54 protein-coding genes, 2 tRNA genes and 1 riboswitch (2 of these 57 running past the window's edge) are annotated in these 57,671 nt (G+C 64.6%); of the genes, 32 read left to right on the top strand and 24 right to left on the bottom strand.

What is annotated here, in order from left to right; translation table 11 throughout:
- Positions 1-736 carry the 5' portion of an alpha/beta fold hydrolase gene (locus DFR67_RS17815; protein WP_110470833.1) on the bottom strand. 104 nt of this gene lie to the left of the window's left edge, so only the first 736 of its 840 coding nucleotides appear in the window; its start codon is at positions 734-736; its stop codon lies off the left edge, out of view.
- Positions 737-803: 67 nt separating this feature from the next.
- Here DFR67_RS17815 and DFR67_RS17810 point away from each other — a divergent pair, with 67 nt between their 5' ends.
- A complete protein-coding gene (locus DFR67_RS17810; RefSeq protein ID WP_110470939.1) occupies positions 804-1,418 on the top strand; it encodes a TetR/AcrR family transcriptional regulator in 615 nt (204 codons plus the stop codon).
- A gap of 33 nt (positions 1,419-1,451) precedes the next feature.
- On the opposite strand, the gene DFR67_RS17805 is transcribed toward DFR67_RS17810, so the two are convergent.
- Complete coding sequence (locus DFR67_RS17805; protein WP_281268346.1) at positions 1,452-2,516, bottom strand: ferredoxin--NADP reductase; 1,065 nt, start codon at positions 2,514-2,516, stop codon at positions 1,452-1,454.
- A 138-nt stretch (positions 2,517-2,654) separates the two neighbouring features.
- Here DFR67_RS17805 and DFR67_RS17800 point away from each other — a divergent pair, with 138 nt between their 5' ends.
- From DFR67_RS17800 to DFR67_RS17785, 4 genes are read left to right on the top strand one after another with little or no spacing between them, the layout of a single operon-like run.
- On the top strand, positions 2,655-3,659 hold the full coding sequence (locus DFR67_RS17800) for an alpha/beta hydrolase (protein WP_110470832.1): 1,005 nt from the start codon (positions 2,655-2,657) through the stop codon (positions 3,657-3,659).
- 16 nt (positions 3,660-3,675) lie between these two features.
- Positions 3,676-4,548: an SDR family NAD(P)-dependent oxidoreductase gene (locus DFR67_RS17795; protein ID WP_110470831.1), complete on the top strand. Its 873-nt coding sequence runs from the start codon at positions 3,676-3,678 to the stop codon at positions 4,546-4,548.
- A gap of 2 nt (positions 4,549-4,550) precedes the next feature.
- Positions 4,551-5,477 (top strand): ferritin-like domain-containing protein, encoded by a 927-nt coding sequence (locus DFR67_RS17790; RefSeq protein WP_110470830.1) that lies wholly within the window; start codon positions 4,551-4,553, stop codon positions 5,475-5,477.
- Positions 5,474-6,982: a flavin-containing monooxygenase gene (locus DFR67_RS17785; protein ID WP_110470829.1), complete on the top strand. Its 1,509-nt coding sequence runs from the start codon at positions 5,474-5,476 to the stop codon at positions 6,980-6,982. Before DFR67_RS17790 ends, DFR67_RS17785 begins: the two co-directional genes overlap by 4 nt.
- Positions 6,983-7,128: 146 nt before the next feature.
- Here the strand turns inward: DFR67_RS17785 and DFR67_RS17780 are convergent, their stop codons facing one another.
- The 5 genes from DFR67_RS17780 to DFR67_RS17760 form a co-directional block, all read right to left on the bottom strand.
- Positions 7,129-7,911 (bottom strand): ABC transporter ATP-binding protein, encoded by a 783-nt coding sequence (locus DFR67_RS17780; protein WP_110470937.1) that lies wholly within the window; start codon positions 7,909-7,911, stop codon positions 7,129-7,131.
- 11 nt (positions 7,912-7,922) lie between these two features.
- Complete coding sequence (locus DFR67_RS17775; protein ID WP_110470828.1) at positions 7,923-9,014, bottom strand: FecCD family ABC transporter permease; 1,092 nt, start codon at positions 9,012-9,014, stop codon at positions 7,923-7,925.
- A gap of 5 nt (positions 9,015-9,019) precedes the next feature.
- A complete protein-coding gene (locus tag DFR67_RS17770; RefSeq protein ID WP_425451300.1) occupies positions 9,020-10,006 on the bottom strand; it encodes an ABC transporter substrate-binding protein in 987 nt (328 codons plus the stop codon).
- A 169-nt stretch (positions 10,007-10,175) separates the two neighbouring features.
- Positions 10,176-10,289: riboswitch (cobalamin riboswitch) on the bottom strand.
- Between the two features lie 64 nt (positions 10,290-10,353).
- The gene (locus tag DFR67_RS17765) at positions 10,354-11,646 is read right to left on the bottom strand and encodes a metal-dependent hydrolase family protein (RefSeq protein WP_110470826.1); all 1,293 of its coding nucleotides are present in this window, start codon (positions 11,644-11,646) and stop codon (positions 10,354-10,356) included.
- Between the two features lie 25 nt (positions 11,647-11,671).
- Complete coding sequence (locus DFR67_RS17760; RefSeq protein WP_110470825.1) at positions 11,672-13,333, bottom strand: bifunctional fumarylacetoacetate hydrolase/alpha/beta hydrolase family protein; 1,662 nt, start codon at positions 13,331-13,333, stop codon at positions 11,672-11,674.
- Between the two features lie 175 nt (positions 13,334-13,508).
- Here DFR67_RS17760 and DFR67_RS17755 point away from each other — a divergent pair, with 175 nt between their 5' ends.
- Entirely contained in the window at positions 13,509-14,183 is a 675-nt protein-coding gene (locus tag DFR67_RS17755; protein ID WP_110470936.1) for a FadR/GntR family transcriptional regulator, read from the top strand.
- Between the two features lie 244 nt (positions 14,184-14,427).
- Here the strand turns inward: DFR67_RS17755 and DFR67_RS17750 are convergent, their stop codons facing one another.
- A complete protein-coding gene (locus tag DFR67_RS17750) occupies positions 14,428-15,249 on the bottom strand; it encodes an SDR family oxidoreductase (RefSeq protein ID WP_110470824.1) in 822 nt (273 codons plus the stop codon).
- Positions 15,250-15,289: 40 nt separating this feature from the next.
- A complete protein-coding gene (locus DFR67_RS17745; protein ID WP_110470823.1) occupies positions 15,290-16,288 on the bottom strand; it encodes an NADP-dependent oxidoreductase in 999 nt (332 codons plus the stop codon).
- Between the two features lie 176 nt (positions 16,289-16,464).
- On the opposite strand from DFR67_RS17745, the gene DFR67_RS17740 reads away from it, so the two are divergent.
- The 3 genes from DFR67_RS17740 (at position 16,465) to DFR67_RS17730 (ending at position 20,496) form a co-directional block, all read left to right on the top strand.
- Positions 16,465-17,052 carry a TetR/AcrR family transcriptional regulator gene (locus DFR67_RS17740; RefSeq protein WP_110470935.1) on the top strand — a complete coding sequence of 196 codons (588 nt, stop codon included), beginning with the start codon at positions 16,465-16,467 and terminating at the stop codon, positions 17,050-17,052.
- A gap of 46 nt (positions 17,053-17,098) precedes the next feature.
- Positions 17,099-18,340 (top strand): PucR family transcriptional regulator, encoded by a 1,242-nt coding sequence (locus DFR67_RS17735; protein ID WP_245938016.1) that lies wholly within the window; start codon positions 17,099-17,101, stop codon positions 18,338-18,340.
- 125 nt (positions 18,341-18,465) lie between these two features.
- Complete coding sequence (locus DFR67_RS17730) at positions 18,466-20,496, top strand: fatty acid desaturase (protein WP_110470821.1); 2,031 nt, start codon at positions 18,466-18,468, stop codon at positions 20,494-20,496.
- Between the two features lie 10 nt (positions 20,497-20,506).
- Here the strand turns inward: DFR67_RS17730 and DFR67_RS17725 are convergent, their stop codons facing one another.
- The 6 genes from DFR67_RS17725 to DFR67_RS17700 all read right to left on the bottom strand — a co-directional run bounded on the left by DFR67_RS17725 (position 20,507) and on the right by DFR67_RS17700 (position 26,802).
- Positions 20,507-21,229 carry a sirohydrochlorin chelatase gene (locus DFR67_RS17725; protein WP_110470820.1) on the bottom strand — a complete coding sequence of 241 codons (723 nt, stop codon included), beginning with the start codon at positions 21,227-21,229 and terminating at the stop codon, positions 20,507-20,509.
- On the bottom strand, positions 21,226-22,536 hold the full coding sequence (locus DFR67_RS17720) for a sulfate adenylyltransferase subunit 1 (RefSeq protein ID WP_245938015.1): 1,311 nt from the start codon (positions 22,534-22,536) through the stop codon (positions 21,226-21,228). The genes DFR67_RS17725 and DFR67_RS17720 overlap by 4 nt, the downstream gene beginning before the upstream one ends.
- Positions 22,536-23,474, bottom strand: a complete 939-nt coding sequence (gene cysD / locus DFR67_RS17715; RefSeq protein WP_110470934.1) for a sulfate adenylyltransferase subunit CysD — start codon at positions 23,472-23,474, stop codon at positions 22,536-22,538. The genes DFR67_RS17720 and cysD overlap by 1 nt, the downstream gene beginning before the upstream one ends.
- Complete coding sequence (locus tag DFR67_RS17710; protein WP_110470818.1) at positions 23,471-24,202, bottom strand: phosphoadenylyl-sulfate reductase; 732 nt, start codon at positions 24,200-24,202, stop codon at positions 23,471-23,473. The genes cysD and DFR67_RS17710 overlap by 4 nt, the downstream gene beginning before the upstream one ends.
- Entirely contained in the window at positions 24,199-25,899 is a 1,701-nt protein-coding gene (locus tag DFR67_RS17705; RefSeq protein ID WP_110470817.1) for a nitrite/sulfite reductase, read from the bottom strand. The genes DFR67_RS17710 and DFR67_RS17705 overlap by 4 nt, the downstream gene beginning before the upstream one ends.
- 345 nt (positions 25,900-26,244) lie before the next feature.
- On the bottom strand, positions 26,245-26,802 hold the full coding sequence (locus DFR67_RS17700; RefSeq protein WP_110470816.1) for a potassium channel family protein: 558 nt from the start codon (positions 26,800-26,802) through the stop codon (positions 26,245-26,247).
- Positions 26,803-26,873: 71 nt separating this feature from the next.
- Between DFR67_RS17700 and hemW the strand changes: the two genes are divergently transcribed.
- Complete coding sequence (gene hemW / locus DFR67_RS17695; RefSeq protein WP_110470815.1) at positions 26,874-28,046, top strand: radical SAM family heme chaperone HemW; 1,173 nt, start codon at positions 26,874-26,876, stop codon at positions 28,044-28,046.
- Here hemW and DFR67_RS17690 read toward each other — a convergent pair.
- Positions 27,958-28,395 carry a type II toxin-antitoxin system VapB family antitoxin gene (locus DFR67_RS17690; protein ID WP_245938014.1) on the bottom strand — a complete coding sequence of 146 codons (438 nt, stop codon included), beginning with the start codon at positions 28,393-28,395 and terminating at the stop codon, positions 27,958-27,960. The genes hemW and DFR67_RS17690 overlap by 89 nt on opposite strands.
- A gap of 68 nt (positions 28,396-28,463) precedes the next feature.
- Here DFR67_RS17690 and hrcA point away from each other — a divergent pair, with 68 nt between their 5' ends.
- The 13 genes from hrcA to DFR67_RS17625 all read left to right on the top strand — a co-directional run bounded on the left by hrcA (position 28,464) and on the right by DFR67_RS17625 (position 40,197).
- Positions 28,464-29,498: a heat-inducible transcriptional repressor HrcA gene (gene hrcA / locus DFR67_RS17685; protein WP_110470933.1), complete on the top strand. Its 1,035-nt coding sequence runs from the start codon at positions 28,464-28,466 to the stop codon at positions 29,496-29,498.
- A gap of 68 nt (positions 29,499-29,566) precedes the next feature.
- A complete protein-coding gene (gene dnaJ / locus DFR67_RS17680; protein WP_110470814.1) occupies positions 29,567-30,721 on the top strand; it encodes a molecular chaperone DnaJ in 1,155 nt (384 codons plus the stop codon).
- Between the two features lie 9 nt (positions 30,722-30,730).
- Positions 30,731-31,504 (top strand): 16S rRNA (uracil(1498)-N(3))-methyltransferase, encoded by a 774-nt coding sequence (locus DFR67_RS17675; RefSeq protein ID WP_110470813.1) that lies wholly within the window; start codon positions 30,731-30,733, stop codon positions 31,502-31,504.
- Positions 31,501-32,283: an alpha/beta hydrolase family protein gene (locus DFR67_RS17670; RefSeq protein ID WP_110470932.1), complete on the top strand. Its 783-nt coding sequence runs from the start codon at positions 31,501-31,503 to the stop codon at positions 32,281-32,283. Before DFR67_RS17675 ends, DFR67_RS17670 begins: the two co-directional genes overlap by 4 nt.
- 94 nt (positions 32,284-32,377) lie before the next feature.
- A complete protein-coding gene (locus DFR67_RS17665; RefSeq protein ID WP_425451296.1) occupies positions 32,378-33,445 on the top strand; it encodes a PhoH family protein in 1,068 nt (355 codons plus the stop codon).
- Positions 33,442-33,996, top strand: a complete 555-nt coding sequence (gene ybeY / locus DFR67_RS17660) for an rRNA maturation RNase YbeY (RefSeq protein WP_110470812.1) — start codon at positions 33,442-33,444, stop codon at positions 33,994-33,996. Before DFR67_RS17665 ends, ybeY begins: the two co-directional genes overlap by 4 nt.
- 6 nt (positions 33,997-34,002) lie before the next feature.
- Positions 34,003-35,466: a hemolysin family protein gene (locus DFR67_RS17655; protein ID WP_110470811.1), complete on the top strand. Its 1,464-nt coding sequence runs from the start codon at positions 34,003-34,005 to the stop codon at positions 35,464-35,466.
- A complete protein-coding gene (locus DFR67_RS17650) occupies positions 35,463-35,792 on the top strand; it encodes a cytidine/deoxycytidylate deaminase family protein (protein ID WP_110470810.1) in 330 nt (109 codons plus the stop codon). The genes DFR67_RS17655 and DFR67_RS17650 overlap by 4 nt, the downstream gene beginning before the upstream one ends.
- A complete protein-coding gene (gene era, locus DFR67_RS17645; protein WP_110470809.1) occupies positions 35,789-36,703 on the top strand; it encodes a GTPase Era in 915 nt (304 codons plus the stop codon). The genes DFR67_RS17650 and era overlap by 4 nt, the downstream gene beginning before the upstream one ends.
- Before the next feature lie 52 nt (positions 36,704-36,755).
- A complete protein-coding gene (locus DFR67_RS17640; protein ID WP_110470808.1) occupies positions 36,756-38,135 on the top strand; it encodes a YhgE/Pip domain-containing protein in 1,380 nt (459 codons plus the stop codon).
- Between the two features lie 50 nt (positions 38,136-38,185).
- Positions 38,186-39,013, top strand: a complete 828-nt coding sequence (gene recO / locus DFR67_RS17635) for a DNA repair protein RecO (protein ID WP_110470930.1) — start codon at positions 38,186-38,188, stop codon at positions 39,011-39,013.
- Positions 38,976-39,800, top strand: coding sequence for an isoprenyl transferase (locus DFR67_RS17630; RefSeq protein ID WP_110470807.1), 825 nt, complete (start codon positions 38,976-38,978; stop codon positions 39,798-39,800). The genes recO and DFR67_RS17630 overlap by 38 nt, the downstream gene beginning before the upstream one ends.
- Positions 39,793-40,197: a hypothetical protein gene (locus tag DFR67_RS17625; protein WP_245938013.1), complete on the top strand. Its 405-nt coding sequence runs from the start codon at positions 39,793-39,795 to the stop codon at positions 40,195-40,197. Before DFR67_RS17630 ends, DFR67_RS17625 begins: the two co-directional genes overlap by 8 nt.
- Positions 40,198-40,223: 26 nt before the next feature.
- Here DFR67_RS17625 and DFR67_RS17620 read toward each other — a convergent pair whose 3' ends face one another.
- Complete coding sequence (locus DFR67_RS17620) at positions 40,224-40,637, bottom strand: Fur family transcriptional regulator (protein WP_110470806.1); 414 nt, start codon at positions 40,635-40,637, stop codon at positions 40,224-40,226.
- Positions 40,634-40,984, bottom strand: coding sequence for an ArsR/SmtB family transcription factor (locus tag DFR67_RS17615; protein ID WP_110470805.1), 351 nt, complete (start codon positions 40,982-40,984; stop codon positions 40,634-40,636). The genes DFR67_RS17620 and DFR67_RS17615 overlap by 4 nt, the downstream gene beginning before the upstream one ends.
- Positions 40,985-41,140: 156 nt before the next feature.
- Here DFR67_RS17615 and DFR67_RS17610 point away from each other — a divergent pair, with 156 nt between their 5' ends.
- The 5 genes from DFR67_RS17610 to dnaG all read left to right on the top strand — a co-directional run bounded on the left by DFR67_RS17610 (position 41,141) and on the right by dnaG (position 47,081).
- The gene (locus DFR67_RS17610; RefSeq protein ID WP_110470804.1) at positions 41,141-42,529 is read left to right on the top strand and encodes a glycine--tRNA ligase; all 1,389 of its coding nucleotides are present in this window, start codon (positions 41,141-41,143) and stop codon (positions 42,527-42,529) included.
- Positions 42,530-42,589: 60 nt separating this feature from the next.
- On the top strand, positions 42,590-43,090 hold the full coding sequence (locus DFR67_RS17605) for a hypothetical protein (RefSeq protein WP_110470803.1): 501 nt from the start codon (positions 42,590-42,592) through the stop codon (positions 43,088-43,090).
- Between the two features lie 143 nt (positions 43,091-43,233).
- Positions 43,234-43,716, top strand: coding sequence for a cold-shock protein (locus DFR67_RS17600; RefSeq protein ID WP_110470802.1), 483 nt, complete (start codon positions 43,234-43,236; stop codon positions 43,714-43,716).
- The gene (locus DFR67_RS17595) at positions 43,709-45,028 is read left to right on the top strand and encodes a deoxyguanosinetriphosphate triphosphohydrolase (RefSeq protein WP_425451295.1); all 1,320 of its coding nucleotides are present in this window, start codon (positions 43,709-43,711) and stop codon (positions 45,026-45,028) included. Before DFR67_RS17600 ends, DFR67_RS17595 begins: the two co-directional genes overlap by 8 nt.
- 106 nt (positions 45,029-45,134) lie before the next feature.
- A complete protein-coding gene (gene dnaG, locus DFR67_RS17590) occupies positions 45,135-47,081 on the top strand; it encodes a DNA primase (protein WP_110470800.1) in 1,947 nt (648 codons plus the stop codon).
- 5 nt (positions 47,082-47,086) lie between these two features.
- Here the strand turns inward: dnaG and DFR67_RS17585 are convergent, their stop codons facing one another.
- Positions 47,087-47,332, bottom strand: a complete 246-nt coding sequence (locus tag DFR67_RS17585; RefSeq protein ID WP_110470799.1) for a hypothetical protein — start codon at positions 47,330-47,332, stop codon at positions 47,087-47,089.
- Between the two features lie 190 nt (positions 47,333-47,522).
- Between DFR67_RS17585 and DFR67_RS17580 the strand changes: the two genes are divergently transcribed.
- The 3 genes from DFR67_RS17580 (at position 47,523) to DFR67_RS17570 (ending at position 49,135) form a co-directional block, all read left to right on the top strand.
- Positions 47,523-47,595: transfer RNA gene (locus DFR67_RS17580), tRNA-Asn, on the top strand.
- Between the two features lie 276 nt (positions 47,596-47,871).
- The gene (locus DFR67_RS17575; protein WP_110470798.1) at positions 47,872-48,993 is read left to right on the top strand and encodes an AI-2E family transporter; all 1,122 of its coding nucleotides are present in this window, start codon (positions 47,872-47,874) and stop codon (positions 48,991-48,993) included.
- A 68-nt stretch (positions 48,994-49,061) separates the two neighbouring features.
- A tRNA-Ile gene (locus DFR67_RS17570) sits at positions 49,062-49,135 on the top strand.
- Position 49,136: 1 nt separating this feature from the next.
- On the opposite strand, the gene DFR67_RS17565 is transcribed toward DFR67_RS17570, so the two are convergent.
- Positions 49,137-50,030, bottom strand: coding sequence for an alpha/beta fold hydrolase (locus DFR67_RS17565; protein WP_110470928.1), 894 nt, complete (start codon positions 50,028-50,030; stop codon positions 49,137-49,139).
- A gap of 98 nt (positions 50,031-50,128) precedes the next feature.
- Between DFR67_RS17565 and DFR67_RS17560 the strand changes: the two genes are divergently transcribed.
- On the top strand, positions 50,129-52,096 hold the full coding sequence (locus DFR67_RS17560) for an AfsR/SARP family transcriptional regulator (RefSeq protein ID WP_110470797.1): 1,968 nt from the start codon (positions 50,129-50,131) through the stop codon (positions 52,094-52,096).
- A gap of 87 nt (positions 52,097-52,183) precedes the next feature.
- Here DFR67_RS17560 and DFR67_RS17555 read toward each other — a convergent pair whose 3' ends face one another.
- From DFR67_RS17555 to DFR67_RS17540, 4 genes are all read right to left on the bottom strand, one after another.
- Positions 52,184-53,323, bottom strand: a complete 1,140-nt coding sequence (locus DFR67_RS17555; RefSeq protein ID WP_158539983.1) for an FAD-dependent oxidoreductase — start codon at positions 53,321-53,323, stop codon at positions 52,184-52,186.
- A gap of 151 nt (positions 53,324-53,474) precedes the next feature.
- Positions 53,475-56,297, bottom strand: coding sequence for an AfsR/SARP family transcriptional regulator (locus DFR67_RS17550; RefSeq protein WP_110470795.1), 2,823 nt, complete (start codon positions 56,295-56,297; stop codon positions 53,475-53,477).
- An 84-nt stretch (positions 56,298-56,381) separates the two neighbouring features.
- Positions 56,382-57,056: a GntR family transcriptional regulator gene (locus DFR67_RS17545; RefSeq protein ID WP_110470794.1), complete on the bottom strand. Its 675-nt coding sequence runs from the start codon at positions 57,054-57,056 to the stop codon at positions 56,382-56,384.
- A gap of 27 nt (positions 57,057-57,083) precedes the next feature.
- Positions 57,084-57,671: the 3' portion of an acyl-CoA dehydrogenase family protein gene (locus DFR67_RS17540; RefSeq protein ID WP_110470793.1), read on the bottom strand. 552 nt of this gene lie beyond the right edge of the window; only the last 588 of its 1,140 coding nucleotides appear in the window; the start codon falls outside the window, past its right edge — the gene reads right to left on this strand; its stop codon occupies positions 57,084-57,086.

The raw sequence follows: 57,671 nt of genomic DNA, 5'->3' as shown, positions 1-57,671 counted from the left end.
GAATCAGGTTCGCCAGCTGCTCGCCGTGCTCGCGGCGCATGACGTTGGTTTCCGGTGCCCAGATCACCAGTGCGGGGCCGGTGAAGTCGCGGAGTTTCTCGGTGGCAGCGATGAGCGCCGGCTTGCTGAACTTCGTCCGACAGTAGGCGAGTACGTCGCGGCGGACTCCTGCCGAAGCGATGCCAGGGTCGGTCCACTGCCTGATCATGTCGTCGGAGATCGGTTTCTTGGCCATCAGGCCCAGCACCAAGGGCGTCCGGCGAAGAACGCGGCTGCGAAACTGGTGGAGGGCGAACAGGATTCCGCCCGGCAGCGACGTCGCCACCTTGACGACCTTGCCGGGAAAGCCTGGAGGGAAGTTGCCGTACGCCTCGGCGGGACAGATCACCAGCCGACTGATGCGCTGACCATTCGACAGTTCCGGCAGGAACAGCGGCCCGCCCCAATCGCTCACGACCAAGGTCGCATCCTGCAGTTCGAGGGAACTCAAGAAGTCAGACAGAAGGGCGACCATCCCGCGCATCGTCAGATCGGTTCCGACCTTCATCGGGATCCGATGCCCACCCAGTGGTAGCACGGGCAGCAGGTATCGAAAACCCTCGGGCAGCAGGGGAAGTACCAGATCCCACTGATGGTCGTTCATCAGCAGTCCGTGGGTGAGGACCACCGGTGGTCCGTCCCGATCACCTTGTTCGCGGTATTCGATGGTGCCTGCCGCGAGTTCGACCCTACCCATCGGACCTCCTACCACTAGAGCGTTTGTTCTAGAGCGTTGGTTCTAGTATGGTGCGGAGGAGGCGATGATGGCAAGAGGTACGCGCGAAACGATTCTGACCACGGCGATCGAACTCATGCGGATTCACGGTTATGCGGCGCTGAGTGTGAAGCAGATCGTGGCGGGTTCAGGCTCTCCGATCGGTTCGATCTACCACCACTTTCCAGAAGGAAAGGCGCAGATCGCGCGTGAGGCGCTGGTCAACGCCGGTATCGCTTACGCGGCGATCATTCCGGCCGTGCTGGCCGACCAGGTAGATCTCGGCGCAGGGATCAGGGCTGCGTTCACACAGGCCGCCGAAGTGACGGAGCGGACCGGGTTCGCCAACATGTGTCCGGTGTCGACGGTCGCGGGTGAAGTCGCGAACTCCGACGAGTCGCTGAGGCTTGCGGCCGCGGGAGTGTTCGGCGAGTGGATCACGCTGGGGCGGGCGTACTTCGAGAGCCGCGGTCTGGAGCCGGACATGGCAGAGGAAGCGATCATCGCGATCGTCTGCTCGCTGGAAGGTGCGTTTGTGATGGCGCGGACGTTGCGCAGCACCAAGCCGCTGATCGCGGCTGGGAACGCGTTGTCTGCGCGGTATGAGGGGGTTGAGCTATCACATGTCGACCACGATCGACGTTCAAGCCGTGCAGAGCTCTGACTGCCGGGCGACATCGACACTCGGGCTGGGTGGCTATTCGATGACGATGGCGATGCTGTCGGAGACAGGGACCGATTGGCACGCCAACCGCACACCTTTTCCAATTTCGTAGTCGTCAAGTGTGTCGTTGACGCGCATGTCGACTTCGCCGGCCTTGAGTGTGAAAGCGCATGCGCCGCAATTACCTTCGCGGCAGACGAATGGAGCGTCGATGCCGTGATCGAGCATCGCATCGAGGAGCACGGTGTCGGGCGGGCAGCGGAAGGTGTAGTCCGCGCCTTCGACCTCTGCGGTGACAGGTGTACCCACGTCTGCTGCGGGCTGGGAATCGGCGACCGAGGTATGGAACGGGTTGGCCTGGATGGAGGTGAAGATCTCTCGATGAATGGCATCCGGGGAGAGTCCCGCGGCGACGAGGGCGTTGTGAGCGAGATCCATGAATACCGCGGGGCCACAAAGATAGGCATCCGAATCGGGCGATGGGGTCACCAGATTGCGCAGTCCGGTGGCGGTCGGCAGGCCGTGGTCGGACTCGAGCCAGTGGATCACCTCGAGGCGGGTTGGGTAGCGCTGCAGTAGGTCGGCCAGGGTGCTCGCGAACATCACCGATTCCGTCGACCTGTTCGCGTAGATCAGTACGACCGTCTCCTGGTGGACTTCCAGTGCGGTTTTGAGGATGGACAGCACCGGCGTGATGCCACTGCCGGCCGCGACAAGCACGAGCGGCTTGTCCCACCGAGACGGCACGAAAGAGCCCGCAGGCCGCAGGGCGGACAGGGTCATGCCGACGGCGGCGTTGTCGCAGAGCCAATTGGACGCGTAACCGCCCGGCGTGCGTTTGACCGAGATCGCCGGCCGATCGTCGCAGTCTGGGCTGCTCGACAGCGAGTAGCAACGCGCTACGGAGCTGTCCTTCTCATGCGGAATCTCCAGGGTGACGAATTGTCCGGGACGGTAGTCGAACGCCGCCAGGCGCTCGGTGTCGGGAGTGGAGAAGACGAGGGTCACGGCATCGGTGGTTTCCTCGATGACGTTCTCGACTCGCAGGCGAAGAGTTCGTGCACTGGTGGCCGTGGCGCTGGGAGAACTGATTGTCAAGAGGCGTCCTTTCGTGCACGCGTCGGAACTGTCCCATTCTTGGCGGGGCTGCTCCGGGGGGGATTCGAGCGTATCGGGTCTGTTACACGCATGACCGTACCATTGACAAATGGCACGGTTTGCGATGATGCTGTCGGTATGACATCGAGAGGCACCTCCGTGCCACTGCGGGGATCCTTACGTTCCCGGGGTGCGGCGCGGGTGACGGCGTCGACGCTGCGTCCCATCGCGTCCCGGCTTCCGTACGACAAGGGTGGCGTGCAGGTCGCACGAGTACTCGTTGAGGTGGCAATGCGTTTGTGCGGCAGCAGGTTGCGCGGAACAAAGGTCACAGCAGTCAGCGACGACGGTGTCGTCGGTGAGTGGGTCGACGCCACGAAACCCGGATTCCCGGAGCCGAATGTGGCGGGCGAGGCCACCGGAGTGGTGCTGTACCTGCACGGCAGCGCATATGCGATCTGTTCGGCGCGCACGCACCGTGGCCTGGCATCGCGACTTTCACGTGAAGCGGGTCTGCCGGTGTTCGTGGTCGAGTACCGACTCGCACCCGAGCATCCGTTTCCGTCTGCCGCAGACGACATCGAGCGGGCGTATCGATGGCTGCTGGAGCGCGGCTACGACCCCGGCAATATCGTCGTCGCGGGGGACTCCGCGGGCGGGCACCTCGCGCTGGACCTGGTCATCGACAACGCCCGGCGCTCGGTCCCTCAGCCTGCTGCCGTGGTGCTGTTTTCTCCCTTGATCGACTTGACGTTCGATTTGGCCGAGGGCCGCGAGCGCGTGCGGCGCGATCCAATGATCTCCGCTGCCGGCGCGCGGGCCCTCACCACGCTTTACACATCCGGACAGGAACCGAGTATCCCGCGCCTGCGACTGGCGGTGGACGCCGGAACGGTGCTGCCGCCCTTCCTGGTGCAGGCGGGCGGCGCCGAGATGCTGGTCGCGGACGCCGAGTATCTGCGTGACCTCGTCGAAGCCAACGCGGGTACATGCACGCTCGAGATCTGGCCCGACCAGATGCACGTCTTCCAGGCGCTTGATCGCGTATCTCCGGAGGCGGCGCCCGCGTTGCGGCGGGCGGCGCAGTTCATCCGCACCGAACTCGGTCTCACCGCAATCCCTTCCGGCCATTCAGTCCTCTAACAGAAATCGAGAAGTCATGTTCGGATTCCGATCGACCCCGCCGCCGTCGTACGGCGCCGATGCCGTGGTGACGGGCGCGGGAAGCGGTATCGGCCGCGCGTTTGCCATCGAGCTCGCCCGGCGAGGAGGCCGCGTTGTGTGCGCCGACATCTCACTTGAACGGGCGCAGGAAACCGTTCGCCTTCTTGCGGTCCGTGGCTACGCGGTGCAGTGCGACGTTGCCGATCGATCGCAGGTGGAGGATCTCGCCTTGTTCGCCGAACTCGAATTCGGTGGTGCCCCAACGGTGGTGATCAACAACGCCGGCGTCGGGATAGGCGGGCAGCCGGTGGGCAGCATCGGTTTCGACAACTGGAACTGGGCCTTGGGCATCAATTTGTGGGGAGTCATTCACGGTTGTGAAACGTTTGTTCCACAACTGCTCGCGGCCGGGCGCGGGGGCGTCATCAACGTCGCCTCTGCCGCGGGGTTCGCTGCTGCGCCGACCATGGGCCCTTACAACGTCGGCAAGGCCGGTGTCATGTCCCTCTCGGAAACGTTGGCGGCGGAGTTGTCGGGAACCGGTGTGCGCGTGAGCGTACTGTGCCCGACGTTCGTCAAGACCAACGTCGCGGTGGATGGTCGTATCGCCGCCAAGTCGTCCCAGCTCGCGCAGAACCTGATGCGGTGGACCGGGTTCTCGCCCGAACGCGTCGCCGTCGGCACGCTCGACGCCTTCGACAAAGGCCGCCTCTACGTCGTTCCGCAGCTTGATGCCAAAGCGATCTGGCTGGCCAAGCGACTCACCCCAGCACTCTATGCCCGCGGTGCCGGGCTGCTCAATCGACTGATGCCGGACGAGCCCGCGCCGCACAGTCAGCTCCAATCTGCTTCAACGACAGGAAAGTGACGATGACACAGAACTTCGATTTCGATGCCATGCTGGACAAGATCAAGGACCGGCAATGGGCCCTCGCCGACATCGACTGGGACGCACCGGGGGCGGAGTTGATCAGCCCCGAGTTGCACGCCAAACTCAAGCCATTCATGTCGGATCTGATGTGGATCGAGAATGTCGGTGCCCGCGGATTCGCAGCGATGGCGCGCAAGGCCCCGACCGAGACCCTCCGAGACATCTACCGCCACTTCCATGCCGAGGAACAAAAGCACGCCAACGCCGAACTAGCGCTGATGCGCCGGTGGGGAATGCTCGAAAACGACGAGATCCCTCAGCCGAACGTCAACGTCAAACTCATCATCGACTGGCTGGACAAGTACTCCGACCAAACCCCACTGGCCGTGCTCGGCACCGTCATTCCCATGCTCGAGGTGGCCCTCGACGGTGCGCTGGTGAAGTTCATCGTCGACGAGATCGACGACCCGGTCTGCCAAGAGGTGTTCAAGCGCATCAACGCCGATGAGTCCCGGCATCTCGCAGTGGATTTCGAGGTCATCGAGCTTCTCGGTCATGCGAAGATGCGTAAGATCATCGTCGAGACCGTCGGCGCCTGGATGCACCCGTCGCTGATCATCGGCACCCTGCGCTACATACCGCTCTTGAACAAGATGCGCGACAACATCGTTGCGATGGGTGTTGATGAGGAGCGTCTCTACACCGCAATGAAGCGGTTCAGGAAGGTCGGTGAGCGCACCCCGTTCCCCAATCGCCTTCCCATGTACCGCTTCATCAGCTGGCATGGATCAGTGGTGATCAACCGCGACCACCCGTACCACTACCTAGCCGATTCGATGGTCACCCTGACCGCCAAATACCCCAAACGCCTGCTCCGCGCCCAGCCCACCTGGTCGAAGGAACTGACCTACGAGCCCGTCGCATGAGCGGCCGCGAGGTGTTGTCCGTCGCCGTCATCGGCGGCGGGTTCGCCGGCGTTGGTGCGGCAATCAGGCTGAAGCAGCGCGGCATCGCAGACATCGCCATCCTCGAGCGTGGCACGCGCCCAGGGGGGACGTGGCGCGACAACACCTATCCCGGTGCAGCGTGCGACATCCCATCGCGGCTGTACTCGTACAGCTTTGCGCCAAATCCGGACTGGTCGCACACCTACTCGGGCAGCGAAGAGATCCTCGCCTACGTCGATTCGATGATCGAGAAGTTCGAGCTGGGTCAGTATTTCCGGTTCGAACACAACGTTGCCGATGTGACCTGGGACGAGGACTCGTCGCTGTGGGAAGTCACCGTCGACGACCGCGACCCGGTCTTCGCTCGAGCCGTCGTCATGGCGTCGGGTCCCCTTGCCAACGTGAGCCTCCCGAAGATCCGTGGTATCGAATCTTACGAGGGCGAGAAGATCCACAGCGCCCGATGGAATCATGACTACGATTTCGCGGGCAAAAAGGTTGCCGTCGTGGGCACTGGGGCGAGCGGCGTACAAATCGTGCCGGAGCTGGTGCGTGTGGCGGATTCGGTGAAGGTCTTTCAACGCACGCCCGGGTGGGTTCTCCCGCGCACCAACCTGAGCACACGGCCGCTGACCCGCGAGGTGTATCGGCGTCTGCCGTTCACGCAGTCGCTGGCCCGCAAAGCCTGGTTCTGGGGCCACGAATCCGTCGCCTTGGGCGTGGTGTGGAAGTCGCCGCTGACCCGCGTGGTGGAAGGGGTGTCCAAGCTGCACCTGCGCGCTCAGGTGCGCGATCCGTGGATGCGCCGTCAGCTCACACCCGAGTTCCGGGCCGGATGCAAGCGGTTGCTGATGACCAGTCAGTACTACCCGGCCTTGCAGAAGGACAACTGCACTCTGGTGACCTGGCCGATAGCCAGTATGTCTCCGAAGGGGATTCGCACGGTCGAGGGGATCGAGCACCAGTTCGACGCCATCGTTTTCGCGACGGGGTTCGACGTATCCAAGGCGGGCACACCGATTCCGATCACCGGCCGCGGCGGCCGAGTCCTCGCGCAGGAATGGAGCAAAGGCGCTTACGCCTACAAGTCCGTTGCCGTCTCGGGATATCCGAACATGTACTTCACCTTCGGTCCGAACTCTGGCCCGGGCCACAGCTCAGCGCTGGTGTACATGGAAGCGCAGATCGATTACATCGTCGATGCCATCGCCACCGCAGTGAACCAGAACTTCGTCCTCGACGTGCGCGCGGACGTGCAGGCGCAGTACAACGAGGACCTGCAGCGACGGTTGACCAAGACCACGTGGAACTCGGGCTGCTCGAGCTGGTACCTCACCGAAGACGGCTTCAACGCCACCATGTACCCCGGCTTCGCGACGCAGTACGTCAAACAGCTCGACACGGTTGTCTTACCGGACTATTCGGTGACGCCCGCGAACACCGCCGCCGGCGTGGGTGGTGCTGTTCTGGTCGGGACCAACTGACATCGACAACGACGATCGTCCCAGAGAACGTCCACCGCCGCCGACCCGGGCGAAGGCGGGGGCGCCCTGCGAGTTCTCGAGTTCGCACATGGCACTTCCCGATGGCGAAATCCAAAGAACATGCTTTTCTCTGCGGCGGTGGAATGTCAGGCGTTGGCGAGTCCGCGAATATCGAGGGTTCGTCGACCCTGCTTTTCCGTGATGACGTGTGCGTTGACACCGAAGACCGCCGCGAGCAGGTCGGGCTGCAAGACGGTCTCCGGGGTGCCGACCGCGACCAGCAGACCATCGTCCAGGACTGCCATCTGGTCGCTGTAGGTCGTCGCCATGCTCAGGTCGTGCAAGGTGACCAAGATTGCGGTTCCTTGCTCGGCGAGTTCTCGCAGGAGCCCCAGAATGGTGAGTTGGTGACGAAGGTCGAGGTGATTGGTCGGTTCGTCGAGGAGCAACACCCGCGGTTGTTGGGCCAGCGCCCGGGCGATGGAAACCCTCTGTCTTTCACCGCCGGAGAGTTCGAGGAGGTCCCGATCCGCCAGTTCGGTGAGGCCCACCTTGCTCAGGACCTCGGTGACCACTGCGCGGTCCTGGGCGTCGAAGGCTTGGTGCCACCGCCGGTGTGGGGTGCGGCCGAGCTGTACTGATTCGCGGACTGTGAGGCCGCCGAGCGAGGCCGGTTCTTGAACGCCGACTCCGATGGCGCGGGCGAGATCTCGCCGGTGCAGGGTGCTGATGTCGTCGTCGCCCAATGTGATCACACCGGCGTGGACGCTGAGTGCTCGGTAGCAGGTGCGCAGCAGCGTTGTCTTGCCACTGCCGTTGGGACCGACGAGCGCGAGTACCTGCCCCGGGGCGACCTGTAGGTCGACGCCGCGCAGAACGGTCCGCGGGCCCAGTCGTGCATGCACCGCGTGGGCACGGAGCCGGTTCACCGGGGTTTTCCCTACCGGTGCCACAGCATCACCAGAAACAGCGGGGCACCGATCAGGCCGGTGACCACACCTACAGGTAGCTCGGTGGAGTTGCTGACTGCACGGGCGATGATGTCGGCGACAACGAGCGCGACGGCGCCGGACACGGCAGCCACCGGGATCAATCGGGAGGAGTTTCGGCCTACCAAGTAGCCGGCGATGTGGGGTATCAGCAATCCGATGAACCCGATGGTGCCCGAGACCGCGACAGCTGCCGCCGTCAGCAACGACACGGCGAGCAAGGTCAGGATGCGAAATCGCTGCACATTCATTCCGAGGGCAGCGGCACCGTCGTCGCCGACGTGAAGCAGGTTGAGTTGGCGACTGCACGCCAGGACACCACTGCCGACGATGAACAGGACAGCTGCCGGAATGGCGAGCATCGTCCAAGTTGCGTCACCGAAACCACCTGCAAGCCAGCGCATCACGGTCCCGATCTGGTGGTCGTTTCCCAGGACGAGCAGGGTGAAGGTGATGAGTGCGGAAAAGACCATCGACATGGCCACCCCCACCAAGACGATCGCGGTCACCGCCTGGGTTCGGACGCTGATCGCAATGGCACCCGCCAACGGGAGCAGGGCGCCCAGGAACGCCGCGGTTGGCAGAGTGAAGACGCCCAGAGCGCCGCCGCCGACCCCGAGTACAGTCACCAACACCACCCCGAATCCCGCACCCGAGGACACCCCGAGCAGAAACGGGTCGGCCAAGGGGTTTCGGGTCACCGCCTGTGCGACTGCGCCCGCGATGGCCAGTGCGGCACCCACCACGGCTGCGGTCAGCGCCCGGGGCAGCCGTGAGTCGATGACGATGGCGTCTCGGGCTTCGGTCCACCAAGGTTCGAAAGAGCCGGGGGTGACGTGGTGGACGATGATGGCCCATACATCTCCGAAGGGGATGTTGACCGTGCCCACTGATACCGCGCCAGCGACGGCCAATGCCAACCCGCCCAGCAAGGGCGCCAAGATGACCCACAGCGGCAGGCGTTCTCGGGCCTTGACCTGAGTCGTGTCTGGCTCAGGGGTGGTATCTGCGCGTGTACCGGTGGCGGAGGTTGTGACACTCATCGGCGTTATCCGGCGGTGTTGAACGCGTCGCGGTGCAGCCCGCGAGCGATGGTTTCCACTGACGTTGCCAGGCGGGAGCTTTCGAAGAAGTCGTCGAGTGGCACGACGACTATCCGGTTGTTGCGGATCGCGGGAGTGGTGGCCATGATCGGTTGGTTTTTGAGGTAGGCGATCTTGTCGTCGGCGTTGGTGTCGCCGTAGTCGAGAACGACGATGGCCTCCGGGGCGCGTTCGCCGATCACTTCCCAACTGGTGGTGAAGTACGGCTTCGGCCCTTCGGGGGTGATGTTCTGTGCGCGAGCGTAATCACCGATGAGGTTCCCGATTCCGACGCCACCTACAGTGAGGGGCTGGTCTTCGCCGGAGTCGTAGAAGAACGTTCGCGTGGGTTCTACGCCAGCGGCATCAAGGCGTTCGCTGACCGCATCGAGTCGATCGGTGATCGACGTCGTCAGCTTGTCTGCGGCATCCGGTACGCCGAGGATGTCGCCGAGCTGGGTGAAGTCGGTGCGCAGCACGCCGATGTCGGAGAAACCTGCGGTGCAATATTCGGAAAACAGGAAGGTCTGAATACCGTTCTCTTCGAGTCGATCTCGGCCCAGGCCGTTCTTGTCGTCGAACGCGCTGCGCATACCGCCCACAACAAGGTCCGGAGCGAGGTCGCGGATTTGTTCAAAGGACGGGTATTCCGCAGCCAACGACGGAATTGCGTTGAACTGTTCTGCGACCTCGGGTAGCGGGTTGTCTTTCTCCCCATAGCCCATGCCGACGATCCGATCGCCCACCCCCATCTGGATCAATGTTTCGGTGACGTGATCGTTCATCGTCACGATCCGTCGGGGCGGGGCGTCGAAGGATGTCGGCCGATCACAATTGGTGATCGACACCGGCTCGGTGAACGTCGCGACCGTCGTGCCGCTCAGAGTGGTGCCGTCCCCGCGGGAGCAGCCGGTCAGCGCGACAACGGAGGCGGTTGACAGCGCGACGAGCATGAGCGTGCGTCGGCGATATGTGGTGGTGATCGACATCGAACCTCGAGATCCAGCTCAGGTGGCACACCAGTCGATCCCAGCACGACAGGGCAACCCCGGCGCGTGTGCGGACGTCAGGGGTCACCAGCTGCCTCACTGGACTCCCACTCGCAAACCACGACGACATAACGGAGTCACAAGCCCCCATGTGGGCGATCGGGCTCGCCGTCCGATGACGGCCTACCGTTGCGGGACAGCGCCGGATTTCGACCGGCTTCCCCCACCATGGGTGCTAGCGATGCGAACTCACTATCGCACCGGCCAATGCAGGGATGGACGGCAGGGTGCTCGGCGGCATCGAAGAGGTCTCAGGCAGGGACAGGGGTTCCGCGGTGGGTCTCTTTCAGTTCGCTGGGGCGGGCTTCGGTGCCGTCGCCTGGATCCTTGTGGAAGTTACCGTCTTTCATGATTCCGACGATGCGGGCGCGGTCCTGCAGAATGGTGATGTCCTCGAGTGGATCGCCGTCGATGAGGATGAGGTCGGCGAGGTATCCGGCTTTGACCCTGCCGAGTTGGTCGGGCATGCGCATGATGTCGCCGCCGAGGGCTGTTGCGGCCAGAAGAGCTTCCTTCGGGGTGTAGCCGAGGAGTTCGACGAAGTGCTGCAGATCGCGGGCGTAGGTGCCGTGCGGGGTCCAAGCGAACCCGTAGTCGCCCCCGGGTAGCACGCGGATGCCACGTTCTTTCATCTTCTTCAGACCTACGATCGCGCAGTCGAGTTCGTGTTTGTAGCCTGCGGCTTCGGCGGCTTCGGGTGGATAACCGAACGCTGCGGCGTCGTTGAGGGTGGCGACGAGCCAGTTCAGTCCGGGTGCGACGAAGACCTCGTCCTTCTTGGCTTCGAGCATGTCGAGGCCTTCGTCGTCGATGAAGGAGGCGTGGTATATGATGTCGACGCCGTTGCGCAGAGACATCTTCACCGATTCGCCGGAGCGTGCGTGCGAGCAGACCCGCAGGCCTCGCCGGTGTGCTTCGGTGGTGGCCGCGAGGGTTTCTTCGTCGGAAAAGTAGTTGTCTTCGGCGTGCTGGTTACCGGTGATCTCTTCGCCGGACATGCTCAGTTTGACCAGGTCCGCTCCCATCTCGACGTTGCGTCGCACCTGCTTTCGCATTTCTTCGGGCCCGTCTGCGAACGCGGTGATGCCATCGACCAGTGCACCGCCGGTGACTGCGATCTCTTGGCAATTGGCCAGGTAGCGCGGCCCCGGGATCTGTCCGTCGTTGATGGCGTTGCGAATGACGACGTCCAGGCGCGGTTTGGCGGCAGCAGCGCCGACGCACATGGTGTAGCCGTAGTCGATGTAGGTCTGCGCCGAGCGGGCACACAGGAGTGTGTGTTCTTCGACGCCCATGGTTCCGAGACCGGGAAGGTCGGCAGAGTTGACCCACGAGAAATGGGTATGGGCGTCGCACAGTCCCGACATGAGGAACTTACCTTGGCCGTCGATGACGCGAACGCCATCGCGGGGCAGGTCGCCGGACTTGGGGCGGACGTCGGCAATTGTGTTGCCGGTGACCAGAACTTCACCCTCGAAGGGGTCAGCGCCGGAGGAATCGAAAATGCGGACGTTGGTGAAGAGGACGGACTGTTCAGACGACATCTGTCGTCTCCTTTCGGGAAGGCGATCAGGGCTTGGTGAGGAATTCGGTCAGCAGACGGGTCACGGCGTCGGGGTCTTCGAGGCTGTGCCAGTGTCCGACCCCCTCGAGCACCTGCAGCTGCGCGTGGGGATAGATCGACAGCAGGTTGTCGTTGGTGGCGACCGGGCTGACCTTGTCCTCGTCGCCGGTGATCAGCAGGACCGGGGCGTTGATGGACGCGAAGTCGGGTTCTACGGCAGCAGCGAGTGCCTCGCAGGCACTGGCGTAGCCGTCCGGGTTCTGGCCCAGTAGTAACTCGCGAACTGCTGCCACGCTCAACGGCCGATCGCTCTTGGTCTTCTCCGACAGGGCCGCGGCGACGATGGTGTCGGCGACAGCGGACATACCGTCGGCCCGCACTGTCCGTGCCCGAGCTCGGGTGGCGGTTTTGGCTTGGTCGGGTTGCTGGCGAACTGCTCCGAGCAGTGCGAGCTTGCTGACCCGGGCGGGATGACGCTCAGCGAAGGTGGTGGCCACCAGCGTGCCCATGGAGTGCGCCACGAGTGCGGCTTGGTCGATGCCTTCGGCATCGAGCAGCGCCAGCAGTTCGCGGACCCAGCCGTCGATGCTGTTCGGGCCGGTGAACGGCGAGCGCCCATGACCCGAGAGGTCGTAACGCAGTACCCGATGCGTCTCCGCGAGGGCTTTGACCTGAGGCTCGTAGATGGTGGTCGCGCCGCCGAGTCCGTGGATGAGGACAGCGACCGGTCCTTCACCGCTGTGCTCGGTGAACAGTCGGTGTGCGCCGGCTCGGGTGAGGTGGTCGCGGTCGGCGGGTTCGCCGATCACGTTGCGCAGGACGCCGAGACCGGTGGCAGAAACGGTGACCTCGTCGCCGACCTTCAAGTACTGCGGGGGATCGAAACCGATGCCGACGCCGACCGGGGTTCCGGTGGCGATCACGTCTCCGGGTTCAAGGGTGATTCCGGCCGAAAGCGTTTCGATGATCGTGGGCACGTCGAAGATCAGCTGGGCGGTGCTGGCGTTCTGCCGCTGCTCGCCGTTGACGTGAGTCTGCAGCTGCAGATCGGTGATGTCGACTTCGTCGGCGCTGACCGCCCACGGGCCAAGCGGGCAGAAGGTGTCGAGTGACTTTCCGATGAACCACTGTTTGTGGTCGCGCTGCAGATCGCGGGCGGTCATGTCGTTGATCAGGGTGTAACCCCAGACGTGGTCGAGGGCGTCGGCCTTGCTGACCTTCGACGCACGTTTGCCGATGATGACACCGATCTCACCCTCGTAGTCCAGAGCCGAGGTGATGTCGGTGTGCGGGTCGATCGCATCGCCGGAGGCGATGACGGTTGCAGCGGGCTTGGTGAACACCACCGGATGGTCGGGGACGTGCTGGCCGTCAGCCGAACCGGTGGCATCGAAACCGCTCTTGGCGAACTCGGCGGCATGCTCTGAATAGTTGCGACCCACGCAGAACACATTGCGATGCGGAACGATCGGGGCGAGGAGCTTGCCGCATTCAGCGGTGTTGGCAACGGTCAGTCGCTCGGACGCGTTCGGGCCGCCGGCGATCACCGACTGCAGGTCCCGGACCTGTTCGCCAGTGTCGGCGAAACTGATGGCGCGAGCTGCACCCTCCTCATCTACCGCACACAGACGTGCACCGTCCGAGCCTTGAATTCGTGCAAAACGCACCGCTACCTCCCAGGGATAACCAATGTGGACCAAACTGTTCGCTTGGTACTTATTGGTCAGAATAGGTCTCGATGGTGTGATCGTCAACACGCGGAATCGCCTCGCTTTACTGTCGCGCCAGCAACGATCCAGGCTATATTGGTTCAAATTGGTCTCCGGAGAGGTGGTTTTTGTCGTGACGCTCACTGTTGGCCCCGTGGCAACCGCCCGGCGCCATCTTGAATCGGTGATCGGTGACGGAGGGTTTGCGCCCGGCGACAAGCTGCCCACCGAGCGTGAACTCGCTGCGAGTGCCGGGGTCAGCCGTGCGGTGATCCGCACCGCGCTCGATGAACTCGCCGACGCCGGCATCGTGGTTCGCCATGTCGGCCGCGGGACCTTCTTGGCCCCGCAGGCCACTTCCGAAGTCTCGCCGGGTACCGGCTTCCCCAGTCCGGCGGAGATCATGACGTCCCGGCTCGTTCTCGAACCCGAGATTCTGCCGGTGACCGTGTCGGCGGCAACCCAGCAAGACATCGACGAGATGCACCGCTGCCTGCGAGGCGGCGACGAGGCCAGGGCCTCGGAAGACTTCGAGCGCTGGGATACGCTGCTACATCACAGTTTTGCGCTCGCCACCCACAATGCGGTACTCATCAACCTCAGCCAGCTGCTGATCGACAGTCGTAACCAACCAGTATGGGGAGGACTCAAGCGCCGCACGTTCAGTGCCGAGCGGCGCCAATGTTATTGCGACGAACACAAAGCGATTGTCACCGCGATCGAAGACCGAGATCCCGATGCTGCCCGCGAAGCCATGCGGACGCACCTGAGACACGTGCGCACAACACTTCTCGGTGACCACACCTGAGGGTCTGGACGGCGAACGGAGGCACAGGCTCTCGGACGATCCATGGGACACCACGTTCGCCAGTGAGTAGTCTGCCGCTGCTACTTCGTCGCAGACACGAGTTTACGTCGCCACGCGATGAGTGCGGGCACGATTGTGATCACGTTGGCGCCGCTGCGGAGACCGCGAGCATCACTGCAGCCGCCTATGGCTCCTGTCGAAGCTGTTGCTGGTCAGGATTTATCTTTCTTTGGTAGAGCGGTGCTCAGCTGGTGGTGGCTGTCGCCAAGATCCGGTCTGTGAGGGCAGTGGGTGTGACGCCGACCAAGGCCTTTTGTGCTCGGCTGGCGGTGTCGAGTAAGTAGCGTCGTTTGGGTCGTCGTGCGGTGAGTGCGTGTTCGACCGCTGTGGCGACACGTCGGGGGTCGGCGGCGAGCTTTTGCATGCGTCCGAGTAGCTTTCGGCTGCCGGCCAGATGCGGTGCGTAGAGGTCGCGGATGTTCTCGGTGAGCCCGGCGGCCATGGCGTCGTGCGCGTCGAGCATGCCGCCCCACATGTCGGTGGCGATGGGTCCGGGTTCGATGAGTGAGACCGGTATCTTCCATGGCCGCAACTCCATCCGAAGGGCGTCGGCGAGTGACTCGATGGCGTACTTTGATGCGCTGTAGGCGCCGGTGCCCGGGGTGGTGATCAGTCCGCTGACCGAGGACATGAACACCATTCGCCCGCCGCCGGCCCGCAACGCGGGCAGGACTGTTTGCGTGACGGCGATCTGGGAGACGACGTTGACTTCGAGTTGGGTGGACAGCTGGTCGATGGAGAGTCCTTCGACCGGTCCGCTGACGATGATGCCCGCATTGTTCACCACACCGTGCAGCTCTGTCGGCAGATGCTGGGGGAGTGCGGCAATGGCGGCCTTGTCGGTGATGTCGAGAGGTATTCCGATGACGTTCGGTATCTGCTCGAGTCGGGCGAGCGCCAACTCGGAGCGGGCGGTGGCGTAGACCGTCCACCCGGCGGCGCTCAGGCGTTCGGTGATGGCCAGGCCGATGCCTCGGCCGGCTCCTGTGACGAGAACTGATGGCATGATGGCTCTTTCGTTGATGGATCGTAGTTGGCTGGAGAACTCACTGGTGGGTGATGACGACTTTCCCGGCCTTTGTCTTGCCGGCTTCGACGTAGGCGAGTGCTTCGACGGTCTGCTCGAACGCGAATGTCGAGTCGATCACGGGTCGCAGGTGGCCGGTATCGTAGAGCGCGGCCAGCTCACGTAGTTGCTCGCCGTTCGATCGCATGAAGAAGAACGAGTACCGGACCCCACGTTTCTTCGCGGCGGCCCGGACTTTGCGACTGAGCAGGGACAGCACGAGCTTGAAGGGTGCGGGGGCGCCGAGTTGGGTGGCAAATCCGGCGTCGGGTGGGCCGGTCACCCCGAGGGCCAGGCCGCCGGGGGCGAGGACAGTGAGAGTTTTCATGAGGTTGTCGCCGCCGACGGCGTCGATCGCGAGGTCGTAGCCGGAGAGCTCGTCGGCGAAGTCAGTGGTGCGATAGTCGATGACGAGGTCGGCACCCAAACTTTTGACCAGTGCGAGCGAGCTGGTGCCGGCGGTGGTGGCCACGTGGGCGCCGAGGTGTTTGGCGAGTTGGATGACTGTTGATCCCAGGCCGCCGGCGCCGGCGTGAACGAGGACTTTCTGACCCGGTGTGATGTGGGCGGTGTCGACGAGCATTTGCCAGGCGGCCAGCGCGACGAGGGGGATGGCGGCAGCTTCTTCGAACGACAGCGTTGTGGGCTTGAGGGCCACGTCGGCGTGGTCGATGGCGATGTACTCGGCGAACGTCCCGATCCGTAGGTCGCGCGGGCGGGCATAGATCTCGTCGCCGATCGCGAAATCTGTGACCTCGCTGCCGATGTCGGTGACGACACCGGCGACGTCGTGTCCCAGGGTCAGAGGCATCGAATACTTCAGTAGTTGTTTGAACTCGCCGCCGCGGACCAGCGTGTCGAGTGGGTTGACGCTGGCTGCCATGACTTTGACGTAGACATCGCGTGGTCCGAGGGTGGGGGTGGGTACCTCGGCGGCGTGCAGGGGGCCGTTGTAGGAATCGATGATGAACGCTTTCATCAGAGTCTTCTTTCTTGCCGGTCGACCGGTCATGGTGCGGAAGACGCTGTTTGCGCCCCAGGTGGTAGACAGATCTGTGTACTGACCACCGTAGGGCAAGGGACACCAAATGTAAACAGATCTGTGTACAGTTGGTGGAGTATGTGACGGACGAGTTGATGGATCGGTGGATTTCGATGGCTGAGGCAACGCGCGTCGACAGCTCTCGCCAGGGTGGGCGGGGGGCACGGGACAGAATTCTTGCAAGCGCGGCCGAGCTGTTCTACGTGGAGGGGATCAACGCCACGGGCGTGGATCTGATCGCTTCCCACGCGCAGGTGTCGAAAAGGACTTTGTACAAGTACTTTCCGAGTAAGACCGAGTTGGTGGAGCAGTACCTGGCTTTTGTCCGCGCGATGGTGACCGACCCCCGCGAGGCCGACGCAGACGGGCCTCGGGAACGTTTGATGGTGCTGTTCGAGGTTCCGCAGCCAGGGGAGGGTCGCATGCGCGGTTGCCCGTTTCACAACGCGGCTGTGGAAGCCGCCGCGGTGATGCCCGAGGTCGCGAACTTCGTCCACCTGCAGAAGCAGGCATTCGCCGGCGCGATCATCGAAGTGTGCCGCGACTACGGCGCCGCGGACCCAGAGCTTCTGGGACAGCAGATCGCGCTGCTCTACGAAGGCGCCGCAGCGCTTTCGACATCACTCGACGACCCACAGCCATGGGCCCTCGCGCGAAGGACCGTTGAGAAGCTGCTCGACGACGCACGTACCAGCTCTTAGGGAGCGGCGTGCACGGATGGCCTCAGGCAGTGGCTACTGTCCGGGTGTGGATCTACATCAGCCGGACCGCGACGACATCGATGTGAAAGCTGTGGCCACCCAGCTTCTCGGGCAGGTCTCTGATCTTGCCGATGAGATGTTGCGCTACCTGGTCACGCGGATTCCGGAGACCGTCGAGGATGATGAACTGCGCGGTTTGACTCTGGGATCGTGCTCGTCGAACATCGAGTCGGTGCTGTCGATGGTCCGTCACGGCATCGACGTCGCGGCGGCGGAGGCACCGGTCACCGCACTCGAACACGCCCGGGCGATGGCGTCGCGGGGATACAGCGTTGATGTGATGTTGCGTTTCTACAGGTTGGGCCACGAATTCTTCACAGAAAAGCTGTCGGAGGCGGTGCCCTTGTGGATTGAGGATCCGTCGATTGCGCTGCGTACCTTTGTGGAACTCGAAGCCTTCGGATTTCGCTACATCGATCTCATATCCAGCGCTGTCGCCGACGAGTATGTTGCCGAGCTGGACCGCAGGCAGCATCAGGAGCGGGTGGAGCGCGCCGATCTGGTCCGGGCACTGGTCGCCGGCGAACGAATCAATCAAGGGCGTGCCGAACGGGTACTGCGGCACCGACTGACCGGCGTGCAGGTCGGTTTCGTGTGCTGGTCCGGCGATCGCGGTGTGGACCTGGAGAAGGTGGCGAGGCGAGTCGCCTCGGCGCTCGGCGCAGAGACTGCGCTTGTCATGCAGGATGGTCCGCTCGCCGTTCAAGGTTGGGTGGCGGTTGCGAGTGGGGCAGCGGCAGGAGCGCCATCGCTTCCGGCGGACGCGATCGGCTCGTCCGCCCATGTGGCTATCGGCTCTGCACATTCCGGAGTGCCGGGTTTTCGGACTTCGCACCACGAAGCTCTGCGTGCGCGGCGGGTTGTCGAACTGTCCGGACGTGCGGCCCCGTCGCTGACCCGATTCCCCGATGTCGCCCTGGTCGATCTGTTGAGTCGCGACGTGGAGGCCGCGAAAGCGTTCGTGCAGAGCGAACTCGGCGAACTGGCGCGGGACGATACTCGGCAACGCGACGAACGGACTGCGCTGCTGGCGGTCCTCGACGCCCAGGGCAGCCTGATGTCCGCAGCGCGCACGATCGACGTCCACCGCAACACCGTGCTGCAGCGGGTTCGTCGAGCTGAGCAGCGAAGAGGTCTGTCCGCGTCGGCGAGGGTTGCTGAACTCCACGCCGCGCTGCGACTGTGCGAGGTGCTGGGAGCCTCGGTGCTGTCGGACCGCGTGGAGTAGATCTGACCAGCCGGAACAAGCTTGTGTGCGCTCCGCACATCGGGTAGGGCTGTACGGCCTTGTTGCGGGGATCCGGCTTTTCATAGCCTCGGGACAACCTGTTCTCGACCACCGGAGGCCTCAGCGTGTCGACTACGACTGATCGATTGTCATCCTCGGATTTCGATTCCGGCCTCGCGCTCCCGGATCCCGGCGAACGTGTGCCGACTCTGTCGTGGCCGATTGTCGGTATCTTCGTGGTCTCTCTGGCGATCTTCGGCACCGCGACGTGGGCTGCCCTCATCGGCGCCCTGCCCGCTGTGATCACCATCGCCGCGAGCGCTGTCGCGATCTTCATGATGTTCACCGTGTTGCACGACGCGTCGCACTACTCGATCAGTTCGCACCGATGGGTCAACGCTGCCTTCGGCCGTGTCGCGATGATCCTGGTGTCACCGTTGATCTCGTTCCCGTCGTTTGCGTTCATCCACATCGAGCATCATCGAAACACCAACGACCATGAATCAGACCCTGATCATTTTGTCAGTGCTGCGAGTTACTGGCAGTTGCCCTTTCGCTTCCCGGTGATGGATATCCCGTACCTGGCCTGCTTGTTCCGCAACAGGCGACGACGCCCACGCAGCGAAGTCGTGGAAACCGTAATTCTCCTGATCGCCACAACTTTTCTGATCACCGCAGCAGGTGTCGCCGGTCATCTGTGGACGCTCGCAATCGTTTACCTGATTCCTTCGCGCGTGGCCATGTTCGTTCTCGCATGGTGGTTTGATTGGCTACCGCACCACGACCTCGACGACACGCCTGCCGACAACCGCTATCGCACCACCCGCAACAGGGTGGGTTCGGAGTGGATCTTGACACCGCTGCTGCTGTCCCAGAACTACCACCTGGTCCATCATCTACATCCCTCCATTCCCTTCTACCGATATGTCGCGGCCTGGAGACGCAACGAGGATGCGTACCTCGAACGCGGCGTTGCGATCGGGACTGTGCTCGGCCAGCAACTCGACCCGGGGGAGTACCGGGAATGGAAGCGTCTCAACGGTAAACGTGCCGCGTTGCTTCCGGTTCACCTGGTTCCCGCCACGAGTCGACCACGTGCGGGCACATTCGCTCTGGTGGTGCAGCAGGTAACTCCGCTCACGCCCGACAGTGTCAAGATCACGTTCGACGTCCCTGAGGATCTGGCCGATGTGTTCCGATTCGAAGCAGGCCAACACCTCACCGTCTTCCACGACGTGGCAGGGCGCCGGATCCGTCGCAACTACTCGATCTGTGCTCCGGCCGGATCCGGCGACATCGCAATCGGCATCAGGAAGGTGGCAGGGGGTCAGTTCTCTACTTTCGCCGTTGAGACGCTGAGAGCCGGCGATGTACTGGAGGTCGCACCCCCGTCCGGAAAGTTCGGTGCAACTGCGGATTCCGCCGCAATCCGTGACCATGTTGCCGTTGCCGCGGGCAGCGGTATAACACCGATCATGTCCATCATCGGAACCACGCTGGACATCGAGCCCGGCAGCCGATTCACGCTCTTTTACGGCAACCGAACCCGAGAATCGACGATGTTCGCTGCAGAACTCGATGAACTCGAAGCTCGGTATGACGGCAGGTTGCGCGTTGTACACATCCGCTCAGCAGATCCGGGACATCCTGCTGTTCTGAGCGGTCGGATCGACGCGGTGTTGATCACGCGGCTTCTGCGTCGGGAGGTGACATCGATAGATCAGTGGTACCTCTGTGGCCCCACGGAACTCAGTGTGGATGTGCGTTCGGCGCTCATTGCTGCCGGTGTGCCTGTCGAGCGAGTTCATCTCGAACTGTTCCGCGGCACAGAGCGTCCCTCTCGGGCCGATGACCACGTCGAATCGGAAGTAAACGTGACACTGTCTGGAATGGAGCATCAGCTGACTGTGCGCAGAGGCGAATCCGTCCTCGAAGCCGCGCTGGCGAACAATGTCGATGCGCCCTATAGCTGTCTCGGCGGGGCGTGCGGGACCTGCAAGGCCAAAGTCACGTCGGGCGCAGTGCGTATGGAGCAGAACCTTGCACTCAGTCCGGCCGAGGTCGACCAAGGCCTCGTACTGACCTGCCAGTCATACCCCACCACCCCTGCGATGGCCGTCGAGTACGGCAGGAGCCAGACCCGACGCGACCGCTGACCCAAGCGGGTCAGACCACCGCGTGAACAGCGGCGCGATAGCGATCGCAGACGACGTCGACCAGCAGCGGGTGCGCACCGAGTGGGCCGGCGATCTGTGCGCCGGGGGCGAGTGCGTCGACGGCGGCGTCGACACGTTCGGTCAACAGGCCGGCGGACAGGAAGTAAGGGCTGACGACGATGCGCCGGGCACCTCCGCGGTGCAGTCGGCGTATGGCTGCGCGCAGGTTGTTGTTGTCCTCGCCAAGTCTGGTGGCGAACACCGTCTGTACGAGCGGGTTACCTAGTGCTGCAGCGAGTTCGGCTGAACGCCGGTGCACGGCCCCGTCGGCCGCGTCGTCACTGGATCCCACAGCGGTCACGAGGACTCCGTCGGTGGGTCGCACCCCGACCTCGTCGAGTCGGTCGGCCAGAGCAGTGACCAGTCGTGGGTCGCCCCCCAGTGTCGGCAGCTGTCGGACGTCGATCGCAGGATTGTCTGCACACGCCTGCTCGACGAGCGCGGGCAGGTCGACCTTGCTGTGGAACGCAGCCGACAGCAGCAGGGGAGCCACCATGACGTCGCCTGCGCACTCGGCGAGCACCTGCTGCACCGTCGGGGTGTTCAGGTCGAGATAAGCCAGGCGCACGTCCACACCGACGAGTTGCTTGCCGACCCCGTGCGCGATGCGCTCGATGGTCGCAGCGAACCGTGGATCACGGCTCCCGTGAGCGGCGAGAACGAGTGTTGTCACACAAGTTCTTTCAGGTGCAACGACGACAGCGCATCGCCCACCAGGCCGGCGCCGAGCGTGTTGCCGCCCTGCGGATCGATCAGCAGGAAGCTACCGGTCTCGCGATTGGTGTTGTAATCGTCGGCGCTGACCGGCTGCGCGGTCTGGACCGAGATGCGGCCGATCTGATTGAGCTCCAACGTGTCCGGCGCATCGCGCAGCACCAGTTCCTGCTCGTCGAACAGCACTTCGAGTCCGCCGACAATCGCTTGCGTCGTGCGGGCGCCGTGCTTGAGCAGCAGACGCGCACCCGGTCGCAGCGGCTTGTCGCCGAGCCAGCAGACGGTGGCACTGAACTGTGAGATCGGTTCGGGCGCGTCAGCGACCGCGGCGATCACGTCACCGCGGGAGACGTCGACGTCGTCGGCGAGAACCACGGTGACGCTGCGGCCGGTGTGCGCCGACTGCAGAGAGCCGTCCGCGGTGTCGATGCGCTCGACTGTGGTGTGCGTACCCGAAGGGAGCACCACGACCTCGTCACCCACCGTGATTCGTCCGGCAGCGACCTGGCCCGCGTATCCGCGGTAGTCCGGATACTCGGCGGTACGGGGACGGATGACGTACTGGACGGGGAAGCGGAAGCCCACCGGCTTGCGATCTTCGCTGGACGGAACAGATTCCAGGTGCTCGATGAGGGTGGGTCCATCGTAGAACGGGGTGTTCTCGGAGCGGATCGCCACGTTGTCCCCATGGAGCGCGGAGACCGGGATGGACACGACGCGATCTGCGCTCCATCCGAGCGAGGTGGTCATGTCGGTGAACTCGGTACGGATCTCGCCGAACACCTTCTCGGGATCATCGACGAGGTCGATCTTGTTGACCGCGAGCACCAGCCGCGGGACGCCGAGCAACGCCATGACCGCGGCATGGCGACGGGTCTGCGAGATGACGCCCTTACGCGCGTCGACGAGCAGGATCACCAGGCCGGCTGTGGACGCGCCGGAGACGGTGTTGCGGGTGTACTGCACGTGTCCCGGGGTGTCGGCGAGCACGAAAGACCTTGTCGGCGTTGCGAAATACCGGTACGCGACGTCGATGGTGATGCCCTGTTCGCGTTCTGCGCGCAGGCCGTCGACCAACAGCGACAGGTCCGGTTGGTCGAGCCCGCGGTCGACGGATGCGCGGGTGACCGCGTCGATCTGGTCGGCGAGTACCGATTTGGTGTCGTAGAGCAGCCGACCCACCAGGGTGGACTTGCCGTCGTCGACGCTGCCCGCGGTAGCGAGGCGCAGCAGATCCGGAGCATGCATTTCAGAGGCGTTTGTCATCAGAAATAGCCTTCGCGTTTGCGGTCTTCCATGGCAGCCTCGGACACCCGGTCGTCGCCGCGGGTGGCACCGCGCTCGGTCAGTCGGGATGCGGCGACCTCGGCCAGGACCATCTCGTTGTCGGTGGCGTCGGACAGCACGGCTCCGGTGGTTGATCCGTCGCCCACGGTGCGGTACCGAACCGACAGGGTCTTCAGCTCTTCACCTTCGGCGGGACCGCCCCAGGGCCCGGGGGTCATCCACATGCCGTCGCGCGAGTAGACGGGCCGCTCGTGGGCGTAGTAGATGGACGGCAGGAGCACCTGCTCGCGGGCGATGTACCGCCACACATCGAGTTCGGTCCAGTTCGACAGGGGGAAGACACGGACATGCTCGCCGGGGGCGTGCTTGCCGTTGTACAGATTCCACAGTTCGGGGCGCTGGCGCTTGGGATCCCACTGGCCGAATGCATTACGCAAGGAGAAAATCCGTTCCTTTGCGCGAGAGCGTTCCTCGTCGCGACGCGCACCACCGAAGACCGCGTCGAAGCGGTTCTCGGTGATCCCGTCGAGAAGAGGCACGGTCTGCAACGGATTGCGGATGCCGTCGGGACGTTCCGACAAACGCCCGTCGGCCAGGTAGTCCTCGACCTTCGCGACATGTAGGCGTAGGTTGTGGCGCTCGACGACGGCGTCGCGGAACTCCAGCACCTCGGGCAGGTTGTGTCCGGTGTCGACGTGCAGCAAGGCGAAGGGCAGTGGCGCGGGCCAGAAAGCCTTCAGCGCCACATGCAGCAGCACGGTGGAGTCCTTACCGCCCGAGAAGAGGATCACGGGGCGCTCGAACTCGCCCGCGACTTCGCGGAAGATGTGGATTGCCTCGGACTCGAGTGCGTCCAGGGTGGTGAACTCGTCGTCTGTGCCCACCGGCAGCAGTTCGGTGCTCTGTTCAATGGTCATGAGGCGTGCAACCCGCATTCTGTTTTGGCCAGTCCGGCCCAACGGCCGCTTCGAGGATCGGCGCCTTCCACCGGCTTGCTGGTGCACGGCGCGCAGCCGATGGAGGGGTAACCCTCATCGACGAGGGGATTGACCAGGACACCGTTGGCGTCGATGTATTCCTGGAACTGCTCGTCGGACCACGCCGCGAGCGGGTTGATCTTCACCAATCCGAACGCGTCGTCGAAGGAGATCAGCGGTGCATTGGCACGGGTGGGCGACTCCACCCGGCGAATCCCGCTGACCCACGCCTGGTAGCCGGACAGTTCACGCTTGAGCGGAACCACCTTCCGCAGGCGGCAGCATTCACCGGGGTTGGTGGCGAAGAGATTTCGGCCGACAGTGGCATCCTGTTGCGCGACACTCTGTTCGGCTTTCGCGTTGACGATCTCCACGCCGTAGACATGTTCGACTGCGTCGCGCGTCCCGAGGGTTTCGGCGAAGTGATACCCCGTGTCGAGGAACAGCACCTTGAGCTTGTTCCCACCGAGTTGCTCGGAGTCGATGGCCGCGGCCGCGACATCGACGAGCACGGCGTCCTGCATGTTCGACGCGACGATGAAGTCGCTGCCGAACGTGTCGGCGGTCCAGCGCAGCAGATCCTGTGCCGAGGCGTCCGGCCCGAGTAGGGCCGCACCCTGTTCGGCAAGGTCGCGCAATTTCGCCTCATCGCGAATCGCTGTACTCATCGCAAATCCTCCTCGTCGGCGCGAACCGCCCACTGGGCAAACCGTTCGCCTTCGTTGCGTTCCTTGATGAAGTTGCGGACCACGCGGTCCATGTAATCGCCTATTTCGCCCGAGAGCACCTTGTGCTGGCGCAACTTTCGGCCGAATGCCGAGTCTTGCCCGAGGCTGCCACCGAGGTGCACCTGGAACCCGTCGACGGTGTTGCCGTCGCCGTCCTCGACCAACATGCCCTTGAAGCCGATGTCGGCGATCTGTGCGCGGGCGCATGAGTTGGGGCAGCCGTTGATGTTCACGGTGATCGGCACGTCGAGCTGTTCGTTGACGTCCGCGAGTCGCTTCTCGAGTTCGGGCACGAGCACCTGCGACCGCTTGCGGGTCTCTGTGAACGAGAGCTTGCAGAACTCGATACCCGAGCACGCCATGAGGTTCCGGCGCCACGGTGAGGGCCGGGCCTCGAGGCCGTGCGGGGTGATCTCCTCGATGAGCTGCTCGACCTTGTCGTCGGGAACGTCGAGGACAACCAGCTTCTGGTACGGAGTGAAGCGGATCCGGTTGGAGCCTGCACGCTCGGCGGCATCGGCCACCGCAGTCAGCTTCGTCCCCGACACACGGCCGGCGATGGCCGCGAATCCGACCGAGTTCAGTCCGCTCTTGAGCTTCTGGACACCGATGTGGTCACGCGGCGCGGTCAGCGGGATCGGCGCCGGTCCGTCGACCAGCTTGCGGCCGAGGTACTCGTCTTCGAGGACCTGACGGAACTTCTCGATGCCCCAGTCCTTGATCAGGAACTTCAGCCGGGCCTTGGTGCGCAGCCGGCGGTAACCGTAGTCGCGGAAGACCGATACGACGGCCTCCCACACGTCGGGAACCTCGTCGAGGGGGATCCACGCGCCGACCCGCTGGGCCAGCATCGGGTTGGTCGAGAGTCCGCCGCCGACCCAAAGATCCAGTCCCGGACCGTGTTCGGGGTGGTTGACACCGATGAAGGCGACGTCGTTGATCTCGTGCGCGACGTCCTGCAGCCCCGAGATGGCGGTCTTGAACTTGCGGGGGAGGTTCGAGTACTTCGGATCGCCGATGTACCGGCGGACGATCTCGTCGATCGCGGGCGTGGGGTCGAGGACCTCGTCGGTGGCTTCTCCGGCCAGCGGTGAACCCAGGATGATGCGGGGGCAGTCGCCGCACGCCTCGGTGGTCTTGAGCCCAACAGCCTCGAGACGTTCGAAGATCTCGGGGACGTTCTCGATGTTGATCCAGTGGTACTGGACGTTCTCGCGGTCGGAGAGATCAGCGGTGTCGCGGGCGAACTCGGTCGACAGCTGCCCGACGGTGCGAAGCTGTTCGGTGCTCAGAGCGCCGCCGTCGCAGCGAACCCGCATCATGAAGTGCCGGGCCTCGAGGATGTCGATGTTGTCGTCGCCGGTCCAGGTGCCGTCGTACCCTTCGGCCCGCTGGGTGTAGAGCCCCCACCAGCGCATGCGGCCGCGCAGGTCGCCCTTGTCGATCGAATCGAAACCCTGCTTGGAGTAGATGTTCTCGATGCGGGCCCGCACGTTGAGCGGATTGTCGTCTTTCTTGGCCTGCTCGTTGGGGTTGAGCGGCTCACGGTATCCGAGAGCCCACTGGCCTTCTGCGCGCCGTTTCGCGGGTCGTGCGCGCTTTGCCGGTTTCCCGGGGGCGTCGGCAGTCGACGTCATGGATGCTCCTGTCTGGCGGACCCGGGGCAGCCGCGAACAAATGCCGATGGCATCCGGAGTCCTGCAAATGGTTTTAAGGGGAGGGCAGTAGTCGCACGTGTTCAGACCTGCGCGAACCCGGGCTGCGGGTCGCTACGGAACGTGCTGACTAGTTATGACACAGCGCGCTGCATGCACGCTTGAGATCAATGTGCCGCCGCATCGCGAGCCACACCCCTTGAGAAGTCACGTCGCCCATAGTGCCACGGCCTCCCTCGATGCGTCTACTTGAGCTTACTTCGACTCACGGCGAGCCGAAGTCTGATGCCTACCTGTCCTGGAGTTCCAACAATGACGCTTTCGTTGTCATTCCCCGGCAGGCGGTGTCGGTGCCTTCGTGAGGTCGCGGCCCCACTTCACCGCAGCCAGGATGATCTTGATCCCCACACCGACCACGATCAGGTTGAGCACCATCTGCACCGTCACCACCGCGCGTGAGAGATCGACGGAGGCGGTGATGTCGCCGAATCCGACGGTCGCGAAGACCGAGATGGTGAAGTACAGCGAACTCATCCGCGACAGCGGCTCGTTGAACTGGGAGGGGTCGTTGGCCGAGAGCATGAAGTACCCGAGAGAGAAGGCGAGCAGGTAGATCGGCGCGATGATCGCCAGCGCCTGTATGGCCTGTACGGCCGGCGTCGGGGACCGCATGATCTGACCGATCTGCCACACCGCGGTCAGGAGGGCGACCGCGAGAAACGCGAGCACGATGGCCAGGCCGGCCCAGTCGTCGAAGGTTTTCCACGGCAGCGCGAAGTAGGCGACGAGGTACAGCAGGACCGTGGCAACCGATCGCAGCGTCGACAGCACGAGAAGTCGCTTCGGCCACTCGATCTTCGTGCCGGCTTCGCTCGACGCTGTCATGGCTGACCCCCGCTCGTTCGCGGGCGTGCATTTGGTGTTGCGACAGGCCCTGCTGGGATGATCGAACCACGATGTCGAACATTCTGATCCCTCGATCGCACACCGAGACGCCCCTCGGTCTCTACATCCACGTCCCGTTCTGTGCGACGCGCTGTGGATATTGCGACTTCAACACCTATACGGCGGGCGAACTCGGAACGGCCGCGTCGACGGATCAGTGGCACACCGCCCTGGACGGCGAGCTGGCCATGGCGGCGCGGCGATTGTCGCCTGCGAGACCGGTGTCGACGATCTTCGTCGGTGGCGGCACTCCGTCGCTGCTCGGCGCCGAGGGTCTCGGCGAGGTCTTGACCTCGGTGCGGCGACACTTCGACATCGCCCCGGGCGCCGAGATCACCACCGAGTCGAATCCGGAGTCGACCTCGCCGGAGTTCTTCGCGGGCATCGCCGCGAGTGGCTTCACCCGCGTCTCCCTGGGCATGCAGTCGGCTGCGAGTCACGTGCTCAAGGTGCTCGACCGCACGCACACCCCTGGCCGGGCGGTGACCGCGGCTCTCGAGGCCCGCGCCGCAGGCATCGAGCACGTGAACCTCGACCTCATCTACGGAACGCCGGGGGAGCGGGACGAGGACCTGCGCGCCTCACTCGACGCCGTCCTGGCAGCGGGGGTGGATCATGTGTCCGCCTATGCGCTGATCGTCGAAGACGGCACGGCGCTGGCCCGGCGGGTCCGCCGGGGCGAGCTGCCTGCCCCGGACGACGACGTCCTGGCCTGGCGTTACGAGATGATCGACGCAGCTCTGACCGCGGCGGGAATGCAGTGGTACGAGGTGTCGAACTGGGCGAGTGCCGGCGTTCCTGACGCTGAGTGCCGCCATAATCTCGGCTACTGGGACAGCGCGGACTGGTGGGGTGCGGGTCCGGGAGCGCATTCACACGTCGGCGGTGTCCGCTGGTGGAATCACAAGCACCCGGCGAAGTACGCGGCCGCGGTTGCAGCGGGCGACCTCCCGGTCGCGGGGACCGAGGAGTTGACCTCGGACGATCAGCACACCGAACGTGTGATGCTGACCCTGCGCCGCTCGACGGGATTGCCCTGGGATGAACTCGACGCCGCTGAGCAGGCGCGCGCCCGGCAGACCATCTCCGATGGACTCACCGAACTCGTCGGACGCTCCCTGGTTCTGTCCAACCGTGGTCGTCTGCTCGCCGATGGGGTGGTTCGAAACCTGTTGGTGGAGTAGCGAAATCGTCCGTCGGAGCTGCTGCCGAGGCGCTCTGTTGCGTGAGCGCGGACATGTTGTCGAGGTCGAGCAACCGGGCGTGGATGACGTGGCGGTTCCGTAGCGCCGACCGGACTGCCCGGTGCAGGCCGTCTTCGAGATACATGTCGCCGTTCCACCGCACCGCGTGCGCGAAGAGGTCGCCGTAGAACGTGGAGTCCTCCGAGAGCAGCTTGTCCAGCGCCAGCACCGTGGTGACGGTGATCAGTTGGTCGAGGCGCAATTGCCGCGGCGGGATCTTGGCCCAGTCACGGATCGACAGCTGATGGTCCGGGTACGGCTTGCCGTCGCGGACGCCTTTGAAGATCACCGGTTCACCGTATCCGGTCCGGGTCGCCGTAGACTGGATCAACACTGATGGTTGGAGGTGAACTGCTCATGTCGAGCACTGATGAACGTCGCTTCGAGGTCCTGCGCGCGATCGTCACCGATTACGTGGCGACCCAGGAACCGATCGGCTCGAAGGCTCTCGTCGAACGTCACCATCTCGGTGTGTCCAGCGCCACAGTCCGCAACGACATGGCGGTGCTCGAGGCCGAGGGCTACATCACACAGCCACATACGAGCTCGGGTCGCGTGCCCACCGACAAGGGGTACCGGCTGTTCGTCGACCGGATCAGCGAGGTCAAGCCGATCTCACAGGTCGAGCGGCGGGCGATCCTCAGTTTCCTCGATTCCGGCGTCGACCTCGACGACGTCTTGCGCCGCTCGGTACAACTTCTCGCCCAGCTGACCCGTCAGGTCGCGGTCATCCAGTACCCGGTGCTGTCGTCATCGGCGGTGCGGCATCTCGAAGTCGTCGCGCTGAGCCCGTCACGACTGCTGCTGGTCGTCATCACCGACACCGGACGCGTCGAGCAGCGCATGGTCGAATTGGGTGCTGACCTCGGAGACAACGACATCGCGCGGTTGCGGGACATGTTCTCGGCGGCACTCAACGGTCAACGCCTCGAGGTCGCCTCCCACGCGGTGGCAGAACTCGCGAACCAGGCTCCCGAAGACCTGCGTCAGCCGTTCATCCGGGTCGCGACCGTTTTGGTCGAAACGCTGGTCGAGCGTTCTGCCGACCGCCTCGTTCTCGGTGGAACCTCGAATCTCACCAGGGCGGCGGCAGACTTCGCGCCGATGGCCGGGGCGATGGGGTCGGTGCTCGAAGCACTCGAAGAGCAGGTGGTGGTGCTCAAGCTGTTGGCCGCCACCCAGAACTCCGGGACCGTCACGGTCCAGATCGGTGAGGAGACCCGCGAAGAGAACCTGCGGGGAACCGCGGTGGTTTCCACCGGGTACGGTGCCTCGGGAACAGTTTTCGGTGGTCTCGGGGTGCTCGGCCCGACCCGCATGGACTATCCGGGAACGATTGCCTCGGTCGCCGCCGTTGCCAGATATGTCGGCGAGGTCCTGGCCGACCGATGACGTGCAGCGCCGCACGCACGCCGAGTACATGAACACACTTACGAGAAGAGAACGGACAACACACCGCCGTGGCACGTGATTACTACGGGATTCTTGGGGTGGACCGGGGCGCGAGTGATCAGGAGATCAAACGCGCGTACCGCAAGCTCGCCCGCGAACTGCATCCCGACGTCAACCCTGACGAGTCTGCTCAGACCAGATTCCAGGATGTGTCGGCTGCATACGAGGTACTGACAGACCCGGACAAGCGCCGCATCGTCGACGCCGGCGGAGATCCGCTGGAGTCCGCCGGAGCGGGCGGGTTCGGAGGGTTCGGCAATGGCGGCCGCACCGGCGGCCTCGGCGACGTGTTCGAAGCCTTCTTCGGTGGGGCCGGCGGTGGCAGCAGAGGGCCCCGGGGTCGAGTGCAACCCGGCTCCGACGCGTTGCTGCGCATGAAGCTCGATCTCGACGAATGTGCCGCGGGCGTCAGCAAAGAGGTCCGCGTGGACACTGCGATCCTGTGCGATGTGTGCACCGGATCGGGCACCAACGGCAACAGCAAGCCGGTCACCTGTAGCACCTGTAAGGGTGCCGGCGAGATCCAGTCGGTCCAGCGGTCGTTCCTCGGCCAGGTCATGACTTCCCGACCTTGCCCTACCTGTAACGGTGTCGGCGAGACCATTCCCGACCCCTGCCACAAATGCGGGGGCGACGGCCGCGTGCGGTCTGAGCGAACGCTGACCGTGAAGATCCCGGCCGGTGTCGGTGAAGGCATGCGGGTGCGGCTTGTCGGCCAGGGCGAGGTCGGGCCCGGCGGCGGTGCTGCCGGTGACCTCTACGTGGAGGTGGCGGAAAAACAGCACTCGGTGTTCGTCCGCGACGGCGACGATCTGCACTGCACCATCCGAGTACCGATGGTCGACGCCGCGCTGGGCGGATCGCTCGACATCGACACCATCCTCGGCGGGTCCACCACCGTGACGATCGACGCGGGCACGCAGCCTGGTCAGATCGCCAAAGTTCGTGGGCAGGGCATGCCGCACCTGCACACCGGTGTCCGGGGCGCGCTGCACGTACATCTCGATGTCGTGGTGCCCACGCGACTCGACGCCCAGCAGACCGCGAAGCTCAAGGAGTACCAGAAGCTGGCGGTGGGCGAGCAGATCGAACTGGTGACCGCCGGATCATCCAACACCGGTGGACTGTTCTCGCGGCTACGTAACGCGTTCGCCGGGCGCTGACCTGCACCGATGAGCCCACCGCTGTTCTGGGTCGATGCGGTTCCCGGCGCGGAATCCTTGGTGCGGTTGAGCGGTGACGAAGGCCGTCACGCGGTGACCGTGACCAGAGTCGTTGTGGGAGAACGGATCATCGTCTCCGACGGCGCCGGTACGGCAGGGCTCTGCGAGGTGGTCGACACCATCGGGAAGAGTGAGCTCGACGCCCGGGTTCTCGACATTCTCAGGACGCCGCCACCTGCGCCGACGGTCACGATCGTGCAGGCCCTGCCGAAATCCGAGCGTTCGGAATTGGCCGTGGATCTCGCGACCGAGGCAGGCGCCGATGCGATCGTGCCCTGGCAGAGCGCGCGCTGCGTGTCGAAGTGGGTGGGCCCGAAGGCGGACAAAGGTGTTGCCAAGTGGCGGTCTGCCGCCAGGGCCGCGGCCAAACAGAGCCGACGCGCCTACATCCCCGCAATCTCTCCGCTCGCCACCACCAAAGAGGTCATTGCGAGAGCGCAATCCGTGATCGAGGCCGGCGGTGTGGTCGCGGTGCTCCACGAAGGGGCGGCGACGAGCCTGTCCGCGCTCCCGATGGCGTCGGCGCCCGAGATCATGCTGGTGATCGGACCTGAAGGCGGACTGGACGATTCGGAGATCGCAGCCCTGACCGCGGTGGGCGCGACCTCCGTCCTGCTCGGTCCCGAGGTGCTGCGCACCTCGAGTGCGGGCGCCGTGGCACTGGGAGCGATCGGCGCTCTCACGTCCAGATGGGACGTCGGACCAGGATGGCGGGCACTGTGAAACGCGTCAAACTTGTTTACGGAGAACGTAACTCGCAGTTCGGGCACCTCTACCTTCCGCCTGCACCTGCTGCCGGCCCGGTTCCACTCATCGTGCTGGTGCATGGCGGCTACTGGAGTACCGAGTTCGCTCTCACGATCGAATCGGCCGTCGCCAGAGACCTCGCCGACCGCGGGGCCATCGTGTGGAACATCGAATACCGCAGGGTGGGGGAGGACGGCGGAGGGTGGCCGCGGACCGGAAACGACGTGATCGCCGCCCTCTCGGCACTCGACGGCCCGGTCCGACATGCCGTCGGCGAGGACATCGCAGATCGGGTGGCCTGGGCTGAGGTCAGCGTGATCGGGCACTCCGCCGGAGGGCAACTCGCCGTCTGGGCTGCGTCCCGGTTGGGGGCCAAGACGGAGCGGACGACGATCGCGACCGTCATCGCGCAGGCCGCGGCCCTGGACCTGTGCTTCGGCGACCGCCCGGCCCGACCGTCGCTGCGGGCACTCATGGGTGCATCGAACGCGCAGGCGCCCCAGCTCTACGCCGACGCCTCACCAGTCGATCAGCCACCGTTTCCAGCGCACGTGGTGGCCATCCACGGCGACCTCGACACCTCCCTGCCCGTCGACATCAGTCGCGACTATGTGCAGCGGGTAACGGCGGCCGGCCAGTCGGCCGAACTCATCGTCGTCGCTGGTGAGGGCCATGATGTGTTCGTCGATCCGCGCAGCCGCGGCCACCTCGAGACCGTCCGGGTGCTCGGGCTACCGAGGCGGTCGAAATATTGAGGCGAAATGCGGCGTTTCGTGGACGTAGAATCACTACTGAACCATCGGTGCCAACTGATGATCGACCACAGGCAGAGCAGGAGAAACAACCTTCGTGAGAGATGACAACAGCGCAGCCCGGGCGGACCAAGGCGCGGCCGGGACTCAGACGCGCGGCGCGGTGACCACAACGCTCGAAGTGTCGCCCGATGTCATTTTCGGACTGCTCGGTGCCGGCGACAAGAATCTGCGTGAACTCGAGTCGCATCTGGTGGCCGACATCCATGTGCGCGGCAACGCGGTGAAGTTCACCGGGGAACCGGCGGACGTGGCGATCGCCGAGCGGGTGGTGTCCGAACTGGTGTCGGTGGTCCGTCGCGGTACGGAGCTGACCCCCGATCTCGTGCGGCACAGCGTTCGTATGCTCAGCGACGGCTCCGGGGAATCCCCGGCCGAGGTGCTCAGCCTCGACATCCTGTCCAGGCGCGGCAAGACCATTCGGCCCAAGACTCTCAACCAGAAGCACTACGTCGACGCCATCGACAAGAACACGATCGTGTTCGGGATGGGTCCGGCAGGTACGGGTAAGACCTACCTCGCCATGGCCAAGGCAGTCCAGTCGTTGCAGAAGAAAGAGGTCAGCCGCATCATCCTGACGCGGCCCGCCGTGGAGGCAGGCGAACGCCTCGGATTCCTCCCCGGCACGTTGCACGACAAGATCGACCCGTATCTGCGTCCGCTCCACGACGCACTGCACGACATGATGGATCCGGAGGCGATCCCGAAGTTGATGGAGGCCGGTGTCATCGAGGTCGCCCCGCTGGCCTATATGCGTGGTCGCACCCTCAACGACGCCTTCATCATCCTCGACGAGGCGCAGAACACGACCGCCGAGCAGATGAAGATGTTCCTGACCAGGCTCGGGTTCGGCTCGAAGATCGTCGTCACCGGCGACGTCACCCAGGTCGATCTACCGTCGGGTGGTTCTGAGAGCGGTTTGCGGGCCGCGGCACGCATCCTCGAGGGCATCGAGGACATCCAGTTCTCGCAACTGACCAGCGCCGATGTGGTGCGCCACCGGCTGGTCGCCGACATCGTCGACGCGTACGGCCGGGAAGAGGCCACCAACGAGCTGCACGGCAATCGCGCCCAGCGGCGCGCCGGTGGTGGACGCAACCGATGAGCATCGAGGTTTCCAACGAATCCGGCATCGATGTGCCGGAGGAGATGCTGATCGACGTCGCGACCTTTGCTCTCGGTCGGATGGACGTGCATCCGGCCGCGGAACTGTCGATGGTGCTCGTGGACAACGAGACCATGGCTGAACTGCACATGCGTTGGATGGATTTGCCCGGACCGACCGACGTCATGAGTTTTCCGATGGACGAACTCAGCCCTGGTGGACGTCCGGACACCCCCGGACCCGGTCCGTCGATGCTCGGCGACATCGTGCTGTGTCCTGAGTTCGCGGCGGAGCAGGCCGCGACGGCGCGGCACTCGACCGATCATGAGCTGTCGGTACTGACCGTGCACGGCGTGCTGCACCTGCTGGGATTCGATCACGCCGAACCCGAAGAGGAAAAAGCGATGTTCGGCCTGCAGGGGCAGATCATAGAAGACTGGTACGACGACCGGCGCGCCCGGGCTCGCGCCGCGCGGATGGCGGAAAAAGACGCAAAACTACTGCACAGTACCGGCTTCGGAGAGAACAACCCGGACGCCGGGGAGAGCTGATCAACCGTGCTGTCTGACGTGTTACCACTGCTGGCAGCAGTGGCGCTCGTGCCTATCGGCGGCTTGTTCGCCGCCATCGACAACGCATTGATGACCGTGTCGCCGGCTCGCGTCGACGATCTCATCAAAGACGGCAGGCCGGGCGCGCGCAAACTGCGCGAAGTGCTCTCCGACCGGCCGAAATACGTGGCGTTGACGGTCCTGTTGCGCATCGGTTGTGAAACAGCCGCAACGGTATTCGCGGCCGTGTACGCGATCGGGGTACTCGGGTCGCCGTGGGGGATCGTCGTCGCGATCGCCGCCATGGCGGTGGTCAGCTACGTCATCATCGGCGTCGGGCCACGGACGCTGGGCAGCCAGCACGCGTACTCGATCGCGGTCAACTCCGCTGCCGTACTCCAGGCGATCGGTGTGCTGCTGACGCCGCTGACCAGATTGCTCATCATGATCGGTAACGCGGTCACCCCGGGTAAGGGATTCCGCAACGGGCCGTTCGCCACCGAGGTCGAGCTCCGTGAGGTGGTCGACATGGCCGAACTCACCGGTGTGGTCGCCGCGGGCGAGCGACGAATGATCCAGTCCGTCTTTGATCTCGGAGATACCAGCGCTCGCGAAGTGATGGTTCCGCGCGGGGAGATGGTGTGGATCGAGGCCGACAAGACAGCCGCACAGGCCACTTCGTTGGCGGTGCGTTCAGGCCATTCGCGACTGCCGGTGATCGGTGAGAATCCGGATGACGTCCTCGGTGTCGTCTACCTCAAAGATCTCGTCCAGCGTGGGTTGCCGCCCGCGCAACCGACCGCTGTCGAGGTCCGCGAACTGATGCGCGAACCCGAGTTCATCCCGGACTCCAAACCACTCGACAAGGTGCTTGCCGACATGCAGCGCAGTCGCAACCACATGGCGCTGCTCGTGGACGAATACGGCGGCATCGCCGGCCTGGTGACCATCGAGGATGTGCTCGAAGAGATCGTCGGTGAGATCAACGACGAATACGACACCGACGAGGTGCCGCCGATCGAACCACTGGGCGATGAGTCCGGCGGTTACCGGGTGTCGTCGCGCCTGCCGATCGACGACCTGGCCGAGTTGTTCGACGTCGAGATCGACGAAGACGAGGTCGAGACGGTCGGCGGCCTATTCGGACTGGTGCTGGGCCGGGTGCCGCTACCGGGTGCGACGGTGACGTTGCACGGCTTGCAATTGCTGGCCGAAGGTGGCCCCAACCGTCAAGGGCGGGTGCGCATCACATCGGTGATCGTGCACAAGCTGGTCGAGAAGGAACAAGAGAAGAAGAAGAAACGCAAGAAGAAGCGCGAGGAGCGTGCTGACGAAGCCGCGGCCGCGCAGGCAGGCGTCGACGCCGAGGACGACGAGGAGCAGGGCAACCCGGAGACGCTCGAGAGTCCGCAGCAGGAGATCACCGGGACAGCAGACCGAACCACGCACCTACACGAGGAGGCGTCATGAGTGCCGAACCAGCCGCCTCAGGACTAGACGAGGAAGACCAGAAGTTGCTGACCCTGGCTCGCGGTGCCATGGGTCGCGCCGAGGCGACGACGGGCGCCGCAGTGCGTGACACCGATGGGCGGACCTATGCGGCCGGCCCGGTGTCGCTGGTGGCCCTCGATCTATCCGCCCTGCAGGTGGCCGTCGCGATGGCCATCGCGAGCGGCGCTCCGGGATTCGAGGCAGCCGTGTTGGTGGGGACGACGGAAGACGACGGCGATCCAGGTTTGGCAGCGCTGACCGAGGTCAGCGCCGACGCCTACGCGGTCATGGTGACCGCGGCATGAGCGATGACGAGTTCCGGTCAGGCTTCGTCTGTTTCGTGGGCAGGCCCAACACGGGCAAATCGACCCTGACCAACGCGCTGGTGGGCGAGAAGATCGCCATCACCTCGAGTCGTCCGCAGACGACGCGGCACACGATCCGCGGCATCGTCAATCGTGATGACACCCAACTGATCCTCGTCGACACCCCGGGGCTGCACCGGCCACGGACCCTGCTGGGCAAGCGCCTCAACGATCTGGTGCGGGACACGTACTCCGAGGTCGACGCGATCGGGCTCTGCATTCCGGCCGACGAGAAGATCGGCCCCGGAGATCGCTGGATCGCCGAGCAACTCAAAGAGATGGCGCCCAAGACCCCGATCGTCGGGCTGGTCACCAAGATCGACAAGGTGAAGCCGGAGCGTATCGCGCAACAGCTCATGGCGATCTCTGCTCTGCTGGGTCCCGACGCGGAGGTGGTCCCGGTGTCGGCGGTCAAAGGCAAGCAACTCGACGTCGTCGTCGATGTACTCCGAGGCCTGATGGAACCGGGCCCGGCGTTCTATCCCGACGGCGAACTCACCGACGAGCCCGAAGAGACCTTGATGGCGGAGTTCATCCGGGAAGCGGCGCTCGAAGGCATCCACGACGAGCTGCCCCATTCCCTCGCGGTGGTCATCGAGGAGGTCATCGAGCGCGAGCGCGACGACAACCAGACTCCGATGATCGACGTCCACGCGATTCTCTACGTCGAACGCAGCAGTCAAAAGGGCATCATCATCGGTAAGCACGGGGCCAGGCTCAAAGAAGTGGGGACTGCGGCCCGCAAGCAGATCGAGAAAGTGCTCGGCGCAAAGGTCTATCTCGACCTCCATGTGAAGGTCGCAAAGGATTGGCAACGCGATCCGAAGCAGATGGGAAAGCTCGGCTTCTAGAATCCGGCGGGCCGCACCACAGGTTCGGCCACGGCAGGGTTCAATATCCGGTATGGGTGATCCGCAGCGGGGCGAGGCAGAGCACAAGCACGAACGTCCGCCAGGTGCCCTGGATCTCGGAGTCCAAGGAGCGCTGCGGTCCTGGAAGCTGTGGATACTGCCGTTGGCCGTGGTCGTCGGCGTCATGGGATTGCTCGGCGCGATGTACATGGCGCCCGTCGTCAATCCCCAAGAGCACCTCACCGACTATCCGATCGTGATCGTCAACGACGACACCGGCGCTCCCGAACCCGGAGGCGGCGCCGAGCGGAACCTCGGCAAAGAGCTGATCGACGGTTTCATCAGCAGCGTCGACCAGCAGTATCCCGGGAAGTTCGACCTCGAGGTCGTCGACCGGAACACCGCGCTGACCCGACTGGACAACGCGCAGGCCTACGGCGCCATGATCATCCCCGACGATTTCAGCGCGTCGAGCTTTGCGTTTCTGGGATCGGCCATCGGCAACGACAAGGTCGATCAACCGACGATCCAGGTACTGACCAACCCCGGGGTCGGGGCCATCGCGAACGAGATCACCGCGACCTTCTTCACCCAGGCGATGCCGCAGTTGAACGAACAGTTCGGACAACAGCTGACCGCAGCCCTCACCGCACAGACCGACGCGGCGGGCGTGAGGATCACCGGTGCGGGTCTGACCGCCATCGCGAACCCCATCGACGTGCAGGTGAGTGCGGCAAACCCACTACCCGACAATGCCGGTAGCGGCCTGACCGCCTTCTACTACGCCCTGTTGCTCATCCTCGCCGGCTTCACCGGCACCATGATCATCCAGACCATCATCGACGGTCGGCTCGGATTCGGGCCCATCGAGTTGGGCCCCGTCTACCAACTCAGAAAACGCATACCCATCTCCAGACTGGGGACGTTGGTGGTGAAGTGGTGGACCGTCTTCCTGGTCGCGTTGATCATGTCGGCGCTCTTCGTGGGCATCTGCACCTGGGTCGGCATGTACACACCGAACAAGATGGCGCTGTGGATGTTCGGAGTCCTGGTCATCACCGCGGTCGGCGTGATGGCGACGTCGATCATCGCAATCTTCGGAAGCGCGGGATTGATCATCAACCTCGTCTTCTTCGTGATCTTGGGCCTGCCGACCTCGGGTGGCACCGTGCCGCTGGAAGCCGAAGCCGGGTTCTTCCGAGGACTGGCGGTGATCGAACCGCTGCATCAGGCGTTCATGGGTGCACGGTCGATCTTGTTCTTCGACGCCAACGCTGCTGCCGGTCTGGGTGATGCCCTGATCATGTTCTCGACCTTCCTGTTGGTCGGGCTGGTGATCGGGCCGATCGCGTGCATCTTCTACGACCGCAGGGGTCTGATCCGGCGACCACCGGAGCCGACGAGCGCGCCGGCCCACGCCGCGGACGCCTGAAGGCGCATGTCGCGGACCACTTCGTCGGTGGTCGGTGGAAGAATGACCCGGTGAGGTTGTATCGGGATGAGGCAGTCGTGCTTCGCCAGCACAAGCTGGGGGAGGCCGACCGCATCATCACGCTGCTCACCAAGGAGCACGGTCTCGTTCGCGCGGTCGCCAAAGGGGTTCGGCGTACCCGCTCGAAGTTCGGGGCGCGCCTCGAACCGTTCGCCCACGTCGATGTCCTGCTGCACCCGGGCCGCAACCTCGACATCGTCACCCAGGTCTACAGCCTCGACACCTTTGCCTCGGCCATCGTGTCCGACTACGGTCGCTACACCACGGCGTGCGCGATCCTGGAGACCGCGGAGCGTCTCGCCGGTGAAGAGCGGGCCCCGGCCGCCCGGCTCCAGCGGCTGACGGTCGGCGCGCTGCGCGCTGTCGCCGGCGGCGAACGTCCCAAAGAACTCGTCCTCGACGCCTTCCTGCTGCGAGCCATGGATTTCGCAGGCTGGATGCCTGCACTGGACACTTGCGCACGCTGCGGCGATTCCGGGCCCCACCGGGCCTTCCACGTCGCCGTGGGTGGGGCGGTCTGTGTGCACTGCCGGCCACCGGGCGCGGCGACTCCGTCACCCGGAGTCCTGGATCTCATGGACGCGCTCTACCGTGGCCAGTGGGAACACACCACCGAGGTGACCGAATCGGCTCGCCGACAGGCCAGCGGTCTGACCGCGGCGCATCTGCAGTGGCACCTGGAGCGTCAACTGCGAACGTTGCCTCTGATCGAGCGCGAGGCGCCGCATCGCGGTCTCACCTTTTCCGGTGTGAACGCCGCCACCGTAAGGAAGGACATACGTGATCCAGCGACGGCGCAACACGGCGCAGCAGGCTGAACCGGTAGTACGTCAGGTCCGGCCGCCGGACCCGCACCCGTCCGGCGCACGTCCGCCCGCGATCCCGGCCGAGTTCGTGCCGAAACATGTCGCGTTGGTGATGGACGGGAACGGCCGCTGGGCAACCGACCGTGGTCTGCCCCGCACCGAAGGACACAAACGCGGTGAGGCGGTCCTGATGGACGCCGTCTGCGGATGTATCGAACTCGGCGTCGGGTGGTTGTCGGCGTACGCGTTCTCCACCGAGAACTGGAGCCGGAGCCCGGATGAGGTGAAGTTCCTGATGGGCTTCAACCGTGATGTCATCCGGCGGCGCCGCGACGAGATGAACGAGATGGGCGTTCGGGTCCGCTGGGCCGGGCGTCGGCCGAGACTGTGGCGCAGCGTCATTCGTGAGCTCGAGGTCGCCGAAGAACTCACCAAGGAGAACACGGTGATGACCCTGACGATGTGCGTCAACTACGGGGGCCGGGCAGAGATCGCCGATGCTGCCAAGGAGATCGCCCGACGGGCTGCCGCGGGCACCCTCGACCCCGAGCGGATCACCGAGGCATCCTTCGCCCGGTACCTCGACGAGCCCGACATGCCCGACGTCGACCTGTTCCTGCGGCCGTCGGGGGAGCAGCGCATCTCCAACTTCCTGCTGTGGCAGTCCGCGTACGCCGAGATGGTCTACCAGCACAAGCTCTTCCCCGACTTCGATCGACGCGACCTGTGGGACGCCTGCATCGAGTACGCCAGTCGCGACCGGCGTTTCGGCGGAGTACCGGGGTCGACCGGTGCCTGACGACGACAACGGGCCAGGCCTGATCGCCCGCACCGCGGCGGTGTTGTCCACGCAGATGTCGGTGCAGGCCGGCGAGGACGACTCACTGACCGTGTACCACCAGGGCACCGTCGTCTCGATTCGAGCGCTGGCGCTGGCGCCGGGCCTCGAGGTGCTGTCGCTGACCCAGGTGCTGGCCTGGGATCTGCCCGTCACCGAACAGTTGCGGTCGGATGTCGAGGCGGCCTCGAGTGCGTCGAACTTCGGGACGATCAAACTCGCCGTGAACGAGGTGACAGCTGATGTGCTGCTGCACTACACATTTCCGGCGAGCACACTCAGCGACGAGGCCTTGGCCACCATGTTGCTGATGGTGCTCGGTGCAGGTGCCGATGTGGGTGTGAGCATCCGCGGCTAGCCGTGCCCGGTGTCGAGAACAACGCGTCAGGCGCAGGAGCTGCAACGACCGAAGACCTCGACGGTGTGACTGATCTCGGTGAAACCGTGTTCGGCTGCGACGTCGATGGCCCACTTCTCGACGACATCGGCCTGCACTTCGACGGTGTTTCCGCAGAGACGACAGACCAAGTGGTGGTGATGGTGGCCGGTGGAGCAGTGCCGATACAGCGATTCGCCCGAGTCGGTGCGTAGTACGTCGACCTGACCGGCGTCGGCGAGCGCTTGCAGATTGCGGTAGACGGTGGTCAGTCCGATGGACTGGCCGGCGGCCTTGAGGTTGTCGTGCAGATCCTGCGCCGAACGAAATTCGTCACTGCCGGAGAGCAATTCGGCGATAGCGCTGCGCTGCCGGGTGGACCGGACCCCGGTCACCGGCCGCTGCTGCGTCTCCGAGCTCATGACTTCGGCTCTTCATTGGCGTGGGCGATCGCGTCGGTGACGATGTGGGCGAGGTGATCGTCGACGAGTGTGTAGAGCACCTCGCGACCCGAGCGCCGGCCTTCGACGACCCCGGCCGACTTCAGGACCCGTAGGTGCTGGCTGATCAGGGGCTGCGGTACCGAGAGGGCCCCGACCAGCTCGTGGACGCACCGGCCACCGGTCAGCAATTCCAGCACGATCGCGATCCGGACGGGAGCGGACAACGCCCGCAGGAGATCGCCCGCTGCGTCGAGTGCTTTCTTGTCGACGGCGGCCGACCCCGAGACGTTGGTCGGTGGTTCGCTGTGGACTGGTTGTGTTGTCACGGGCGCTCCAGGATGAGATCTGTTTGATCGGGCAGGCTGTTGGTAACCATTTTCATATGCGTGCGACGCTATGTCAAACGCGTGTGAGTGATCGGCGTCGTCCACGGAACCGTCGCCGGGCGAAAGGGGCGCCGCGGGGACCGATAGGCTGGGTGTGTGGCAGGCAAAACCAATCTCGTGGATTCCGTGGTCAACCTCTCGAAGCGCCGGGGGTTGGTGTACCAGTGCGGCGAGATCTATGGCGGTACAAAGTCGGCGTGGGACTACGGCCCCCTCGGTGTCGAACTCAAGGACAACATCAAGAAGCAGTGGTGGCGCAACATGGTCACCTCGCGCGACGACGTCGTGGGACTCGACTCGTCGGTGATCCTTCCCCGCCAGGTGTGGGAGGCCTCGGGTCACGTCGAAACCTTCAGTGACCCCTTGGTGGAGTCACTGCACACGCACAAGCGGTATCGCGCCGATCATCTGATCGAGGCTTACGAGAACAAGCACGGCCATCTGCCGCCCAGCGGTCTGGCCGACATCAACGATCCCGACACCGGCCAGCCCGGCTCGTGGACCGAACCGCGTGCGTTCTCGGGCCTGCTGAAGACTTTCCTCGGTCCTGTCGACGACGAAGCGGGACTGCATTACCTGCGTCCCGAGACCGCCCAGGGCATCTTCATCAACTTCAAGAACGTGATGACGACGGCCCGTAAGAAGCCGCCGTTCGGCATCGGTCAGATCGGCAAGAGCTTCCGGAACGAGATCACCCCGGGCAACTTCATCTTCCGCACCCGCGAGTTCGAGCAGATGGAGATGGAGTTCTTCGTCAAGCCCGGCGACGACGAGGACTGGCACCAGTACTGGATCGACTACCGCCACCAGTGGTACGTCGATCTGGGCATCGACCCAGACAACCTGCGCCTCTTCGATCACCCGAAAGAGAAGCTCTCGCACTACTCCAAGCGCACCGTCGACGTGGAATACCGGTTCGGCTTCGCCGGTGGGGAATGGGGCGAGCTCGAGGGCGTGGCCAACCGCACCGACTTCGACCTCAGCACCCATATGAAGCATTCAGGCGAGGATCTGTCGTTCTTCGATCAGGCCTCTGGCGAGAAGTATGTGCCGTATGTGATCGAACCTGCTGCGGGCCTCACCAGGTCTCTGATGGCGTTCCTGTGCGATGCATACACCGAGGAGCAGGTTCCGAATGCAAAGGGCGGCACCGATTCCCGCACCGTACTGAAGCTTGATCGACGGCTGTCCCCGGTCAAGGCCGCGGTGCTCCCGCTCTCCCGTAATGAGCAGCTCTCGCCCAAGGCGAAGGACCTGGCCGCGGAGCTGCGCAAGTTCTGGAACGTCGACTTCGACGACGCGCAGGGCATCGGCAAGCGCTACCGCCGCCAGGACGAGGTCGGCACCCCGTTCTGCGTCACCGTCGACTTCGACACCCTCGACGATCAGGCCGTCACCGTTCGTGAACGCGACACCATGACGCAGGAACGCGTGGCGCTCGACAAGGTCGTCGAGTACCTCGCGCCGCGACTGATCGGCTGCTGACTCGGGTGCCGTTGCCTATGCTCGACATAGGCAACGGTGCCTTGTGAAGTCGGGAGCGCAATGAACGCAGTTCTGAAGTCCCTGTCCGAGGACGAGTATGTGCTGATTCGGAAGACGAAGAAGAAGCAGCTCGCAGAACTCGACGAAGAGCGGCTGATCAAGCTCCACACCAGGGTGCGCCGCGCTCGCGACAAGCATGTGACCAACTATCGCCAGGCCGGGGCCGCCAAGGTCGCGAAGAAGGGCGGCCGGGGCGCAGCGCGGCCGGCGAACAAGCACAACGCGGCCAAGGCCGAGGCGTTCGAGGCGGCGCTGGCCCGGGTGAGCAGGCAGCTCGGCGCGGTCGCCAAACGCAGTGCTGCCGAACTCAAAGATGCCCGGCTGGCGGCGGCCGCCGGGAATTCGGCGAAACCGAGCTCGGCGGGCAAGGGGCAGGGCAAAGTGATCTCGGCAGGAAAAGACCGCGTGGATGCCACACGCAAGTCGTCGGGTCGCAAGAAGTACGAGGCATCGTCGAAGGCGGCGGGCAAGCGTCGGCAGGCGAAAAAGGACAACCGGTAATCGAGGGTCAGCAGGCCTGATTTGGCCTGCTGACCAGTTGAACTGTCTCAATACGGCCCAGTCTGGGATACTCGCAGGCGTAGTAAGTCGTCGGGTCGCGCATGGGGTGTGGCCAGCAGTGGCGGCGAGAGAGTGGGTAGATCGTGTCCGTGAGTGGAAAAATCGTTCATTTCGATGCCAACAAGGGCTTCGGATTCTTGGCACCCGACGCCGGTGGCTCGGATGTCTTCTTGCACATCAACGACATCGACATCGATGAGCATTCGCTCAAGCCCGGTGCGGCAGTCGAGTTCGATATCGAAGAGACAGATCGTGGGTCCAAAGCGGTCAATCTCGTGGTGACCGGTGGGGCCCCGGCCAGCGCACCCGAGCGTCCTCGGCGTACCGAGGGTGCTCGCGACGGCGGACGTCCGGATCGTCGGCATGACGATCGCGGCGGCGCCCGTGACGATCGACGCAAGCCCGCTCGTGGCGGCGATGCGGCAAGTCTCGATTCGGGTACGTTCTCCGAGGAGATCACCGAACTGCTCCTCGACGCCTCGGGTACCCTGACCGCGTCCCAGATCCTCGCGATCCGTCAGCGCGTCACCGACTTCGCCATCGCCCGGGGTTGGGTGTTTGACTGACCATCCGGTGACCGACTCGTCTGCGGGATTGCCGCCGCAGGTTCTCCGCGCCGAGTACGACGAGGCCGATGTCGAACGGCTCGTTCCTGAGGGTGCGAAGGTCGCGGGGCTGGCTGGTACCCGAAACGACTACCGCAGTGCCTTTGCGCGCGACCGCGCGCGGGTGCTGCACTGTGCTGCGTTGCGCAGGCTCGCGGACAAGACCCAGGTGGTCGGCCCGCACGAGGGTGACACGCCGCGTACCCGCCTGACGCACTCGCTGGAGGTCGGGCAGATCGGTCGCGGGATCGCGATCGGGGTCGGATGTGATCCCGACCTGGTCGATCTGGCCGGCCTTGCCCACGACATCGGCCACCCTCCTTACGGACACAACGGCGAACGTGCACTCGATGAGGTCGCCGCCGACTTCGGCGGTTTCGAAGGAAACGCGCAGAATCTGCGCATCCTGACCCGTTTGGAGCCGAAACTTCTTGATGCGCAGGGTCGTAGCGTGGGATTGAACCTGACCCGCGCGTCGCTCGACGCCACCTTGAAGTACCCGTGGACCCGTCCGAAGCCGGGTGCCAAGTTCGGTGCGTACGGCGATGATTCGGAAGTCCTTTCCTGGATCCGCAACGGTCGCACCGACACCAGGCAATCGCTCGAATGTCAGGTGATGGACTGGTCCGATGACGTCGCCTACTCGGTTCACGACGTAGAGGACGGCGTGATGGCCGGCCGTATCGATCTGCGCAGTCTCGGCGACAGCACCGAGCAGAAGGATCTCGCCGCGGTCGGCGTGCGGGAGTTCCCCGGCCTCGACGAGAACGTCCTCATCGAGGCCGCGGCTCGTCTGTGGGACATGGAGATCGTCCACGACGTCGGCGATTACGATGGCACCCTGAATCGGCTCGTTGCCCTCAAGCGTCTGACCAGTGAGTTGGTCGGCCGGTTCGCGTCGGCGGCCATCACGATGACCCGGCGCGAAGCGGGGGAATGCGGGATCAGCCGCTATCAGGCCGACCTGGTCATCCCGCCGATGGTTGCGGCCGAGGTCGCCGTCCTCAAGACGCTGGCGCTGCGCTTCATCTTCTCCGACCCTCGGCACCGCGCTCACCAGGCCCGCCAGCGGGATCGGATCCACCGCGTCGCCAACTGGCTGCTGCACGCCGCTCCTGGTGGGCTCGACCCGTTGCTGGCGCCGGACTGGCACGGTGCGGCTGATGACGCCGCCCGTATGCGGGTGATCATCGATCAGATCGCCTCGATGACCGAAGGTCGCCTCGAACGTATGGATCGCCAGAGCATGGGTGCCTCCGCGCACCTGGGTTAGCCCGATTTTGGTGGGTTGTGGCGAGCGTTTGCGCAGGTCGCGTTCGCCAGAACCCACCACTTTCGGGGATGCGGGACCGCGATCGACGGGCGGCTAGACTTGGGGAGTGGCAGGCCGAATTCCCGATCGTGACATCACGGCTATTCGTGAACGCGCGCACATCGAGGAGATCGTCGGCGAGTACGTGGCGCTGCGCAAAGCGGGCGCCGATTCCCTCAAGGGGCTCTGCCCGTTCCACGACGAGAAGTCGCCGTCGTTCCACGTGCGCCCCAACCACGGGCACTTCCACTGTTTCGGGTGCGGCGAAGGCGGCGACGTCTATACGTTTCTGCAGAAGGTCGAGCACGTCAGTTTCGTCGAGGCCGTCGAACAGCTCGCCGACCGCGTGGGCTACTCGATCAGCTACGAAGGCGGCGGCACCAGCGTCGCCCGCGACCGCGGAACCCGTGCCCGCCTGGTCGCCGCGAATGCCGCTGCGCAGAAGTACTACGCGGAGCAGCTCTCGACTCCCGAAGCGCAGACCGCTCGCGACTACCTGACCGAGCGTTCTTTCGACGGCGCGGTAGCGCTGAAGTTCGGTCTCGGCTACGCGCCCGCCGGTTGGGACAAGATGACCAAGGCTCTCCTGTCCCAGGGCTTCGAGTTCAACGAGCTCGAGGCGGCGGGACTTTCGAAGCAGGGCCAGCGTGGCCCCATCGACCGCTTTCATCGCCGGCTCCTGTGGCCCATCAAGAATCTGGGCGGCGACATCATCGGCTTCGGCGCGCGCAAACTCTTCGACGACGACAACATGGGCAAGTACATGAACACCCCGGAGACGATGCTGTACAAAAAGTCTCAGGTACTGTTCGGGCTCGATCACGCGAAGAAACACATCGCCAAGGGCCACCAGGCGGTGGTCGTCGAGGGCTACACCGATGTGATGGCGATGCATCTGGCCGGTGTCACCACCGCGATCGCATCGTGCGGCACCGCCTTCGGTGAAGATCACCTCGCGCTGCTCCGGCGGTTGATGATGGACGACAGCTACTTCCGCGGTGAGGTCATCTACACCTTCGACGGTGACGACGCGGGAAAAGCGGCCGCACTCAAGGCTTTCGAGGGCGAGCAGAGTATCGCCGGTCAGACGTTCGTCGCCGTCGCTCCCGACGGGATGGATCCGTGCGAGTTACGGCAGAACCAGGGCGATGCCGCGGTGCGTGATCTGATCGCCCGCCGTATACCGATGTTCGAGTTCGCGGTGAAAGCCCTGATCGGCAACTACGACCTCGACACCGCCGAAGGGCGGGTGCACGCCCTGCGTGAGGCGGTGCCCGTCGTGGCCCGCATCCGTGACGTCGCGCTCCGCGACGAATATGCCCGGCAGCTCGCGGGCTGGGTCGGCTGGGATGAAGTGGCTCAGGTGCTCAAGCGGGTACGAGAAGAGGCAGGCAAACAGGCGAGGAACGCCCGCTCCGGCGGTCCGGACACGTCGAAGTCACGGGACCGGCGGGTGCAGTCGGTGGAGCCTGCAGCCGCTGTCGTCGACCCTGATTCCAAGACTCCGACGGTGGTGCGACCTCGTCCCTCCGACCCGAGGCTGTGGCCGCAGCGCGAGGCGCTCAAAGCCGCGTTGCAGTATCCGGCCATCGCCGGCACCGTGTTCGATTCGCTGCCACCGGAGTGCTTCACCGAGCCCGCCTATCAGGTGATACGTGAGGCGATCGCCACTGCAGGCGGTACCGGCGCCTCCCACGGCGGAGCGCAGTGGGTCGACAGTGTCGGCCAGTTGGTCGAAGGCGCGGTGCTCGAGTCTCTGATGACCGAACTCGCGGTCGAGCCGATGTCGGTGTCGGAGTATATGATTCCGAGATACATCGGTAGCGTCCTGGCCCGGCTGCAGGAAGTCTGGGTGGGCTCTCAGATCGCAGACCTCAAATCGAAGCTGCGGCGGATGTCCCCCGGGGACGACCCCGATGCCTACAACGCGTTGTTCGGCGATCTGGTGGCACTCGAGGCCTATCGGCGCAGCCTTCTCGAACTGGCCGTCGGCCCGGACGAGAACACCGGCTAGCTCGATCAGTTGTTGCGGCTCTCCTCGGGACCCAACACCGTGGTGGCGTCGTCGATCTCTCGGAGCTCGGTCAGCTTCGGCTGGGTGCTGAGTTTTTCGGACAGCTTCTGCCGTCCGACGTCCACGGCCTTCTTGGTGGCGGGGGATGCGGCGACGGTCCGGTAGGCGCGGTTGATCTGCTCGTAGCGCTTGCGCCCGGCCTTGGCCCCGAGGACATAGCCGACGCCGAGGGCGGCGAGGAATCGAACCATAGGGACTCAGGCCTCCAGTTGCTGTGCGGAGCGGGCACCGACGTGGCGCCCGCAAATGTGGTTTCCCCATCCTGCCTGATCGAAACCGGAACCGCGGAATCTGGCCTGCTCGTGCGCTGCCCACCAGGGCGATTTGGCATGAGAGGGCCCCTATGCGCTAAAGTCATTCACCGGCCCCAGGGTCAGATATTCCCCCATAGCTCAATTGGCAGAGCTTCCGACTGTTAATCGGACGGTTACTGGTTCGAGTCCAGTTGGGGGAGCAGATATCACCAGCGTAACGGCACTTTCCAGCACTGTGGAAGGTGCCGTTTCTGCTATTGGCCCCCGCGTACACATCCGACGGGCTGCGCCGGGCGCGTGCACCGAACGTCGGGTGGCCGACCCCGAACTCGCTTATGGTTCTCCTGAGGTCACGAACTCATCCGCGGTGGATGAGGCACCCGACCGCGGGCTCTTCTAGGTTCAACACGTAGCTTCCGGAGGGGAATCAGTTGAGGTCTGAGACAGCGTCGCCGCCACCGATTCCGCAGTGGAGTATGCCGCGCGGGGTCATCGTCCTGCTGGCGATCGCCGCGTTGGTCGTGACGATCGCCGGGATCAAGAGCTTCTCCGGGGTCGTCGGTCCGACATTTCTTGCCTTGATGCTCACGGTGGCGGTCCATCCGCTCCCGGGCTTACTGCGTCGCAAAGGTTTTCCTGGCTGGCTGGCACTGCTGACGACGCTGCTGGCGGTCTGGGGGATCCTGCTGATCCTCGTCGTCTCGTTGGTGTACTCGGTGGCGCGATTGTCGACGATCCTCCCGCAGTACAGCGACAAGTTCGACAACATCGTCAACGACTTCCAGCAAACCTTGGCCGACCACGGGATCGGATCCGACCAGATCCACAAGTTGTTGTCGAATGTCGATTCGTCAAAGGTCATCTCCATCGTGAGCGACATCGTCGGCAGTGCGCTGGGTGTCTTCTCGAATCTCCTGTTCGTCCTGGTGCTGCTGCTGTTCATGACGGTGGATGCGATCACCTACGACAAACGCATGACAATTCTCGGCGACATGCGACCGGACGTGGTCAGCGCGTTCCAGAGCTTCGCGTCCGGGACCCGGACCTACCTGATCGTCTCGACGATCTTCGGTCTGATCGTCGCGGTTCTCGATGTCGGCGTGCTGTGGGCGATGGGGATACCCCTGCCGTTCCTCTGGGGACTGCTGGCGTTCATCACCAACTACATCCCCAACATCGGATTCGTCATCGGTCTGGTGCCGCCGGCGCTGCTGGCCTTGCTCGACGGTGGCTGGGTGTTGATGCTGTGGGTGATCGTCATCTACTCCGTGATCAACGTGGTGATCCAATCCATCATCCAGCCGAAGTTCGTCGGCGACGCCGTCGGATTGTCGGTGACCCTGACGTTCCTGTCACTGGTGTTCTGGGCGTGGGTGCTCGGTCCGCTCGGAGCCATCCTCGCCATCCCGCTGACGTTGATGTGCAAGGCGTTGCTCATCGACATGGATCCCGCGACCCGGTGGGCGGACGTGTTGCTCAGTGACGCCCCGCCCAAGGACGACGCATCGCCGGCCGACGACAGCGTCGAAAAGGCAGGCGGGGCAGACAAGGCAGGCGGGGACACGCCGCCGGGAGATGCGCTCGCCAAACCGGTGTAGGGCCGGTTTCGCAGCCACCAGCGCGGCTCGGTAGCATCATCGAGGTTTGTGGCGGCGTCGCCATGACTGGGGCGGTAGCTCAGTTGGTTAGAGCCGTGGACTCATAATCCATTGGTCGCGGGTTCGAGCCCCGCCCGCCCCACTCACGTCGTTCGCCCTGCGCGCGTCAACAATTCCCGGATCCGGCTGACGATCTCCGCAGGTGCTTCTTCGGCCATGAAGTGTCCACTGTCTGTGGTGTGGTGCCGCAGATCAAGAGCCCAGGCTTTCCACACCGCTGCAGCGTCGTAACCGAGCGCCGCGCCCCAATCCTGCTGGATCACCGTGACCGGCATCTGCAGCTGATTGCCCGCCGCCAGGTCGACCTGGTCGTGCTCGATGTCGATCCCTGCGGTCGCACGGTAGTCGGCGACGATCGACGGCACCGCGTTCGCGCTGGCTCGTAGGTACTCGGTGCGGACGTCGGACGGGATCGCGTCCGGATTCTTCGTCCAGGCGTCGAGGAAGTAGCCGAAAAACGCGTCGGCGCTGGTGGCGATCATGGATTCGGCCAGTCCGGGCGGTTGAGCCATCAGGTACAGATGGAATCCGACGGCTGCCGAGGCCCCGTGCATGACATCCCACATGTCGAGGGTGGGCAACACATCAAGGCATGCCAGGTGGGTGATTCTCTCGGGATGGTCGAGCCCCGCGCGGAAGGCGACGAGTGCTCCTCGATCGTGGCCGACCAACGCAAACTGACTGTGTCCCAACGACTCGGCGATTTGGACGATGTCCGCCGCCATCGTTCGTTTCGAATAGGTGCCGGCATCGCGTTCGTCGGGTTTGTCGCTGCTGCCGTAGCCGCGCAGATCTGGGCAGATGACGGTGTGTTCGGCGGCGAGGTCGGCGGCGACGTGCCGCCACATGAGATGGGTTTGCGGGAACCCGTGCAGCAGGACGACGGGGCTACCCGAACCGCCGACAGCGACGTTCAACGTCGTGCCGTCCCGCACGGTGATCTGGTGGTAATCGACATCGGTGATGACCGGGTTCATCTGCAGTCTCTTTCTCGAGATTTCGTGGACCGATACACACTGCGACGAAGCGATGAGCATTCGATGAGCGCCGAGGTCGACACCTCTACGCTGGTGCTGTGCGCATCGAGTTCGGAGTCCTCGGACCGGTCAGTGCATGGGACGCGCAGCAGGTCCCCATCGCCTTGAAAGGCCCGCGGCACCGCGCGGTCTTGGCGAGATTGCTGGTCGCCCGAGGCCGCGTGGTGCCGGTCTCGATGCTCGTCGATGACCTCTGGGAGGACCCGCCCGGTGATGCGGTCGGTGCGATCCGGACCTTCGTCAGCGCACTTCGGCGCGGCCTCGAACCGGATCGACCGCCGCGAAGGCCGGCGCAGATCCTTGTCACGGTCGGTGCCGGTTATGCGTTGCGAGTCGACCCCGACACGATCGACGCCGAGCGTTTCGAGAAGGTGGTGCACAGCGCGCGGGATCAAACCCCCGATGCCAACCTCGCAGCGCTCACCGAGGCCCTGCGCTGGTGGCGGGGACCGGCGTACTCGGATTTCACCGACGAGACCTGGGCGCGCAGCGAACGCGGGCGCCTCACCGAATTGCGTCTGCACGCAGTGGAATTGCTCGGTCAGGCGCGGATCGACCTCGGTCACGACGCCCAGGCCGTCGCAGATCTGGACGCCCACGTCGCCGAACATCCCTGGCGTGAACAGGGCTGGCAGCTGCTGGCGAGGGCTCTGTATCGTTCGGGCCGCCAAGGCGACGCGCTCGCCGTACTGCGCCGTGCCCGCACTCTGCTGATCGACCAGTTGGGTATCGAGCCCGGCCCCGCGGCCCGGATCCTCGAGGCAGACATCCTCCAGCAGGCACCACACCTTCGAGCCCACTCCATGACGACCGATCCCGCCGCTGGTCTGTGGGAGCAGACAGCTGCGGCCTATCACCGCACTGTCGGCGCTCGATCGCAGGCAAGGTTGCGATCGACGGTCGACCTGCTCCGGAGTCTGGCGGTCTCCGGTGGCAGCGGATTGGAAATCGCACGACATCAGCGGTGGGCCACGATCGTCGCGGCGGAAGAGGTCGGCGACGTCGAGCTGACGGCCCGGGTGATCGGTGCCTACGACGTCCCGGCGATCTGGTCGCGCTCTGACGATGCCGAGTTGGCAGCGTCGATCGTGGCGGCGGCGCAGCGCACTCTCTCTGCACTGCCGACCGACGCGGACGCCGTGACCCGGGCCCGACTCCTGGCAACGATCGCCCTCGAATCCCGCGGCGACCCGGGGCCCCGCGCGCCGGCTGCTGCACGGGATGCCGAAACGATCGCCCGCCGTCTCGACGATCCCGTTCTCCTCGTGTTCGCGCTCAATGGTGTCTTCATGCAGACCTTTTCGCGGGCCGGGTGCTCCCGGGAGCGCGCGGCAATCGGTGACGAACTCATCAGGGTGGCGTCGAGGCATGGGTTGATCACTTCCGAGGTGCTCGGCCACCTGGTCAGCATGCAGGCGTCGAGCGCGGTCGGTGACCTGGGCACTGCCGACGCACACGCAGCGGCGGCGGATGCCCTCGCCGAACGCTACGAGTCGCCCCTCGTCGGCGTGTTCACCACCTGGTACCGAGCGCTGCGGAGCGCACTCACGGGCGCGCCAGCGGCCGATGTGGAGGCGGCGTATCGAGCGGCGGCCCGGGGACTCGACGGCGCGGGGATGCCTGGGCTGGAGTGCGGACTACTACCGCTGGCCCTCCTCGCACTGCGTATGCACCACCACCTGTCGGCGCCCGTCGATGATCACCTCGACTGGGGTCCGTACGAGCCGTGGGTCAGACCGCTGGTGCTGCTGGCACAGGAGCGTCACTCCGACGCGGCCACGGCGTTGCACGATGTACGGGAGCCGCCGCACGACCACCTGCTCGAGCTCTTGTGGTGCCTGATCGCGCGGGCCGCCGTTGCCGTCGGGGATCAGGAGTGGATAGCGCGCGCGCGCACGGCACTGGTGCCGGCAGCAGATGAGTACGCCGGCGCAGGCAGCGGCCTGATCACCGCTGGACCGGTCTCGACATATCTGAAGGAGTTGGCTGCCGCACGCCGAACATAGACGACACTTCCTCCGGGTGTGGTGAGGTCCTCCGGTTGCAGTCGAAGGGTCTGGCACGTGTCGGAGGATGTGGCAGGTCCTTCGACTTCAGTGAGCTGACGCGCCCCGATCCAGCTGGAACCTGGGCGTGGGTTGGGCGGCTCCGGTGACCAGGTCGGCGATCATGCTGCCGATGAGCGGTGCGAACTTGGCCCCGTGACCTGAACACGTCGCCGCGACCACCAGCGGGCCGTTGCGGTCGAGAATGAAGTCACCATCAGGTGTCATCGTGATCAGGCCGCTCGATTCGGCGAGAGGCGTGGGGTCCAGGGCGGGCATCCAGTCGCGGACGTACTCGACGACCGACTGGCGCTGTTCGTCGGTGATGTGTTGGTCGCGGACCTCGGTGGTGGTGACGTCGCCGTCGTGGAAGCAGCCGACCTTCATGGCGGGCACCGCGACGTCGGTGCCCGACGGCATGCCGTACATCTGCCTGCCGTTCTTGTGGACGAAGGTCGGGAGCGCGTGCTCGCCCGGTCGCAGGGCGAAGTGGAAGGTCTGTTGCTGCCGGATCGTCAGAGGCGGCAAGACAGGCTCCGAGTTGCCTGCGAACTCGGCTACGGCGGACGAGAAGTCGGGGAGCCACGCACCCGTGGTCAGGACCGCGAACTGGGCGATGATCTGATCGCCGCCGGCGCTGTGCAGGGCGACGTCCCCGGTGGGCATCATGTTGGCGTCGATGACCCTCGTCGTCGGCAGGATGGTGGCTCCTGCGGCCGCGGCCAGTGATGTCGCAGCCACGATGGTGCTCTCCGGATCGAAGACGCCGGCACAGGCGTGGAATATCGCATCGGTCTCGAACCGCATTCCCGGCCAGCGTGTCCCGGCCTCGCGTGCGGAGAGCAGTTCGTTCGGTACACCATGCGCCGCCATCAGGGACGACAGGGTTTCCACGTCGTAGTCCGGACCGTGATCGATGCCGCCGGTGCCGGTCAACAAATGGGTGCCGGATTCATCTTGCAGTCGTTGCCATTGCTCGAGGGCGAGCCCGGTCATCGCCGCATACAGCGGATCGGCGTAGGCCCGCCGGAAGCTGCGCGAGCGACCGTGAGAGCTGCCGTGATCATGTCCGACCTCGTAGGCCTCGAGGACGGCAACGGACAGCCCCCGCGAGGCCAATTGCCAAGCGGCACAAGACCCCATGAGTCCGGCGCCGACGATCGCGACGTCCGCCCGGTGAACGGTCATCGAGACAGATCCCACTCTGTCTGTGATGTACCCATCGACATCCCCACCCTTGTTGTCCTTCGAGGACCACCATCGGGTCACTACCTGAACAGAATGGAACGGCTGGAGGTGGTTGTCCACTCGAACGCGGGTCGGCCGGGCGGGAGCCGGCTCAACGGACGTCGGTGGATCCTGCCCATTCGGTGACCAGCTCGCGGACCTCGTCGCGGGACAGCGCCCTGCCCGCATCACCTTCCTCGGCGAGGATTGCGGGGTCGATCTCGCTGCGCATGGTCGCACCGAATGCGGCCAGCTCGACCACATCCATCTTCTCGGGCGAGTACCCGGTCAGGTCGGTCATACCATCGACCACGCCCATCAGCTGGGCGGCAGGCCTGTGCTCACCGCGGCGGAAGAGGGCGTACGACAGGGTGAACAGAGCGACCATCCACGACGTCAGATCGTAGGCACGCTCGCAGTAGCCAACCATCCGCGCCAGTTTGTTCTCGGCCAGCCCTCCCCATTTTCCCTGTGCCAAATCACTTTTCGCATGGATCCAGAGGATCGATGCTGCGCACCAGTCGTATCCGCAGTTGCGTGCGACCTCGACTGCGGATTCGAAGTGTCTGGCGGCCGACTCGTGGTCGCCGGATCGGAAGTCTGCTGTTCCCAGTGACATCAGCGACTCCGCCGCAGTCCACGGCGAGTTGTATCGGCGAGCGATCTCGAGGGAGTCGTGTGCGTGTTGGCGGGCCGCATCGACAAGTCCTGCGCCGGCTTCGAAAAAGGCGAGCGTGACCGCGGCATCGCCGCGGGCGATGTGTACGACGGGGTCGGCGGCGTCGATGTCGAACTCACCGTACATCTCACCGAGCCGGGTGAGGGCGGCGAACAGTGCAGGCAGATCTGCGCCGAGATAGCTGGTGATGGCACTGCCCGCAACGGCTCGAACCCGGGTGGCGATGGGTACCTCGGGCGGCGCCGTGAGGGCAGGCGCGAGCATCCGCATACCCTCATCGGCGAAACCGCGGCGGTACCAGAACCAGTAGACGTTCCCGACGATCTCGAGGTATGTCTCGGAGTGCGGATCGACCCGATCGAGTGCAGCGCGGATATTGGCCATGTCGGCATCGAGCTTGCGGGTCCACGCCAGACACTGCGGGCCTCGGAGGCCGAGATAGGCCTCGGTTGCCATGCCGACGACCCACCGGGTGTGAGCAGTCCGCAGTCCCTCCATCCGCTGCGAGTCCTGTTGTGCTGCAGCGTAGCTGCGCAGGGTTTCGAGCATGAGATAGCGTCGGGGATCGCCACCGATCGATTTGAGCATCGACTTGTCGATCAGTGTGCCCAGCTCGGTGATCAGTCCGCGGCGCGCGGTGACCTGCCGTGCCGCATCGAGGTCGAAGCCGCCCTGGAACACCGCGAGATCGCAGAACAGTCGCTGTTGGCTGTCCGTCAGCGACTGATACGACCCGTCGATGGCCGCCTGCATAGAGGCGTGACGGGCGTTGGTGCGGGGCCCGCCACGTAACACCTCGAACCGGTCGTCGAGCATGTCGATGATCTGGCGGACGGACAGCGTCGACGATTGTCCGGCGGCGAGCTCGATGGCCAGGGGTATGTGATCAAGCGCAATGCAAAGCTTTTCGATGTCCTCTGGTTCGGCGTCTGCGGCTGCTGACCCCGCGCGTTCGAGAAACAACTGCGCCGAATCCGCTAGCGGTGGCATCTCGAAGAGCGTCTCGCCGGCCACTCCGACGGCCTCGCGGCTGGTTGCGAGGATACGAATCTTCGGGCACGTCGCCAGAATCGCGGTGGCCAGCGCCGCCACTTCATCGAGGAGGTGCTCGCAGTTGTCGAGCACGAGCACGAAGTTCCGGTCGTGGAGCAGGGACGTCAACACCGGGATGCCCCCGTTGATGGTGAGTCCGAGCGCCGAGACCACCGTGTCGAGGGCGGCTGCGGCATTGTGCGCGCCGGCCAGCTCGACCAGCCAGGGGCCGTCCGCGTCTTTGCGGGCACGAGCGACTTCGAGGGCAGCCCGGGTTTTCCCCATCCCTCCCGGCCCGGTGAGCGTGACCATGCGACAGCCGGACAGCAACTCGTCGATCTCGTCGATCTGCGCTTCGCGGCCCACGAGCGATGTCAGCGCCAACGGGATGTTCCCGGTGGGGCGCTCGGGGTTGAATCTCGGCGCGGGCGCACCGGCGGCGGTTGCGGTACCGGGCAGAAGGGTCGGATCCTGACGCAGGATCGCATCTTGCAGATCCAGCAGAGTCTGACGAGGGTCGGCACCGAGTTCGTCGGCGATTCGATCGCGCGCCGATCGCAGGGTCGCGAGGGCATCGCCTTGGTTGCCCGCACGATAGTGCGCCAGTGCCAGGAGCTCCCAGGCCCTCTCGCGGAGAGGATCGGCGGTGGTGATGGCCTCGAGTTCGGCGATGGCGGCGGTGAACTCGCCGCAGTCCGATCGTGCTGCGAGCTGGTCCTCGACGACATCGGCGCGCAGACGCTCGAGTCTGGTCGCCTCGATGGCCGCGAAATCCCAGTTCGCTGCATCCGCGTAGGCGGGGCCCCACCACAACTCGAGGGCCTCGGTCAGCGTTCGGCGAGCGCCCTCCGAGTCACCCGTGGTGATCTGATCGCGGCCGGAGGCAGCCAGCGTCTCGAACCTGCCCGCGTCGACATGCCGGCGATCGACGGCCAGGGCGTAGCCGGTGCCCTGACGTACCAGGATCTGCGGCGCTGACCGGCCGCGCTCGGGTTCGAGTGCCTTGCGGAGCGTCGCCACGTACCCCTGCAAGGTCAATTGCGCCGACCGGGGTGGCTTGCCGCGCCACAAATCGTCGATCAGTGTCGCGTCGGGCACCATCTGGCCGCGGGCCATGATCAATCTGGCCAACAGGGCCCGGGGGAGCGGGCCACCCAACGCAACGGGTTCCCCGTCCCGGATCACTGTGAGCGCGCCGAGAACTCGCACCGAGACGTCAGGCATAGCAACGACGATAGATAAATCGGACGTCCGGCGGTATCCGAGTTCACGATCTTGTGTCGGACATCGCTGATCAGTGAAAAGCGCTCACTCCGGTGCACCGTCGGCATCGGCCCACAAACCGATGCCCTCGAGGTGTGCCATCAACCGCTGCGCGCCGTCGGTGAACTGTCGTCGCGTCTGCTCGATGACCTCGTCCCGGTCTCCGCGACGATAGGCATCGATGAGCTTGACGTGACTGTCGTAGGCGACCTGTCCCCACCGCGGATCGTTGGCATACAGGTCGTGGGGGGTGTATCGGGTGGCGTTCAGCAGGAACCAGGCCAGTTTGCCGTCGGTGGCAATGCGGTTGTGGACCCGGTGGAACTCGAACTCGGCCGTGGTGATGTCCGCGGCCCGCCCCGTGGCCAGCACGGCGTGTAACTGTTCGTTGAGTTCGGTCAGTTGGTCCAACTGGGCGGGGGTGATGACGTCGGCGATGCGGATCGCCAGCTCGACGGCCATGACGCCCTGGAGCCAGAAGATGTCGCGAACGTCCTGACGGCTGAGGTCGGCGACCACGTACCCACGATGGGGGGCGAGGTTGACCATGCCCTCACCGCGCAGCGTCAGCAGTGCCTCGCGGACCGGCGTGACGCTGACCTCCAACTCGACGGCGGTCTCATCCATCCTGATGAACTCTCCCGGCCGGATGGCGCCGGACATGATGCGGTTACGCAGAAGACCGGCGACCTCCTCGGACAGCTGAGGTCGCCGGCGCATCGCCGATCGGGGTAGGGACGTCAAGGTCTACAAACCGTAGGTCTTGCCGATGATGTCGCGCTGGATCTCGTTTGTTCCGCCATACACGGTAGAGATGATCGCACCCCGCATCAGACGCTCCGCATCGAACTCGGTGGCGTAGCCGTATCCGCCCATCATCTGCATGCCGTCGATGGTCATCGCCTTCGACACCTCGGTGGCCTTGAGCTTGGCCATCGACGCCTCGCGCGGCAGCATCTTCGTCGGGTTGTCGTCGGACTTCTGGGCGACGCTGTAGACGAGGAGCTTGGTGCACTCGATCTCGGTGGCGTGATCTGCCAGCCGATGCCGCAGCGACTGGAAGGTTCCGATCGGCTTGCCGAATTGCTTGCGCTCGGTGACGAATTCAAGGGTGTTCGAGAAAGATCGTTCGGCGACTCCGAGTTGCATCGCGGCCAGGATGAGACGTTCGGTGTTCAGTCCGCTCATCAGCTGCATCCATCCGTTGCCCACCTCGCCGACCACGGCACTGTCGGGGACCCTGACGTTCTCGAAGAACAGGTCGTTCACCTCGCGACCACCGAGGGTGTCGATCCCGTTGATCGACAGCCCTTCAGTGCCGGCCGGGATGTGGAA

Source organism: Williamsia limnetica, assembly GCF_003217475.1.
Taxonomy (GTDB): domain Bacteria; phylum Actinomycetota; class Actinomycetes; order Mycobacteriales; family Mycobacteriaceae; genus Williamsia; species Williamsia limnetica.
The sequence above is the reverse complement of the archived record's forward strand: the minus strand, read 5'-3'. Positions and strand labels throughout refer to the sequence as shown.

Excerpts from the sequence above, each read along its gene's own strand:
- DFR67_RS17810 (WP_110470939.1), top strand. The coding sequence starts at position 804 with ATGGCAAGAGGTACGCGCGAAACGATTCTGACCACGGCGATCGAACTC.
- DFR67_RS17800 (WP_110470832.1), top strand. The coding sequence starts at position 2,655 with ATGACATCGAGAGGCACCTCCGTGCCACTGCGGGGATCCTTACGTTCC.
- DFR67_RS17795 (WP_110470831.1), top strand. The coding sequence starts at position 3,676 with ATGTTCGGATTCCGATCGACCCCGCCGCCGTCGTACGGCGCCGATGCC.
- DFR67_RS17790 (WP_110470830.1), top strand. The coding sequence starts at position 4,551 with ATGACACAGAACTTCGATTTCGATGCCATGCTGGACAAGATCAAGGAC.
- DFR67_RS17785 (WP_110470829.1), top strand. The coding sequence starts at position 5,474 with ATGAGCGGCCGCGAGGTGTTGTCCGTCGCCGTCATCGGCGGCGGGTTC.
- DFR67_RS17775 (WP_110470828.1), bottom strand. The coding sequence starts at position 9,014 with ATGAGTGTCACAACCTCCGCCACCGGTACACGCGCAGATACCACCCCT.
- DFR67_RS17770 (WP_425451300.1), bottom strand. The coding sequence starts at position 10,006 with ATGCTCGTCGCGCTGTCAACCGCCTCCGTTGTCGCGCTGACCGGCTGC.
- DFR67_RS17765 (WP_110470826.1), bottom strand. The coding sequence starts at position 11,646 with ATGTCGTCTGAACAGTCCGTCCTCTTCACCAACGTCCGCATTTTCGAT.
- DFR67_RS17750 (WP_110470824.1), bottom strand. The coding sequence starts at position 15,249 with ATGCCATCAGTTCTCGTCACAGGAGCCGGCCGAGGCATCGGCCTGGCC.
- DFR67_RS17745 (WP_110470823.1), bottom strand. The coding sequence starts at position 16,288 with ATGAAAGCGTTCATCATCGATTCCTACAACGGCCCCCTGCACGCCGCC.
- DFR67_RS17740 (WP_110470935.1), top strand. The coding sequence starts at position 16,465 with ATGGCTGAGGCAACGCGCGTCGACAGCTCTCGCCAGGGTGGGCGGGGG.
- DFR67_RS17720 (WP_245938015.1), bottom strand. The coding sequence starts at position 22,536 with ATGACAAACGCCTCTGAAATGCATGCTCCGGATCTGCTGCGCCTCGCT.
- cysD (WP_110470934.1), bottom strand. The coding sequence starts at position 23,474 with ATGACCATTGAACAGAGCACCGAACTGCTGCCGGTGGGCACAGACGAC.
- DFR67_RS17710 (WP_110470818.1), bottom strand. The coding sequence starts at position 24,202 with ATGAGTACAGCGATTCGCGATGAGGCGAAATTGCGCGACCTTGCCGAA.
- DFR67_RS17705 (WP_110470817.1), bottom strand. The coding sequence starts at position 25,899 with ATGACGTCGACTGCCGACGCCCCCGGGAAACCGGCAAAGCGCGCACGA.
- DFR67_RS17700 (WP_110470816.1), bottom strand. The coding sequence starts at position 26,802 with ATGACAGCGTCGAGCGAAGCCGGCACGAAGATCGAGTGGCCGAAGCGA.
- hemW (WP_110470815.1), top strand. The coding sequence starts at position 26,874 with ATGTCGAACATTCTGATCCCTCGATCGCACACCGAGACGCCCCTCGGT.
- hrcA (WP_110470933.1), top strand. The coding sequence starts at position 28,464 with ATGTCGAGCACTGATGAACGTCGCTTCGAGGTCCTGCGCGCGATCGTC.
- DFR67_RS17675 (WP_110470813.1), top strand. The coding sequence starts at position 30,731 with ATGAGCCCACCGCTGTTCTGGGTCGATGCGGTTCCCGGCGCGGAATCC.
- ybeY (WP_110470812.1), top strand. The coding sequence starts at position 33,442 with ATGAGCATCGAGGTTTCCAACGAATCCGGCATCGATGTGCCGGAGGAG.
- DFR67_RS17650 (WP_110470810.1), top strand. The coding sequence starts at position 35,463 with ATGAGTGCCGAACCAGCCGCCTCAGGACTAGACGAGGAAGACCAGAAG.
- era (WP_110470809.1), top strand. The coding sequence starts at position 35,789 with ATGAGCGATGACGAGTTCCGGTCAGGCTTCGTCTGTTTCGTGGGCAGG.
- DFR67_RS17640 (WP_110470808.1), top strand. The coding sequence starts at position 36,756 with ATGGGTGATCCGCAGCGGGGCGAGGCAGAGCACAAGCACGAACGTCCG.
- DFR67_RS17620 (WP_110470806.1), bottom strand. The coding sequence starts at position 40,637 with ATGAGCTCGGAGACGCAGCAGCGGCCGGTGACCGGGGTCCGGTCCACC.
- DFR67_RS17605 (WP_110470803.1), top strand. The coding sequence starts at position 42,590 with ATGAACGCAGTTCTGAAGTCCCTGTCCGAGGACGAGTATGTGCTGATT.
- DFR67_RS17585 (WP_110470799.1), bottom strand. The coding sequence starts at position 47,332 with ATGGTTCGATTCCTCGCCGCCCTCGGCGTCGGCTATGTCCTCGGGGCC.
- DFR67_RS17575 (WP_110470798.1), top strand. The coding sequence starts at position 47,872 with ATGCCGCGCGGGGTCATCGTCCTGCTGGCGATCGCCGCGTTGGTCGTG.
- DFR67_RS17565 (WP_110470928.1), bottom strand. The coding sequence starts at position 50,030 with ATGAACCCGGTCATCACCGATGTCGATTACCACCAGATCACCGTGCGG.
- DFR67_RS17555 (WP_158539983.1), bottom strand. The coding sequence starts at position 53,323 with ATGACCGTTCACCGGGCGGACGTCGCGATCGTCGGCGCCGGACTCATG.
- DFR67_RS17550 (WP_110470795.1), bottom strand. The coding sequence starts at position 56,297 with ATGCCTGACGTCTCGGTGCGAGTTCTCGGCGCGCTCACAGTGATCCGG.
- DFR67_RS17545 (WP_110470794.1), bottom strand. The coding sequence starts at position 57,056 with ATGCGCCGGCGACCTCAGCTGTCCGAGGAGGTCGCCGGTCTTCTGCGT.